Raw genomic sequence first — 54,526 nt, forward strand, 5'->3', positions numbered from 1 at the left:
GTAGGTCATCGTCAGGCACTTATTTAGAAACCCCGACCCTTGGTCGGGGTTTCGTCGTTCTGGGGGTCTCCCTCGGCCCGTTTGTCGGGAACAAACGGGAACCGCGTCAGCGGGCCCGAAGGGCGAGTCTTAGGATGAGACGAGTAAAGTAGCGGAGCGCCGCCCCCCCCCGGCGCGATCGTCGTCAGGCACTTATTAAGAAAAGCCCCGATCATCGTGTGATGGTCGGGGCTTTTTGCGTCTGGGGGCGTAACGCAATGGGCGCCGCCGTTATCAAGGACACGAAAAAGCCCGGCCACATGAGGTGGCCGGGCCCGTGTAGCGCTCAAGGCCGGTCTAGAGGGCGGCGATCTTGTCGCGCTGCTCTGCCAGCAGGCGACGCGAGGCCTGGAAGTCGGCCAGCTTGCCGCGCTCCTTCTCCACCACCGCGGCGGGGGCCTTGGCCACGAAGCCCTCGTTGGAGAGCTTCTTCTCGATGCCGCCGATCAGCTTGTCCTGCTTGTCGATCTCCTTGTCGAGACGCTTGAGCTCCGCCTCCTTGTCGATCAGGTCGGCCATGGGCACCAGTACCTCCATCTCGCCCACCAGCTGGGTGGCCGAGAGGGGGGCCTGGTCGGGATCGTCGAGCCACTCGACGCTCGCCAGCTTGGCCAGCTTGGCCAGGAAGAGGCGGTTGGCGGCCAGGCGCTCACGGTCGGCGGGGCCGCCCTTAGTGAGCAGCACGTCCAGCGGCTTTCCCGGGGCGATGTTCATCTCGGCGCGGATGTTGCGCACCGCCACGATCACCCCCTTGAGCCATTCGATGTCCCGGGTGGCGGCATCGTCGATCAGCGACTCGTCGGCCTGGGGCCAGGCCTGGACCATCAGGGAGTCACCCTCGCCCTGGAAGGTGCCGGCGAGCGGCGCGACCCGCTGCCAGATCTCCTCGCTGATGTACGGCATCATCGGGTGGGCCAGGCGCAGGATCGCCTCGAGCACCCGCACCAGGGTGCGGCGGGTGCCGCGCTTGGCCTCTGCACTGGCGTTGTCGTCCCACAGCACCGGCTTGGAGAGCTCCAGGTACCAGTCGCAGTACTCGTTCCAGACGAACTCGTAGAGCGCCTGTGAGGCGTGGTCGAAACGGAACTCCTCCATGGCCCGGGTCACCTGGGCGGCGGTCTGCTGCAGGCGGGAGAGGATCCAGCGGTCGGCCAGGGTCAGCTCCACCTCGCCACCCTCGACCCCGCAATCCTCTCCCTCGGCATTCATCAGCACGTAGCGGGAGGCGTTCCACAGCTTGTTGCAGAAGTTGCGGTAGCCATCGAGGCGGCCCATGTCGAACTTGATGTCGCGCCCGGTGGTGGCCTGGGACAGGAAGGTGAAGCGCAGGGCGTCGGTGCCGTGGGGCTCGATCCCCTCCGGGAACTCGGCGCGGGTGGCCTTGGCGATCGCCTTGGCCTTCTGGGGCTGCATCATGTTCCCCGTGCGTTTCTCGACGAGGGCATCGAGGTCGATCCCGTCGATCAGGTCGATGGGGTCGAGCACGTTGCCCTTGGACTTGGACATCTTCTGTCCCTGGCCGTCGCGCACCAGGCCGTGCACGTAGACCTGCTTGAAGGGCACCTCGCCGGTGAACTTCAGGGTCAGCATGATCATCCGCGCGACCCAGAAGAAGATGATGTCGAAGCCGGTGACCAGCACGCTGGAGGGGTGGAAGGTCGCCAGCTCCTCGGTGTTCTCCGGCCAGCCCAGGGTGCCGAAGGTCCACAGCCCGGAGCTGAACCAGGTGTCGAGCACGTCCTCGTCCTGGGTCAGCGCGAGGTCGGCGGGCAGCCCGTGCTTGTCGCGGGCCTCCTGCTCGTTCCTGGCCACGTAGACGTTGCCCTCGGCGTCGTACCAGGCGGGGATGCGATGCCCCCACCACAGCTGGCGGGAGATGCACCAGTCCTGGAGGTCGCGCATCCAGGCGAAGTACATGTTCTCGTAGTTTTTCGGCACGAACTGGATGTCGCCGTTTTCCACCGCCGCGATGGCGGGCCTGGCCAGCTCCTCGACCGCCACGAACCATTGGTCGGTGAGCAGCGGTTCGATGACGTCGCCGGAGCGGTCGCCATAGGGCAGGGTGTTGTTGACCGTCTCGATCTGCTCGAGCAGGCCGGCGGCCTCCATGTCGGCGACGATACGCTGGCGGGCCTCGAAGCGGTCGAGGCCGGCGTAGGCCTCCGGCAGGCTGGTGTCGATGTCGGGCAGCGGTCGGCCCTGGATGTCGAAGGCCTCGGCGCGCGGCAGGATGGCGGCATCCCTGGTGAAGACGTTGATCAGCGGCAGTCCCTGGCGGCGCCCCACCTCGTAGTCGTTGAAGTCGTGGGCCGGAGTGATCTTCACGCAGCCCGAGCCCTTCTCCATGTCGGCGTGCTCGTCGGCCACGATGGGGATGCGACGCCCCACCAGGGGGAGCTCAACGTACTTGCCCACCAGCGAGGCGTAGCGGGGATCCTCGGGATTCACCGCCACGCCGGTATCGCCCAGCAGCGTCTCGGGGCGGGTGGTGGCGACCACCAGGTGGTCGAGGCCCGCATCGGTGGTGACGCCATCGGCCAGCGGGTAGCGGAAGTGCCAGAACTGGCCCTGCTGGTCGCGGTTCTCGACCTCGAGGTCGGAGATGGCGGTATGCAGCGTCGGGTCCCAGTTGACCAGGCGCTTGCCGCGGTAGATCAGGCCCTCGTCGAACAGCCGCACGAAGACCTCCTGCACCGCCTTGTAGAAGCCATCGTCCATGGTGAAGCGCTCACGAGACCAGTCGACGCTGGCCCCCATGCGGCGCAGCTGGCGGGTGATATGACCGCCGGACTCCTGCTTCCACTCCCACACCTTGTCGATGAAGGCCTCGCGCCCCAGGTCGTGGCGGCTCTTGCCCTCCTCGGCGGCGACCTTGCGCTCCACCAGCATCTGGGTAGCGATGCCGGCGTGGTCAGTGCCCACCTGCCACAGGGTGTTGCGCCCCTGCATCCGCCGCCAGCGGATCAGGGTGTCCATGATGGTGTCCTGGAAGGCGTGGCCCATGTGCAGGCTGCCGGTGACGTTGGGCGGCGGGATCATGATGGCGTAGGGGTCGCCCTGCCCGGAGGGGGCGAAGCGGCCATCGGCCTCCCAGCGCTCGTACCAGCGGGATTCGATCTGCTCGGGTTGGTAGGTCTTGTCCATGGGCGTTCCGGGTCCAGAAATGATCACCACCGGCCAGGTGGCCGGACGGCAGGAGAGGGCGATGGAAAATGGGCCCGATTATAGCGCGGCGGGGGTGGCGCCGTCAGCCGGCCTGGCCGCGCAGCCAGGGCTATCGCAGATAGCCTGGCTGCTCGATAGCTCGGGGCTGATCTGGCGATAAGCCTACGAGGAGGCGCTGTAAATACCTCCCTGTACGCTACCTCGGCCGTCCCTGGTCCTCGGACCTCCTCTTCGGCTTATCCCCAGCGCCCCTTGGTTCGGTAACTGCGATAGCCCTGGCCGCGCAGCTGGTGCGCCTTGATGGGGTAGCCGCGCTGCTTGTAGGTCTGCCAGCAGCGGCGCTTGGCCACCAGCACCTCCTGGTGCTGGTTGATGATCTCGGCGACCCGCTCGAAGCGCGAGAACCACTCGGGGATCTCGGGCGAGAGGTTGAGCAGCGCCTGCACCGGGCGCTCGGGGGGCGGCGGGTCGTCCCAGCCGATGGTGACCGGCACCTCGCCGGCCAGGGGGTCGTCGGCCAGGGCGTGGGGCACGTAGGCGTCGTCACGGAAGGTCCACAGCGCCTCGTCGAGCTCCCGGGCCATGGCCGCATCCTCGGCGTGAAGATGCAGCCGGTAGCCCTTGCGCTGGATGGTCTCGGCCAGTCGGCAGGCGAAGTCGAGACGCGCCTCCAGGGTGCTGTCGGGAAGGACGTAGAAGTCGATCTGGGTCACGCCCTACACCAGCCGCGTCAGCCAGCCGTGGGTGTCCTCGGCGCGGCCATACTGCAGGTCGAGCAGCTTGGTGCGCAGGCGCTTGGCGATGGGGTTGTCGTTGTCGCCCAGCAGGCGGATGCGCTCCTGCTCGGTGACCAGCTCGCCCACCGGGGTGATCACCGCGGCGGTGCCGCAGGCGAAGACCTCGGTGATTTCGCCGCTGGCGGCCCCTTCGCGCCACTCGTCGATGCTGATCGGGCGCTCCTCGGGGATCAGCCCCTCGTCCCGGGCCAGGGCCAGCACCGAGTCGCGGGTCACCCCCTCGAGGATGGTGTCGGTGAGGCGCGGGGTGGCGATGCGCCCGTCCTTGAACACGAAGAACAGGTTCATACCGCCGAGCTCCTCGATCCACTTGTTCTCGGCGGCGTCGAGGAAGGCCACCTGGCCGCAGCCCTGGGCGCTGGCCTCCTTCTGGGCGGCCAGGGAGGCGGCGTAGTTGCCGCCGCACTTGGCGAAGCCGGTGCCCCCCGGGGCGGCGCGCTTGTAATGCTCGGAGAGCCAGATCGAGACCGGCTCGACGCCGCCCTTGAAGTAGGCCGCGGCCGGCGAGGCGATCACGTAGTAGTCGACCTCCTGGGCCGGGCGCACGCCGAGGAACTTCTCGCTGGCGATCATGAAGGGGCGCAGGTAGAGGCTGCACTCGTCGGCCTCGCTGCGGGGCGTCGGCACCCAGGCGTGGTCCTGGGCGAGCAGCGCCTTGAGCGAGCCGATGAAGTCCTCGTCGGTGAGCTCCGGCAGGGCCAGGCGGCGGGCACTGCGCCGGAAGCGCTCGGCGTTCTTCTCGGGCCGGAAGGTCCAGATGGAGCCGTCGGCATGCCGGTAGGCCTTGATGCCCTCGAAGATCTCCTGGGCGTAGTGCAGCACGGCGGCGGCGGGGTCCAGGGTCAGGGGCCCGTAGGGACGCACCTCGCGGCCGTGCCAGCCGGCGTCCAGGGTCCAGCGCACATGGGCCATGTGGTCGGTGAAGTACTGGCCGAAACCGGGCCTGGCAAGGATCTCCTCGCGGACGGCGTCGGCCGTGGGGGCGGCATTGGGAAGCAGTTCGAAGCGCTCTGTGGGCACGGCAAGGGGTCTCCGCTACGCCCGGGGCCACATGCCCCGGGGAGGTAAAGGAAACTCGGGCCAGCGGGGCCCGGGTCGTGGAATTGTCGTCGATACCATGAGAAAGGCGGGGCCGAAAAAACGCAAGGGCGAGGCGCTATTCCGCCTCGGTCTCCACCACGGCATCGGCCTCGCGGTCGAGCAGGTACTGGGTCAGCAGCCCCACCGGGCGTCCGCTGGCCCCCTTCTCCTTGCCGGAGCTCCAGGCGGTGCCGGCGATGTCGAGGTGGGCCCAGGGGAAGGTGTCGGCGAAGCGCGAGAGGAAGCAGGCGGCGGTGATGGTGCCCGCCGGCTTGCCGCCGATGTTGGCCAGGTCGGCGAAGTTGGAGTCGAGCTGCTGCTGGTACTCGTCCCACAGCGGCAGGTGCCAGGCGCGGTCCCAGGCCGCCTCGCCGGCCTCCAGCAGGTCCAGGGCGAGGTCGTCGTCGTTGGCGAGCAGCCCAGTGGCGTGGTGGCCCAGGGCGATGATGCAGGCGCCGGTGAGGGTGGCGATGTCCACCACGCTGGCAGGCGTAAAGCGCTCGGCGTAGGTGAGGGCGTCGCACAGCACCAGGCGACCCTCGGCGTCGGTGTTGAGCACCTCCACCGAGAGGCCCTTGAGCGTCCTGATGATGTCGCCGGGCTTGGTGGCGCGGCCGTCGGGCATGTTCTCGGCGGCGGCGACGATGGCCACCAGGTTGACCTTCGGCCTGATGGCGAGCACCGCGGCGACGGTGCCGAACACGCTGGCGGCGCCGCACATGTCGAACTTCATCTCGTCCATGGCCTCGCCGGGCTTGAGCGAGATGCCGCCGGTGTCGAAGGTGATGCCCTTGCCGACCAGCACGTGGGGCGCCTCATCGGGGTCCTCGGCGCCCTGGTAGCGCATGACGATCAGCCGCGAGGGCTCGGCGCTGCCGCGGCCCACCGCGAGCAGGCTGTGGGCGCCCAGCGCCTCCAGGGCCTCCTCGTCGAGGACCTCCACCCCTAGCGCCCCGTTGGAGGCCTGGCCCAGCGCCTCGGCCTGCTCAGCCAGGTAGCGCGGCGTGCAGACGTTGCCCGGCAGGTTGCCTAGGGTGCGGGCACGATTGATGCCCTGGCCCACGGCGTCGCCGATGCGCGCGCCCTCGCGCGCGGCGTCGGCCTCGGCGTCGTCGCCCACCAGCAGCTCGATCCGGGCGAGGCGCGGCGCCGGCGCCTTGTCGGACTTGAAGGCGTCGAAGCGGTAGGTCGCCCGATGGCTGGCCTCGGCCACCATGCGCGCCTTCCAGGCGGCGTCACGCTCGGCCACGGGGACCTCGGTGAAGGCTACCGCGACCTCGTCCACCGGCAGCCCGACCAGGGCGGCGAAGGCGGCGTCCAGCGCCTTGCGGAAGGCCGCCTCCTGGCACTTGTCGCGCTCGCCCAGGCCCACCAGCAGCAGGCGCTCGCTGGAGAGCCCGGGCGCGAAGGGGATCAGCTGCACGTTCCCCAGCCTGGCGTCGAAGTCACCGCGGTCGAGCAGCTGGCCCACCAGCCGCTCGCTGGCGTCGTCGAGGCGCGAGGCGGTGGGCAGCAGGTCGCCCTCCTTGAACACCGGGATGACGAGACAGGCGCTCTCGACCTTGGCGGGGTTACCCGTCCTGACAGGGAATTCCATGGCGTCTCCACAAGACAAGCGTTGGGGGTTCGGGGGATTGGGGTTACAAGCGCAGGGGGATTCTGGATAATGCCGGCACGTCGCCGTGTCGCTCTAGTGTACCCAAGGCATGGCCCCATTGCATGGCAGACGCCGCATGATCATCTTCCGTTACCTGACCCGCGAGATCCTGCTGACCATGGCCGCCGTGGCCGGCGTGTTGCTGTTGGTGATCATGGGCAGTCGCTTCATCCGCTACTTCGCCAACGCCGCCGAGGGCGAGATCCCCGCCGATATCCTGGGCACCCTGATGCTGCTGCACCTGCCCGGCTTCATGGAGCTGATCCTGCCGCTGGCCTTCTTCCTCGGCATCCTGCTGGCCTACGGCCAGCTCTACCTCAATAGCGAGATCACCGTGCTGGTGGCCTGCGGCACCAGCCCCAACCGGCTGCTCCAGGTCAGCCTGGTGCCGGCCACCCTGGTGGCCCTGCTGGTCGGGGTGTGCAGCCTGTGGCTGACCCCGGCCGGGGCGCTGCAGACCGAGACGCTGCTGGAGGAGCAGCGCAGCCGGGTCGACTTCACCACCCTGGGCTCGGGGCGCTTCCAGGAGTTCGGCAGCGGGCGTACCGCCTATGCCGAGGCCTTCAGCGAGGAGGGCGGCGAGATGCGCGGGGTCTTCATCAGCGAGCGCCAGCGGCGCAGCGACGGCACCCCCGAGGGCGTGGTGACCCGTGCCACGTCGGGTCACCAGGCGGTAGATGACGAGACCGGCAGCCGCTTCCTGGTGCTGACCGATGGCGAACGCTACAGCGTCGAGCCGGGCCGCCACCAGGCCGAGCGCCTGGAATTCGGGGCCTACGCCGTGCGCCTCTCCCGGGCCGAGTCGCTGCGCGAACTCGATTCGGCCGAGCTGGCCTCCACCGCGGCGCTGCTCGGCGATGACTCGCCGGAGGCGCACGCCCAGCTGCAATGGCGGCTGGGGATGCCGCTGATGGTGTTCATCCTCACCCTGCTGGCGATGCCGCTGTCGCGGGTCAACCCGCGCCAGGGGCGCTTCGCCAAGCTGCTGCCGGCGATCTTCCTGTTCGTGGCCTACCTGAGCCTGCTGCTGGCGGCGCTGGACGCCATCGGCCGCGGCAGCCTGCCGGCCGCGGTGGGCATGTGGCCGATCCACGGCGGCTTCCTGGCACTGGGGCTGTGGCTGATAGCGCGGGCCCAGCGCCGGGGGATGAGCGGATGATCGCCGATCGCTTCGACCGCTACTTGGCTCGCAACGTGCTGGGCGCCATCCTGGTGGTGCAGCTGGTGCTGCTGGGCCTCGACCTGGTGATCACCTACATCAACGACCTGGGCGACGTGGAGGGCGACTACGGCGCCCTGCAGGTGCTGCTCTACCTGCTGATGCGCCTGCCCTGGCGGCTCTACCAGTATGCCCCGGTGGCGGTGCTGATCGGCGCGTTGATCGGCCTGGGCAGCATGGCCTCCAGCAACGAGCTCACCGTGATCCGGGCCGCCGGGCGCTCCCTGGCGCGGATCCTGTGGGGGGCCATGAAGCCCATCATCCTGGTGGTGGTGGTGGTGCTGCTGATCGCCGAGTACGTCGCCCCGCGCACCGAGCAGTTCGCCAGCGCCTGGCGGGTCGAGCGGATCCAGGGCGCCGGGGCGGTGGTCACCGAGCGCGGCGGCTGGCAGCGCGAGGGCGACAGCTTCTATCGCTTCGGCGCCATCCGCGCCGACGATACCGTGCTGGACCTGACCCGCTACCGCTTCGAGGGACAGCGCCTGGTGGAGGCGCTGCGCGCCGACCGCGCGGCCTGGCGCGACGGGCGCTGGGTGCTGGAGGAGGTCGCCGTGACACGCTTCGCCGAGGAGGGCACCGAGGCGAGCCGGCACGCCACCCTCGAGTGGCAGACCGAACTGACCCCGGCCCAGCTTTCCCGGCTGCTGCGCGACGTGGAGAGCCAGGCACCGAGCGAGCTGTGGGCCTACGCCCGCTACCTGCGCGACCAGGGGCAGCAGGCGACCCAGCCGCTGCTCTACTTCTGGCAGAAGCTGCTGATGCCGCTGACCATGGGCTCGCTGGTGCTGGTGGCGGCCTCCTTCGTGTTTGGCCCCCTGCGCAGCGTCGCCGCCGGCACCCGGGTCTTCTACGGCGTGGTCACCGGCCTGACCTTCAAGTACCTGCAGGACCTGCTGGCGCCGGCCTCCACCCTGTTCGGCTTCTCGCCGGCCTGGGCGGTGCTGGCGCCAACCCTGATCTGCGCCGCGGTGGGCATCCTGCTGCTGCGGCGCAGCGGCTGAGACGAGGAGGGCCCATGCCGCGCCGCTTCACACAGCTCGACGACGTCTGGCCCGCCGGAATCGGCCGCCGCCTGGGCGCCATGCTCTACGACGCCTTCCTGGTGGTGGCCATCTGGGTCCTGGTGGCCGGGCTGCACCTGCTGGCGGTGCGCCACCTGGTGGGGCTCCCCGCCGAACAGGTCGGCACGGGGGTGGCGCAGGTCGCCTCGCTGCGGCTGATCATGCTGGCCTCGGCCTTCGCCTTCTTCGCCTTCTTCTGGTGCCGCGGGGGCATGACACTGGGCATGCAGGCCTGGCGGCTGCGGGTGCAGACCCGCGACGGCTGTGCCATCTCGCTGCGCCAGGCGATGCTGCGCTTCGCGGTGGCCTGCCTCTCGTTTGCCGCCTTCGGGCTCGGTTACCTGTGGGTGCTGTTCGATCCCGAGCGGCGCAGCTGGCCCGACATCGCCTCGGGGACCCGGGTGGTGGTGCTGCCCAAGCGATAGCCGCCGTCGATTGATTGGGATCAGACAAAGGTCGATTCGCGGTTGCAACAAACTATAGGAATCATTTACATTTGATCTCGCTATTCAACGCGAGGTGAGCTCATGTACGTCTGCATCTGCAAGGGGGTCTCCGATCACCGCATCCGCCAGTCGGTGGAGGAGGGCGCGCGCAGCTGGCGCGAGGTCCAGGCCGAGACCGGCTGCGGCACCCAGTGCGGCAAGTGCGCCTGCGTGGGCAAGAGCCTCACCCGCGAGGCGGTCCGGGAGGAGCTGATGGCCGCCGCCGAGGACCTCGCTTACGCCGTCTGACGACAATCGCCATCGTTCTCGTTGACGTTAACATGTAGCTGATTTCATTGGATTTCTTTCGTGGTCTGCTAGACTGGATGACACGGCTTGGCAAGCCTCGCGGCCACGTGCCAAGCTTCTTCCACCATCCCGTCACACGAGAGGCGACACCATGAAAGGCGACAGCAAGGTCATCGAACACCTCAACCGCGCCCTGGGCAACGAGCTGGTGGCCATCAACCAGTACTTCCTGCACGCCAAGATGTACAAGGACTGGGGGCTGCAGAAGCTGGCCAAGTGGGAGTACGACGAGTCCATCGAGGAGATGCAGCACGCCGACAAGCTGATCGAGCGCATCCTCTTCCTGGAGGGCATCCCCAACCTGCAGGACCTCGGCAAGCTGCACATCGGCGAGAACGTGCGCGAGATGCTTGAGTGCGATCTCAAGATCGAGCACGAGGGGCGCAACGACTACATCGCCGCCATCGAGTACTGCGAGCAGGTCAAGGACTACGTCACCCGCGACCTCTTCCGTGACCTGCTGGCGGATGAGGAGGGGCACATCGACCATATCGAGACCGAGCTCGGCCTGATCGACAAGGTCGGCATCGAGAACTACCTGCTCAAGCAGATGCAGGAGGCCGGCGACGAGTGATCGCCGCCCAGCGCCTTATTCCTTCCTGACTTCCCTCCCGACACCGGCGCCCATCGTGGCGCCGGTGGTTGTTAAGGCCCTGGCCCGCGAGCCTGCCTCAGAAGGCCTTCTCCAGGTCGAAGCGCGGCACCGGTTCGCCCTGCACCTCCACCAGCTCGGTGAACATCGCCAGCGGCCGCACCCACAGGCCGTAGTCGCCGTAGAGGGCGCGATAGATCACCAGCGGCTCCTCGCTCTCGCTATGGTGGGCCACGCCGAGCACCTCGTAGCGGTTGCCCTTGTAGTGGGCATAGATGCCGGGAACCGGATGCGGACGGGTCATGGGGCTCTCCTGAAGCGGGTCATGGGGCGTCATCGCCCGGGAAGGGCGCCTCGGCGGCGCGCCGGGCCAGGCGCGCCAGGGTGCGTGAGGCGGCCACGAAGCCGAAGCTGCCGGTGACGAAGGTGGCGGCGCCGAAGCCCGAGGCGCAGTCCAGGCGGGTAGCCTCGCCGCTGCCGGGTTTCTGGAAGCACACCTCGCCATCGCTGCCAGGATAGACCAGCTGCTCGTCGGAGTAGACGCACTCCACCGCGAAGCGCCGCTTGGGGTTGCGCGAGAAGCCGAAGTCACGGCGCAGCCTGGCGCGCACCTTGGCCAGCAGCGGGTCGTGCTCGGTACGGGTGAGGTCGGTGACCCGGATGCGAGTGGGATCGGTCTGCCCGCCCGCCGCGCCGGTCACGGTGATCGGCAGCTTGCGTCGCTTGCACCAGGCGATCAGCGCCGCCTTGGCCACCACGCTGTCGATGGCATCGATGACATGGTCGGCGTCCTCGGGGATGCGCTCGGCCAGGTTGGTGGGGGTCACGAAGGCGGCGTCCGCCACCACCTCGATGCCGGGCTGGATCGCCCGGCAGCGCTCGGCCAGCACCTCCACCTTGGGGCGACCCACGCTGCCGTCCAGGGCGTGGAGCTGGCGATTGACGTTGGAGACGCAGACGTCGTCGAGGTCGATCAGGGTGAGCCGGCCGATGCCGGAGCGTGCCAGGGCCTCCACGGCCCAGCTGCCCACGCCGCCCACGCCCACCACCACCACATGGGCGCGGCGGAAGTGGGTGTAGGCGCGGGCCCCGTAGAGACGGCGAATGCCGCCGAAGCGCAGGGCGTGGTCGTCCTCGACGATGCTGGCGGGGGAGGCGGAGATGGGGTCGCTCATGGTGCTACCGGGTGACGAAGGGGGAGTGGGGGTCGTTGGCCGCGGCGAGGGGCACCCGCTGCACCGTATCCCGCGGCAGATGGCCGGCCCAGCCGAGGCGCTCGAGCAGCGCGGTCATGGTGGCGTCCGGGGCGCAGGTGATCGCCAGGCGATGCGCCTCGACGGGGTGGTCGAAGGCCAGGCCCACGGCCGCCAGCAGTAGCCGCGGGGCGTCGAACCGCTCGGCGAAGAAGCGGTTGTGGTTGCCCTTGCCGTGCTTGGCGTCGCCGATGATCGGGTAGCCACGCCGGGAGAGGTGACGGCGGATCTGGTGGCGCCGCCCGGTCAGGGGGCGCGCCTCCATCAGCGAGTAGCGGCTCTGCGGATAGCGGTCCACCTGGACGGGCAGCTCGACGCTGTCCAGGCGCCGGATATCGGTGAGCGCCTCCTGGGCGGGCATCTCCGCCTTGGGACGCCGGCCGTCCTCCTCGCGCAGCGGGTAGGCGAGCCGCTCGGCCTCTGGGCCGATGCCGCGCACCACCGCCAGGTAGCGTTTGGCCACCTCGCGTCCGGCGAAGGCCTCGGCCAGCCGCGCGGCGACCTCGGGGGAGAGGGCGAACACCATGGCCCCGGAGGTGGGGCGGTCGAGGCGGTGTACCGGGTAGACCCGCCGCCCCAGCCGGTCTCGCAGCCGCTGCAGCAGGAACTCGCGCTCGCCGCGCGCCAGGGCGGTTCGGTGCACCAGCAGCCCGGCGGGCTTGTGCACCACCACCAGGTGCTCGTCGCGATGCAGAAGGCGCAGCTCGTCTGCCATGGCCGGGTCCGGTTCGGGAAGGGCGGCCATTGTCGCCGTCCGCCGCGGCGATGTCATCCCCGTGCCAGGCTCAGCCGGCGGCCGGGACCCAGGGCGTGCCGGCCAGGCGGCGCACCTCGACGCGGGAGAGCCAGTCGATGTCGCGGGCAGTGGCCTCCAGGCGTCGGGCCTCCGCCTGGCTGTCCCGGGGGGACTCCTCGTCCAGGCAGATCACCACGGTGACCGCGCCCTCCAGGTAGTGCAGCTCCATCTCGCGGATCTCCGGCCAGACGTCCAGCGCCTCCCAGCGCCGCGCCAGGGCGGCCTCCACCTCGGGGCGCAGCGGCAGCCCGGGGAAGCGGCTGGGGTCGCCCTCGCCGGCGTCGTCCTCGGGGTCGACGTGGAAGGTCAGATCAGTGAGGGCGGGGAAGGCGTTGCGCAGCCGGCGGCTCACCTCGTTGCCGATCTCGTGCCCCTCGGAGACGCTGATGCGCGGCGGCACCACCACATGCAGGTCGAGCATGGTGTGGCCGGCGGACTGGCGGGTGCGCAGGTCGTGGATCCCCTCCACCCCGGGCACGCTCATCGCCACCCGACGCATCTCTTCCTGGGTGGCCAGTGGCAGGGCGGTATCCACCAGCTCGCGGCCGGACTCCCACAACAGGTCCCAGCCCACCTTGCCCACCATCAGGCCGACGATCACCGCCGCCAGGGTATCGATCCAGGTGGCGCCGAACTGGCTGCCGATCAGCGCCACCGTGACCACCCCGGTGGAGAGCACGTCGCTGCGGTGGTGCCAGGCGTTGGCCTCGAGCATCTTGGAGCCGATGCGCCGCGCCACCCGGCGGGTGACATGGAACAGCCACTCCTTGGCGAGCAGGGCCAGCATGGTGAGCAGGATCGCCCAGAGGCCGGGGGGCGGGATCTCGGCGTTGGCCAGCAGCCGGTCGAGGCTTGACCAGACGATGCCGCCGGCCACGAAGATCAGCACGCTGCCCAGGAACAGTGTGGCCAGGGTCTCGATACGGCCATGGCCATAGTGATGGTCGTGGTCGGGCCCCTGGTGGCCGTAGTGGGAGGCGGCGAGCACGAAGCCGTCGGTCACCAGGTCGGAGAAGGAGTGGATGCCGTCGGCGATCAGCGCGGCCGAGCCGACGATCCAGCCCACGACGATCTTGGCCACCCCCAGCACGGTGTTCACGACCACCGACAGCAGGGTGATGCGGCGCGTGGCCTGATGCTTCTCGGGATTGGTCTGCATGGTCGATCCTGGGGCGCTTCCCTGGGGAGCCGCCTCGGCGGCATCACCGAAATGGTACCGAATAGGTCCTGATTTGCGCAAGGTATCCGCTACCCTGGCCCGCCGAGCCGTGAGGCGTATGGCCACTGCGGCGGCCTGGCGACGTTGCCACCATGGTCGGCTCGCCCCGTCGGCGGCTTCTGGGCATGCTGGGGGCCTGCCCGACGTCGCCCGGAGCCGTCCATGCCCACTTCACCCGCCTACCGCCTCGCCGCCACCATCCTGCATGGCTTCGACGAGTACCGCTCACGCTTCAAGGCGATCACCGCGGACGCCAGCCGCCGCTTCGCCGAGGCGGCCTGGCGTGAGGCGCAGCAGGCCTCGGCCGAACGCATCAACCTCTACGAGGCGAAGGTCGAGGATACCCTGACCCGGCTGCGGCGCAGCGTCGACGAGGAGCGCCTCACCGACTTCGAGTGCTGGCGCCAGGCGCGGGCTCACTACGCCGAGCTGATCGCCCAGCGGCTCGACTATGAGCTCGCCGAGACCTACTTCAACTCGATGTTCTGCTCGCTCTTCCACCACCGCCATATCCGCAACGACTGGATGTTCGTCTACAGCTCCCGGGAGCGGGCGGCGCACCACTCCGGGCTCACCCTCTGCCGGCACCATCCGGTGGGCGGAGACTGGCAGGGCGGGGTGCGCTGGGCGCTGGGCGAGGCGCGCTTCACGACCCCTTTCATCGACCTCGAGCGGGACGCCGTCCTGGGCGCCGAGGCGCTCGAGCGGCTGCTGCCGGAGGCGATCCGCACGGATCCCGAGGCCGAGATCGAGCTGATCAAGAGCGTCTTCTACCGCAACAAGGGCGCTTACCTGGTGGGGCGCGTCCGCGGCGGCGGCCAGCAGGTACCGCTGGTGCTGCCGGTGCTCCACGCGGAGGGACGGGGGCTCTGCCTGGACACCGTGCTGATCGAGCCCGACGAGGTGTCGATCATCTTCTCCTTCACCCGCGCCTACTTCCAGGTCAAGGTGGTGGTGCCCAGCGAGTTCGTTCACTACCTGCAGGGGCTGATGCCCGACAAGCCCCAGGGCGAGCTCTACGCCGCCATCGGCTTCTTCAAGCACGGCAAGACGGAGTTCTTCCGCGCCCTAAACCGCCAGGTGGCCCGGCGCGAGGACCGCTTCATCATCGCCCCCGGGGTGCGCGGCATGGTCATGGCGGTGTTCGTGCTGCCGTCGTTTCGCACCGTGTTCAAGGTCATCAAGGACCGCTTCGACCCCGGCAAGACGATGAGCCGCGATAACGTGCGCGAGAAGTACCGCCTGGTGAAGCGTCACGACCGGGTGGGGCGCATGGCCGATACCCAGGAGTTCTCCAACTTCATCGCCCGCCAGGACCACTTCGACCCGGATTGCCTGGCGCACCTGCTGGAGGTGGCGCCCTCCACCGTCACCCTGCGCGGCGACAAGGTGATCATCAAGCACTGCTATACCGAGCGCATGATGACCCCGCTCAACCTCTACCTCGAGCGGTGCGACGAGCAGGAGACCCGCGCGGTGCTGAAGGACTACGGCAACGCCATCAAGCAGATGGCCGCCGCCAACATCTTCCCCGGCGACATGCTGCTCAAGAACTTCGGGGTGACCCGCCACGGCCGGGTGGTGTTCTACGACTACGACGAGGTGTGCTACCTCACCGAGTGCCACTTCCGACACATCCCGGAGCCGCTCTATCCCGAGCAGGAGCTCGCCGACGAGCCCTGGTACTCGGTGGGGCCCAACGACATCTTCCCCGAGGAGTTCGGGCCCTTCCTGTTCGCCGATATCCGCCTGCGCAGGCTCTTCACCCAGCTCCATCCCGAGCTCTTCGATGCCGACTACTGGCAGGGCCTGCAGCAGGCGATTCTCGATGGCCGGGTGATCGACGTCTACCCCTACCGCAACAAGCAGCGCTTCGCCGCCGGCGAGGAGAACGGCCTGGTGCACTAGTGGGCTGGCCGCTCCATGAGGCGGGTGATAGGGTCATCCCGGGAACTGGTTGGGCAGACGAGGAGGTGCCATGACCCCGCAGCGTGCCCCCCACCTGGTGGTGCTGACTGGCGCCGGTATCAGCGCCGAGAGCGGCATCCAGACCTTCCGGGCCGACGACGGCCTGTGGGCCGACCACCGCGTCGAGGAGGTGGCCACCCCCGAGGCGTGGCGGCGCGACCCGGCGAGGGTGCTGGCCTTCTACAACGCCCGCCGCGACCAGGTGCGCCGGGCGCGCCCCAACGCCGCCCACAAGGCACTGGCGGCCCTGGAGCGACAGGGCTTTTGGGTCAGCATCGTCACCCAGAACATCGACGACCTCCACGAGCGGGCCGGCTCGCGCCAGGTGCTCCACCTGCACGGCGAGATCCTCAAGGCGCGCTCCACGGTGGATCGGCGCATGCACTACCCGCTGCCCCGGGGCGGCATCGAGCTGGGCGATATCTGCGACAAGGGCAGCCAGCTGCGTCCCGACGTGGTGTGGTTCGGCGAGGAGGTGCCCCACTTTGGGGAGGCCTGCGAGATCGTCGGCGGCGCCGACCTGGTGCTGGTGGTGGGCACCTCGCTGGCCGTGATGCCGGCCGCCTCGCTGCTGCAGCATGCCCCCCTCGGTGCGCCCTGCGTGCTGGTCGACCCCGAGGCCGAGGCACTGGCCCCGCCGGGGGTGGCGCGGCTCAGCCAGCCTGCCGGCAAGGGGGTGCCGGCGCTGGTACGCCACTGGCGACGCGAGGGGCGGCTCTGGGTCCCGGAGACGCTGCTGGGCTGAGGAGTCAGGACTATCGCAGTCAGCCTGCGGTGCTTCTCTCTGGGGTGAGGAGTGAGGGGGCAGGAGCATGCTAGAATGCGCCCCCGTTTTTGCCCCGGACAGGCCCCATGCAGGACGATCGCTACCACGACCCCGAGACCCGCCAGGCGCGCGTGCCGGTGACCGAGCTCGAACGGGACCCCGCTACCGGTCATCCGCGGCCGCCGCGTCGCGAGTTCAAGGCGCGCGGCAGCTTCGTGGAGCGCTGCCCGGGGTGCCACCTGCCCATGCTCAACTGCCTCTGTCCCTATGCGGCGACGGCCGACAGCGAGGCCCGGGTGTGGCTGCTCACCCATCCCATGGAGCACCACAAGCCCACCAACACCGGGCGGTTGATCCGCGACGTGCTGCCCGGCACCGAGGTCTTCACCTGGTACCGCACCGCGCCGGACGAGCGGCTGCTGGCGCTGCTGGAGGATGCGCGCTTCGCCCCCTTCGTGGTCTTCCCCGATGACCAGCCGGACTACGCCGAACGGGTGGTGGGCATCGACGCCGTCGCCGAGGCGAAGGCGGCGGGACGCATCCCGGTCTACCTGCTGCTCGATGGCACCTGGCGCCAGGCGCGGCGCATCTTCCGCAAGAGCCCCTACCTGGATGCCCTGCCGGTGCTGCCGCTGCGCACCGAGCGCCTGACCCGCTACCGGCTGCGCAAGCCGGCCTCTGCCGCGCACCTGTGCACCGCCGAGGTAGCCGCCGAGCTGCTGCGCCAGGGGGGCGATACCGAGGTCGCCGGGGTACTGGACGACTACTTCGATGCCTTCAACGACAGCTACGCCGCCAGCCGGCGCTTCGAGAAGATCGAGATACCGACGGCGGCGATGCAGCGCCTGCTGGCGCGAAAGGGATAGCGCTATAACGCAAAGGTAGGGGCGCTGGGGGCAAGCCAGAGAGGAGGTCCTACGCCATGGATGGCGTCGGTAGCGTACATGGAGGTATTCACAGCGCCTCCTCGACGGTCCGACGCTCCGGGGCTTGTCGCCAGGTCAGCCCTGGGTCCTAGGCTCCTGGATTGATCAAGGCGAGCCGCCGAACAGGGTGCCGGCGATGCGGAAGCCGGCGATCCAGGTGCCGGCGGCGGAGCCCAGGGTGGCGAGCAGGAACACCAGCAGGGTGCGCGACACCCGGTTGCGCCACCACCCCTTGAGGTGGGTCACGTCGTGGCGCAGGGTGGAGAAGTCGCGCACCTTGGGCTTGCGCAGGTAGAGCTCCACCCCGGCGGCCACGAAGCCGGCGCCGATGGTGGGGTTGAGCGAGGTGAGTGGGGCGGCGAAGAAGGTGGCGATGACCGTCACCGGGTGGGCCAGGGCCACCAGCGTGGCCCCCGCCGAGAGCACGCCGTTGATCAGGAACCACTCCGCCACCAGCTGCCAGCCCAGGCCAGTGTTGCGCGAGAAGCCGATGGCGAAGCCGGTCAGCACCAGGGCGGTGATCAGCCAGGGCAGCGCCTTCCAGATCTTCGACGGCGGTGGCGTGGCCTCCAGCGCCTCGCGCTCCGGGCGCGGGGCCTCGGGAAGCGGTGCCGTGAGGTGCTCGGCCATGCCCTTCATATGGCCGGCGCCGATCACCACCAGCACGTTGCGGTAGCGTCCCGGCGGGGCGTCCTCCGCCAGGCGCAGCACCATGTAGCGGTCGCGCTCGCTGATCAGCGGGGTGTAGAGACGCTCGGACTCGGCGGCGAACTCGCTGAAGGTGGACTCCAGGACGTCGCCCTCCTTGAGCCGTTCGATCTCCTCGGCGGAGACCTCCTGGCGCGACATCACGCTGCCCAGTAGCCCCGAGAACAGCGAGAAGCGTTGCCACCAGGGCACGTTGTGGTAGATGCGCCTGAGGGTGACCCCCACGTCGCGGTCGATCAGCAGCAGCGGCAGCTTGGCCTGCCGAGATTCCTCCAGGGCGGCGCGCATCTCGGCGCCGGGCTCGATGCCGGACTGCTCCGCCAGGCGTTGCTGGAAGGCGCCCAGGGCCAGGCTCGCCGCCACCACGCCGGCCTTACCCTGGCGGAAGACCTGGAACAGGTCCTGCTCGCCCAGAGCGTCGGGGTTGGTGAGGCTATGGTGGCGGGAGTCGCACAGCTCGATAGCCACGGCGTCGAACTCGCCGGAGCGGATCAGGGCACGCACGTCGGCGGCGCTCTCGGCGGAGACATGGGCGGTGCCCAGCAGGGTATAACGGGTCTCGCCCACCTGGATGACACGGCGCGGGCCGGTCACGCTGGCCGTCGAGTCGATGGGTATCGCGGTGTCCTGGGAGTCGGTCATGGACGCTCGGTATGAAGAAGTGAGAAGGGGATTATCCACGATGGACCCGGGGGGGCCAAATTCCCTCAGCGCCGCCAGAAGGCGGGGGTGAAGAGCACCAGCACGGTGAAGATCTCCAGGCGCCCCAGCAGCATGGCCATCACTAGGATCCACTTGGCCAGGGCTGGCAGATCGCCGTAGTGGGCCGAGGCCTCGCCCAGCGCCGGGCCCAGGTTGTTGAGCGCCGAGCCCACCGTGGACCAGGCGGTGACCTGGTCGACACCGGTGGCCATCACCCCCACCAGCATCAGGAAGAACAGCATCACGTAGGCGGAGAAGAAGCCCCACACCGCCTGGGCGATGCCGTCCGGCACGCTCACCTTGCCGATCTTTACCGTGATCACCGCGCTGGGGTGGATCAGGCGCATCACCTCGCGCATGCCCTGCTTGAGGATCAGGATGATGCGGATCACCTTCATGCCGCCGCCGGTGGAGCCCGAGCAGCCGCCGACGAAGGCGGCCACGAACAGCAGGAAGGGGAGGGCGCCGGGCCACAGCGAGAAGTCGGCGACCGCGAAGCCGGCGGTGGTGGCCACCGAGACCACCTCGAACAGCGCATGGCGCAGCCCCAGCTCGGTCTCGTAGGTGCCGGTGAGCCACAGCGAGACGGCGGTGATGGTGGTCAGCCCGGCCAGGAACAGCAGCAGGAAGCGTGCCTCGGGGTCCTCGAAGTAGTGCAGCACGCTGCGCTGGCGCCAGGCGGTGAAGTGCAGGCTGAAGCTGACCGCCGAGACCAGCAGGAAGAAGACGCAGATCAGCTCGATGGCGGCGCTGTCGAAGTGACCGATGCTGGCGTCGTAGGTGGAGAAGCCGCCGATCGCCACGGTGGAGAAGCTGTGGCCCAGGGCGTCGAACCAGTCCATGCCGGCGGCCATGTAGGCGAGCATGCAGGCGATGGTCAGCGAGGCGTAGATGTACCACAGCGCCTTGGCGGTCTCGGTGATGCGCGGGGTCAGCTTGGAGTCCTTGAGCGGCCCCGGGATCTCGGTGCGGTAGAGGGCCATGCCGCCGACCCCCAGGGTCGGCAGGATGGCGACGGCCAGCACCACGATCCCCATGCCGCCCAGCCACTGCAGCTGCTGGCGATAGTAGAGGATCGACGCGGGCAGGTGCTCGATGCCGGTGATCACGGTGGCGCCGGTGGTGGTCAGCCCCGAGAAGGACTCGAACACCGCATCGGTCACCGAGAGCGCCGCCTCGCCGGTGAGCATCAGCGGCAGCGAGCCGAACAGCCCCAGCACGCTCCAGAACAGGGCGGCGATCAGGAAACCGTCGCGGGTGCGTAGCTCCTTGCGGGCGCGGCGGTTGGGCAGGTACATCAGCGCGCCGGTGGCCACGGTGATGGCGATGGCCACGGCGAAGGCGTCCCACTGGCCGTCGCCGAACAGCAGCGAGATCAGGATCGGCGGCATCATGGTCAGGCTGAAGAGCATCAGCAGCAGCCCCAGGATGCGCAGGATCATGCGCAGGCTCATCGATGACTCCCCGTCAGAAGAAGGTCAGCCCGACCTGGAACAGCCGCTCCACATCACGGATGCGGCGCTTGTCGATCACGAACAGGATGACGTGGTCGCCGGATTCCACCACCACGTCGTCGTGGGCGATCAGCACCTCCTTGCCGCGCACGATGGCGCCGATGGTGGTGCCCCGGGGCAGCTCGATCTCGCCGATGGCGCGCCCCACCACCCGCGAGGATTGGGTGTCGCCGTGGGCGATCGCCTCGATGGCCTCGGCGGCGCCGCGGCGCAGGGAGTGGACGTTGACGATGTCGCCGCGCCGCACGTGGGTGAGCAGGCTGCCGATGGTGGCCTGCTGGGGCGAGATGGCGATGTCGATCTCGCCGCCCTGCACCAGGTCCACGTAGGCGGCGTTGTTGATCAGCGTCAGCACCTTCTTGGCCCCCATGCGCTTGGCCAGCATCGACGACATGATGTTGACCTCGTCGTCGTTGGTCAGGGCGCAGAAGATGTCGCACTCCTCGATGTTCTCCTCCTCCAGCAGCCGCTTGCTGGTGGCGCTGCCGTGCAGCACCACGGTGCGGTCGAGGCGCTCGGAGAGCACCGTGCAGCGCTCCAGGCTGTGCTCGATGATCTTCACCTGGTGGCTGTGCTCGAGGTGCTCGGCGAGGCGCTCGCCGATGTTGCCACCGCCGGCGATGATCACCCGACGGAAGTCGCGGTCGAGGCGGCGAAGCTCGCTCATCACCGCGCGGATGTCGCGGCGGGCGGCGATGAAGAACACCTCGTCGTCGGCCTCGATCACGGTGTCGCCGCGCGGGATGATCGGCCGGTTGCGGCGGTAGATGGCCGCCACTCGGGTATCCACGCTGGGCATGTGGCGGCGCAGGAAGGCCAGGTCCTGGCCCACCAGGGGGCCGCCGTAGATCGCCTTCACCGCGACCAGCTGCACCAGGCCGCCGGCGAACTCCAGCACCTGCAGGGCGCCGGGGTGCTCGATCAGGCGGCGGATATGGTCGGTGACCACCTGCTCGGGGCTGATCAGCACGTCGATGGGCACCGCCTCGTGGGCGAACAGGCCGCGACGCGTGAGGTAGGCGGTGGCGCGCACCCGGGCGATCTTGGTGGGGGTGCGGAACAGGGTATGGGCGACCTGGCAGGCGATCATGTTGACCTCGTCCTGGCTGGTCACCGCGATCAGCATGTCGGCGTCCTCGCAGCCAGCCTGGCGCAGCACCATGGGGTAGGAGCCGGGGCCCACCACGGTGCGGATATCGAGCTTGGTGTGCAGCTCGCGCAGCTTGTCGCCGTTGGTGTCGACGACGGTGATGTCGTTTTCCTCGCGGGCCAGGTGTTCGGCCAGGGTGCCGCCGACCTGGCCGGCGCCGAGAATGATGATCTTCATCGCGTGGGGGTTCCGCTGGGTCGAGGGGCGGCGTCAGCTGATGCACCGCAGCACGTGACGGCTAGCCTAAACCAGCCGTCACGCGAAGGACAGGCGGGCGGGCCTCAGTCGAGGGTGAAGCCCACCTTGATGGTGACCTGCCAGTGGGCCACGCGGCCATGCTCGATATGCCCGCGGGTGTCGGTGACCTCGAACCAGCGCATGCCATGGAGGCTCTCCGCGGCCTTGGCGAGGGCGTTGTCGACGGCCGCCTCGATGCCCTGCTCCGAGGAGCCGGTGAGTTCGATGTGCTTGTAGGTATGGTGGCTCATGGTGCCTCCGGCGCGTGTGGACGAACGGTCATGCCAGCCTGCCGGGAAGGTAACCCCTTCCCGTGTCAGGCGTCGGCCTTCCTGAGTCTGGCATAGAAGAAGCCGTCGTGGCTGTCGACCTCCGGCAGCAGCTGGCGCCCTTCGCCGGCCGGGCGTCCCCAGGCCACGTCCCGCGGGGTGGTGGCCTGGGCGTCCGGGGTGCGGGCCAGGAAGGCGGCGATCTGGTCGCGGTTCTCCTCGGGCAGCACCGAGCAGGTGGCGTAGAGCAGGGTGCCGCCGGGGCGCAGCAGCGGCCAGAGGTTGTCGAGCAGCCGCGCCTGCAGCGCGGCCAGCGCCTTGATGTCCGAGGGACGGCGCAGGCGCTTGATGTCGGGATGGCGGCGGATCACGCCGCTGCCCGAGCAGGGGGCGTCGAGCAGGATCGCCTCGAAGGGGGTGCCGTCCCACCAGTCGCGGGCGGTGGCGTCGCCGTGGGCTAGGCGCGCGCCCAGGCCCAGGCGCTCCAGAGTGCCCTCTACCCGGGCCAGGCGCTCGGCGTCGCTGTCCACCGCATGCATGTCGATGTCGAACACCTCCAGCAGGTGGGCGGTCTTGCCGCCCGGGGCGCAGCAGGCATCCAACACCCGCGCGCCGGGGCGCGGTGCCAGCACCGGGCCGAGCAGCACCGTGGTGAGCTGGGCAGCCTCGTCCTGAACGCTGACATGACCCTCGGCGAAGCCCGGCAGGTCATGGACGTCGCAGGGCGTCTCCAGGGTGATGCCGTCCGGGGCGTGGGCGCACAGGCGCGCCTCCAGGCCGGCAGCGGCGAGGCGGTCGAGGTAGGCCTCGCGATCGCCGTGGCGGCGGTTGACCCGCAGCGTCATCGGCCCCGGCACGTTGTTGGCCTCGGCCACCGCGCGCCAGTCGTCGGGCCAGGCCTGGCGCAGCGCCTTGAGCAGCCATTTGGGGTGCAGCAGGGCCACGGCGGGGTCGCGGTCGACCTCCGCCTGGAGCGTGCCGGACTCGCGCTGCAGGCGGCGCAGGCAGCCGTTGAGCACCCGGGTAGCCCACTCCTTGCCGAGCAGGCGGGCGGCCCCGGCGGTCTCGCCCACCGCGGCGTGGGCGGGCACCCGCAGGTAGAGCAGCTGGTGGATGCCCAGCAGCAGCAGCGCCTGGATGTCGGCGTCGCGGGCCTTGAAGGGCTTGACCAGCAGCTTGCCGGCCAGCGCCTCGAGGCGCGGCAGGGTGCGGCAGACCCCGAAGCAGAGCGCCTTGAACAGGGCGCGGTCGCGGGTCACCACCTGGTGGTCGTCGAGGCCGGTGAGGGAGCCCTTGCCGGTGATCACCGGCACCAGGGCGCGGGCGGCGGCGGCGCGCACCGCCAGCCCGCCGTCGTTCTCGATGCCCCGGGAGGCGGGGCGGCGGGGCTTGCCGGGAGCGTCGCTCATGCCGGGGTCTCCTCGTCGTGGCGGCCCAGGCGCAGGCCCGGGGGGAAGCGGTCGGCGCGGGCACGCAGCTGCTCGGCGACGGGCAGCGCCTTGCCGCCGGGCAGCTGGGCGCGGGTGACCCTCAGCACCTGGTCACCCGCGGGGCCGCAGGCGATGCGCAGGGCCGTGCCGTCATGGGCCAGCAGGGTGCCGGGGGGAGCCGCCGCCTCGCCGGCGTCGAGCCTGTCCGGCTCGGCCAGCAGCAGGCGCAGGCGGTCGTCGCCCAGGGCGCACCAGGCGACCGGCCAGGGGTTGAAGGCACGCACCCGGGCGGCCAGGGAGTCGGCGGGCTCGCGGAAGTCCAGCTCGGCCTCGGCCTTGGAGAGCTTGGCGGCGTAGGTGACCCCGGCCTCGGGCTGGGGGGTGGCGGCCAGGCCCTCCCCGGCGAGGGCGTCCAGCGCCTCGACGAGCGCCTCGCCGCCCAGCGCGGCCAGGGTGTCGTGGAGCTCCCCACCGGTGGTGGTAGCGGTGATCGGGGTGCGGCGCACGCTCAGCATGTCGCCGGTGTCGAGCCCCTCGTCCATCTGCATGATGGTCACCCCGCTCTCGGTGTCGCCCGCCTCGATGGCACGCTGGATGGGGGCGGCCCCGCGCCAGCGCGGCAACAGCGAGGCGTGGACGTTGAGGCAGCCCAGCCGTGGCGCCTCCAGCACCGCCGGGGGCAGGATCAGGCCGTAGGCCACCACTACCATGACGTCGGCGCCCAGGGCGGCGAGCTCCGCCTGGGACGCGGGATCCCGGAGGCTCTCGGGCTGGTGGACCGGCAGGCCGTGCTCGAGGGCCAGCGCCTTGACCGGGCTCGGCGTCAGCTTGCGGCCGCGACCGGCGGGACGGTCGGGCTGGGTGTAGACCGCGATCACGCGGTGGTGGCTGGCGAGCAGCGCCTTGAGGCTCTCGGCGGCGAATTCGGGGGTGCCGGCGAAGAGGATGTCGAGGGGTCGGGACATGGATCCGGGCCTTGCCAGTGGGCGATGCTCCCATGATAACGGAGCGGACCGGAAACGACGAAGGCCGACGCGGGTGCGTCGGCCTTCGCGGGACATGGCGCCGGGCTCAGGCGCCCTGCATCAGCTTGTGGCGCTTCTGCATCTTCTTCATCACGCGGTCGCGCTTGAGCGGCGACAGGTAGTCGACGAACAGCACCCCCTCGAGGTGGTCGTGCTCATGCTGGATGCAGTGGGCCAGCAGGCCGTCGGCCTCCAGCTCGTAGGGCTTGCCGTCGCGATCCAGCGCCTTGAGGTGCACGCGCAGGGCGCGGGGGACCTCGGCATAGTACTCGGGGATCGACAGGCACCCTTCCTGCATCGGCTCGCGCGCCTCGCCGAGAGGGGTAACCTCGGGGTTGATCAGCACCAGGGGGCTGGTGCGGTCGTCGCTGACGTCCATGACGATCACCCGGCGGTGCACGTCGACCTGGGTCGCCGCCAGGCCGATGCCGCGGGCGTCGTACATGGTCTCCAGCATGTCGTCGACCAGCCGGCGGATCTCGTCATCGACCTCCGCCACGGGCGCCGCCCGGGTGCGCAGGCGCTCGTCGGGATACTCGAGGATGGGTAATTTGGCCATGGCGTTGGATTCACCGTTATGCTGTCATTTACACAATGACACTATTCTAGGGTGTGGCCCCGGCGCCAGACAGCGCCAGATGCACAACATATCGATAACTTCAGACTATACCACGCCGGTGACGTTCCATGGCAGCGGCCGTCGGCACGCGGGGGAGAGCAGGGATGAAGCAGAGACGAGACGGCAGGGTGCGGCGCGGCGTGTTGGGCGCGGCAGCGGCGCTGGGCATGCTGGTGGCCGCCCTGGTCCAGGCGCAGGGGCCCGACTGGGACGACGACCTGCGCCATGATGCGCCGGAGCGCTACACCGTGTTGCGCGGCGACACCCTGTGGGAGATCTCCGGGCGCTTCCTTCACCACCCCTGGCAGTGGCCCGAGGTGTGGCAGGTCAACCCGCAGATCGAGAACCCCCACCTGATCTACCCCGGGGATGTCATCTACCTCTACGACTGCGGCGGCCGGCCCTGCCTGGGCCTGGAGCGCGGTCAGGGGCAGGCCAGGCTCTCCCCGGAGATGCGCACCATCCCCCACCGCGAGGCGATCGAGCCGATCCCGCTGGAGGCGATCCGCCACTTCCTGCGCGAGCATCGCGTGGTGGAGGATCCCGAGGCCCTCGACGAGCTGGCCTATGTGGTGGGCGGCGACGATCGCCGCCTGATGAGCGGCGTGGGTGACCGTCTCTACGCGCGCGGCGAGGTGCCCGGCGGCGGTCGCGTCGCCTTCTACCGCGTGGGCGAGCGCTTCCTCGACCCGGCCAGCGGCGAGCTGTTGGGCCTGGAGCTGGAGAGCGTCGGCCAGGCCCGCCGCGAGCGCCAGGAGGAGGAGATCGCGGTGCTCGAGGTGACTGCCTCGCGCCAGGAGGTTCGCAACGGGGACATCGTGCTGCCGCTGGAGGATCGTGCCCTGGTGACTCAGTTCGTCCCCCGTGCCCCCGAGCGCGAGGTGGAGGGCAGCATCCTGGCGGTGCCCGGCGGGGTGCAGTTCATCGGCCGCCTGCAGGTGGTGGCGCTGGACCGCGGCCGCCGCGACGGCCTCGAGGCCGGCCATGTGCTGATGGTCGAACAGCGCGGGGAACTGGTCAGTGATCCCCGCACCGGCGAGCAGCTGCGCCTGCCGGGGGAGGGCGCCGGCCTGGTGATGGTGTTCCGGCCCTACGAGAAGATGAGCTATGGCCTGGTGATGAAGGCCAGTCGCACCCTCTCCGTGGGCGACCGGATCCACAACCCGCAACGGGCGGTCAGCGCCGCCCTGCGCTGAGGCCACCATGTCGGCGGCGTGGTTGGGCCCCCGGGAGTGGCTGGCGCTGGCCGCGCTGCCCGGGCTCGGGGCCGGTGCCCTGGCCGAGCTGGCCGCCCGTGGGCCGGCCTGGCCCGACGGCTGGCTCGCGGTCCTGCCGCCGCGGTGCGCCAGCGCGCTGCGGCTGTGGCTCGACCACCCCGCCCGCAGCCCCCTTGCCGCCGAGGTGGAGGCGCGCCTGGCCTGGGTCGCTGAGGCCGACAATCGCCACCTGCTCTACCCGGGCCACCCCGCCTGGCCCGAACTGCTCTCCCAGATCCCCGACCCGCCGCCGCTGCTGTGGGCCTGGGGCGACCTCGCCGCCCTCGAGCCGCCGCGCCTGGCCATGGTGGGCGCGCGGCGTGCCACCCGGGAGGGGTTGACCAATGCCGGCGCCTTCGCGCGCGAGCTCGCCGGGCGTGGCTGGTGCGTGGTCAGCGGCATGGCGCTGGGCATCGACGCCGCCGCCCAGCAGGCGGCGCTGGACGCCGGCGGCGCCAGCGTGGCGGTGCTCGGCTGCGGCGTCGACGTGGTCTACCCGCCCCGCCATCATCGCCTGCACCAGCGCCTGCGCGAGCCCGGCGGCCTGCTGCTGGCCGAGCACCCTCCGGGCACCTCGGCCCGGGCTGGCTTCTTCCCGCGCCGCAACCGTATCGTCACCGGCCTCTCCTGCGGGGTGCTGGTGGTGGAGGCGGCCGAGCAGAGCGGTTCGCTGGTCAGCGCCCGGCTGGCCGGCGAGCAGGGGCGTGAGGTGTTCGCCCTGCCGGGCTCGCTCCACAACCCCCAGGCCCGTGGCTGCCTGCGACTGATCCGCGAGGGCGCCGTACTGGTGCGCGAGGTGGACGATATCCTCGCCGAGCTGACCCAGTGGGCCGGCATCGCCCTGGCGCCTTCCTCCGCCGCCGCCGCCGCGGCCGAGGCCCCGGGCGTCCTGGAGGCGCCGGCGCCCTCGAGCGACCCCCTGCTGCGCTGGCTGAGCGGCAGCCCCACCCCGGCCGACACCCTGGTGGGGCTGACCGGGCTGGATGTCGCCGAGTGCCAGCGGCGCCTGCTGGCGCTGGAGCTGGAGGGTCAGGCGGCGCGGGTCGCCGGCGGCTGGGTGCGTCTCTCGGCGCCGTGATAGAATCCTTCGCCGTTGTGCCGCCGCCACGCGAGGAGAGCCGTCCCATGAGCCAGGCCCGCCAGATCGAGCATGCCGTCGCCGCCCTGCGCCGGGGCGGGGTCATCGCCTACCCCACCGAGGCGGTCTGGGGGCTGGGCTGCGATCCCGACGACGACGCGGCGCTGACCCGGCTGCTGCGCCTCAAGCGCCGCGACCCCGCCAAGGGGGTGATCCTGGTGGCGGGCCGCATCGAGCAGTTCGACGCGTGGCTCGAGGGGCTGCCGCCGGAACGGCATGCTCCCCTGGCGGCCAGCTGGCCAGGGCCCAACACCTGGCTGGTGCCGGACAAAGGCCGCAGCCGCGCCCTGGTGCGCGGCGACCATGACCGGGTCGCCCTGCGGGTCAGCGCCCATCCGCTGGTGGCCGCGCTGTGCGACGCCTTCGGTGGCCCCATCGTCTCCACCTCGGCCAACATCGCCAGCGAGCCGCCGGCCATGAGCGCCGAGCAGGTCCGCGCCATCTTCGGCGACGGCCTGGATGCCATCGTCGAGGGCGAGCTCGGCGGCCTCGAACGCCCCAGCACCATCCGCGACCTGGTCAGCGGTCGGGTGCTGCGCGACTGACCGACCCCTTCGCCGCCCGATCCGATCCTTTGCTGCTTCAGGAGCCCCCCTTGGCCGATCCCCGACTCGACCACGTCAAGACCTACCTGCTCGACCTCCAGGAGCGTCTGTGTGAGGCCCTGGCCGCCGCGGACGGCGGCGCCGGCTTCCGTGAGGACGCCTGGGAGCGCCTCGAAGGGGGCGGTGGGCGCTCGCGGGTGATCGAGAACGGGCGGGTGTTCGAGAAGGGCGGGGTCAACTTCTCCCATGTGCACGGCGAGCGGCTGCCGCCCTCGGCGACGGCGGCGCGACCCGAGCTCGCCGGGCGCAGCTTCCATGCGGTGGGGGTCTCCTGGGTGCTGCACCCGGAGAATCCCCACGTCCCCACCAGTCACGGCAACGTACGCTTCTTCATCGCCGAGAAGGCGGGGGAGGCGCCGGTGTGGTGGTTCGGCGGCGGCTTCGACCTGACCCCCTTCTACCCGTTGCACGAGGATGTGGTGCACTGGCACCGGGTGGCCAGGGACGCCTGCGCCCCCTTCGGCGACGACGTCTACCCGCGCTTCAAGGCCTGGTGCGACGACTACTTTTACCTGAAGCATCGCGACGAGACCCGCGGCGTGGGGGGGCTCTTCTTCGACGACCTCAACGACGGGGGGTTTGAGCGCTGCTTCGCCTTCCAGCGCGCCGTGGGGGACGCTTTCCTGGATGCCTACCTGCCCATCGTGGCCAGGCGCCGTGAGACCCCCTTCGGCGAGCGCGAGCGCGACTTCCAGCTCTACCGCCGGGGGCGCTACGTGGAGTTCAACCTGGTGTGGGACCGCGGCACCCTGTTCGGGCTGCAGAGCGGCGGTCGCACCGAGTCGATCCTGATGTCGATGCCGCCCCTGGCGCGCTGGGCGTACGACTGGCACCCCGAGCCCGGCAGCCCCGAGGCGGCGCTCTACGATCACTATCTTCGCCCCCGTGACTGGCTCGGCGAGGACGACGAGGAGACCCCATCATGACGGATCGTTATTGCGTGTTCGGCCACCCCGTCGGCCACTCGAAGTCGCCGGCCATCCATGCCGCCTTCGCCGCGCAGACCGGCGAGCCCATCGAGTACACCGCCATCGAGGCGCCGCTGGATGACTTCGCCGGGGCCTGGCGGCGCTTCACCGCCGAGGGGGGGCGCGGTGCCAACGTCACCGTGCCCTTCAAGGAGGAGGCCTTCCGGCTGTGTGACACCCTCAGCGAGCGCGCCCGCCGCGCCGGTGCGGTTAACACCCTGATCCTCGGCGGCAACGGCCTGACGTACGGTGACACCTCCGACGGCGTGGGGCTGGTGCGTGACCTGGTCGGCCACGGCGTCGCCCTGCGAGGCGCGCGGGTGCTGGTGCTGGGCGCGGGGGGCGCGGTGCGCGGCGTGCTCGAGCCGCTGCTGGCCGAGGCGCCGGCGAGCCTGTTCGTGGCCAACCGCACCGCGGAGAAGGCCGCGGGGCTGGCCGCCGACTTCCATGACCTGGGCGAGATCGAGGGCGGCGGCTTCGATGCCGTGGCCGGGCCCTTCGACCTGGTGATCAACGGCACCAGCGCGAGCCTCGCCGGCGACCTGCCACCGCTGCCCGACGACCTCTTCGCCCCGGGTGCCACCGCCTACGACATGATGTATGGGGCCGAACCCACCGTCTTCCTGCGCTGGGCCGCCGTGCGCGGCGCGCGTCCCCTCGACGGCCTCGGCATGCTGGTGGAGCAGGCGGCGGAGTCCTTCTTCCAGTGGCGCGGCAAGCGCCCCGAGACGGCCCCGGTGCGGGAGCGGCTACGCCAGGCCCTGTGACCCCGGCGGCGCCCTTCAGCGCCTCTTGGTATAGAGCCCCGCCATGCACAGCGCCAGGCCGGCCAGCGACACCAGCATGCCGCCGTTGACCAGCCAGGGGGCCCGGTCGAGCCACGAGACGAAGGGTTGGGGCGTCTCCCGGCAGACCCCCGCCAGGTAGTCCCAGTGGCCGCCGGCGAGGACGCACTCCCGCACGCTCGCATACTCCCAGAAGTAGACCCCCATCAGCACCAGCATGGGGGCGATCAGCAGCAGCAGTCCCAGTCTCAGCATCGCCTCAGGGCCTCGGGCAGTCGGGGGTACGGCCGGCCTGGCGGGCGCGCTCATAGCGAGCCAGGGCCTCGTCCATGCGCGCCTGCAGGTCCTGGGTGCGCTGGCCGTGGCTGGGGTGGCTGGAGAGCCAGGCCGGCGGCTGCGCACCGCCCTGGGCGCTCATGTTCTCCCACAGCGCCAGGCTGGCGCGGGGATCGAAGCCGGCGTCGGCCATCAGGAAGAGGCCCAGCTCGTCTGCCTCGCTCTCGTGGCGCCGCGAGAAGGGCATCAGGATGCCGTACTGGGCACCCATGCCCAGCGCGCCCATCAGCTGCTGACCGCCCGCCCCCTCCAGGCCCGCGGCCGAGGAGAGCACCGAGAGCCCCAGCTGGGTGGCGGTCTGGGTCGAGACCCGCTCGTTGGCATGGCGTGCCAGCACGTGGGTGATCTCGTGGCCGACCACCGCGGCCAGCTGGTCCTGGTTGCGGGCGACCTCCAGCAGGCCGGTGTTGACCCCCATGTAGCCGCCGGGCAGGGCGAAGGCGTTGGCCGCCTCGTCGCGGAACACGCGGATCTGCCAGTTCTCGGCCTGGCGCTGCTCGGGCGGCAGCGCGCGTACCAGGGCGTCGGCCACGCACTGCACGTAGCGCTGGAGGCTGCCGCCCACCATGGGGCGCTCCTGCTGGTACTGTTGGAAGGCCTGGGCGCCCATCTGGTCGAGCTGGGCGTCGGAGGCCAGGGTCAGCCGCTGGCGGCCGGTGGGGGAGGTGGTACAGGCGGCCAGGGTCAGGCACAGGGCGCCGACGGCGAGGGGCGTGATCCAGCGCATGGGGGTCTCCTTGTGGGGCGGTGGCATCCAGTCGGGTAAGACGCTGGACGGGCGTCCGAGTTCGCCACAAGATACCCGGAACGCCTGCAAGGTCAACCACTGACACGGTGTGCCTGATGGCATGAGGCTTCTCCGGCGACAGGCCTGCGAGGGGGCGCTGTGAACCCCTCCCTGGGCGCTACCGATGCCATCCCTGGCATAGGACCCCCTCTTCGGCCTGTCCCCGGCGCCTCATGCGGTCTGTGCGCCGACATCGACATGGAGAAGGAGAGAAACATGGACGCCGAGCTGTCGCGTCGCCTGCTGCACCTGTTGGATCGCGTCGAGCACTGGCTGCCGCCGGCCCCGGTGGAGGTGGACTGGTCGCGGGACGTGGCCGCGCTGTGGCAGCGCCACGCCCTGGGTGGCCGCCTGCTGCCGGTGCCGCCCCGGGATGCGCTGAGCCTGGACGACCTGCTGGGCATCGAGCGCCAGAAGCTGGCGCTGGTGGACAACACTCGCGCCTTCCTGCAGGGCCATCCGGCCAACCACGCCCTGCTGTGGGGCTCCCGGGGCAGCGGCAAGTCGTCGCTGATCCGCGCCCTGCTAAACAGCCTGGCCGATGAGGGCCTGCGCCTGGTGCAGGTCGACCGTCACGACCTCGCCAGCCTGCCGATGCTGGTGGAGCAGCTGCGCCATCAGGATCACCGCTTCGTGGTCTACTGCGACGACCTCTCCTTCGAGGGGCATGACGACGCCTACAAGGCGCTCAAGAGCGTGCTGGATGGCGCCCTGACCGGGCCGCCGCCCAACGTGCTGCTCTACGCCACCTCCAACCGCCGCCATCTGCTGCCGGAATCGATGAGCGACAACGAGGGCTCGCGGCTGGTGGGCGACGAGCTGCACCACGGCGACGCCGTGGAGGAGAAGATCTCGCTCTCCGACCGCTTCGGGCTGTGGCTGGGCTTCCACCCCTTCAACCAGGACGTCTACCTGGAGGCGTGCTGCCACTGGGTCACCCAGCTGGGCCGGCGCGAGGACTGGAACGCCGAGGCGCGCGCCGAGGCGGTCCGCTTCGCCACCCTGCGCGGCGGGCGCAGCGGTCGCGGCGCCTGGCAGTTCGCCACCCAGTGGGTGGGCCGCCGGCGCCTTCACGGTCGCTAGGAGCCTGTCGGGCTTACGTCAAACCCGACAGGCTCCTGGCTGCCGATACGACGCCGCCCCGGGGATGCCGGGGCGGGTCGGGCGTTGCAAGTGTCGGGTCTGGGATCAACGGCGGCTCCTGCGCGCCTCCTTGGTGCGGCCCAGCTCGCGCTGCTTGGCCTTCTCGCGGTCGCTGGCGCCGGCCAGCCTGTCGTAGGGGTTCTTGCCGGAGCGGAACTCGAAGCGCATCGGGGTACCGCGCACCTTGAGCACCTTGCGGAAGGTGTTGGTCAGGTAGCGCCGGTAGGCCTCGGGCAGCGACTCGGTCTGGTTGCCGTGGACCACGATGATCGGCGGGTTGCTGCCGCCCTGGTGGGCCATGCGCAGCTTGATGCGCCGGCCGCGCACCATGGGCGGCTGGTGCGCCTCGGTGGCGTCCTGGAGGATAGTGGTCAGGCGATTGGTGGACCAGTGGGCGTTGGCCGAGGCGAAGGCGCGCTCGATGGAGGGGTAGAGGTCGCCCACCCCGGTGCCGTGCAGCGCCGAGATGAAGTGCAGGTCGGCATAGTCGGCGAAGCCCAGGCGGCGCTTGATCTCCGCGCGCATCCTCTCCTTCGCCTCGCTCTCCAGGCCATCCCACTTGTTCACCGCCAGCACCAGGGCACGGCCGGTGGTCAGCACGTAGTCGAGCAGGTGCAGGTCCTGCTCCACCAGCCCCGAGCGCGCATCCAGCACCATGATGGCGACATGGCACTCCTTGATCGCCTCCAGGGTCTTGATGATGGAGAACTTCTCGGCCACCTCGCGGACGTTCTTGCGGCGGCGTACCCCGGCGGTGTCGACCAGCACATAGGGCTTGCCGCGGCGCTCGAAGGGGATCTCGATGGCGTCGCGGGTGGTGCCCGCCTCGTCGAACACCACCACCCGCTCCTCGCCCAGCAGGCGGTTGACCAGGGTCGACTTGCCTACGTTGGGGCGGCCGATCACGCCGATGCGGATGCCCTTGGTGCCGGTATCCGCCGGGATGCTCTCGTCGCGCTCCGGGAAGGGGGCGAGCACCTCGTCGATCAGCGAGGTGACATTGCGGCCGTGGGCGGCGGCGATGGGCCGCGGCTCACCCAGGCCCAGCTCCCAGAACTCGGCGGTGGCGCTGTCCTCGTCGAGGCCGTCGGTCTTGTTGACCACCAGCCAGGTCTTCTTCTGGTTGACCCGCAGGTGGTTGGCGATGGCCTCGTCGGCCACGCTCAGCCCGGCCCGGGCGTCCACCAGGAACAGCACGATGTCGGCCTCGTCGATGGCGGCCAGCGACTGCTCGGCCATGGCCGCGTCGATGCCGGCCTCGTCGCCGCTGATGCCACCGGTGTCGATCACCGTGTAGGCCTTGCCGCCGAGCACGCCGTTGCCGTACTTGCGGTCCCGGGTCAGGCCCGGGAAGTCGGCCACCAGGGCGTCACGGGAGCGGGTCAGGCGGTTGAACAGGGTCGACTTGCCCACGTTGGGGCGGCCGACCAGGGCGATCACGGGTGTCATCGAATTTCCAGGGTCTCGAGGGTGCCGTCATTGGCCAGCACATGGATGCGGTTGCCGTCGGTGACCGGGCGCACGCCGATGCCGGAGCCGTCGATGCGCTCGCGGCCCACCATCTCGCCGCTGCGGGCGTCGATCAGGTGCAGGTAGCCCTCGAAGTCACCGAACACCAGCTTGCCGTCGGCGAAGGCCGGCGCGGTGGGTCGGCGGCCCTCCAGGTCGGCGTTGCGCCACACCTCCTCGCCGCTGTCGGCGGCCAGGGCCAGGATGCGGCCCGACTCCTCCACCACGAACAGGAAGTCGCCCACCACGATGGGGGTGTGGTAGCTGGAGAGCTCGCGGGCCCACAGCGGCTCGCCGCGGGTCGCCTCCAGGGCCACCAGGCGGCCGTTGTAGCTGGTCACGAAGAGGCGACCGTCGGGGGTCAGCACCGGCTGGGCGGCCAGGTCCACCAGGCGTTCGATGTCGCTGCGGCCCTGGGCCAGGGCGATGCGACGCTCCCACAGCGGTTGGCCGTTGCGGTTGTCCAGGGAGACCAGGCGGCCGTTGGCGAAGCCGGCAAAGGTGACCGGGTCGATGGTCATGGGGGTGCCGGTGCCGCGCAGGGTCAGCGAGGGCAGGTTGGCCTGGTAGCTCCAGCGCTGGGTGCCGCTAGCGCGGTCCAGGGCGGTGATGGTGCCGTCGACGCTCTGCACGATCAGCAGCTGCTGGTTGGGCTGGGGGGCCGCGAGCACCTCGCTGGGCACCCGGGCACGCCAGCGGACGCTGCCGTCGCGCTGGCTCACCGCCAGCACTTCGCCGTTGCGGGTACCCAGGTAGACGTCACCGGCCACCGCGGTCAGGGCGCTGGAGATCGGCGCCTCGAGGTCTACCTCCCAGCGGGTATCGCCGTCGTCGGCGTCGAAGGCGAACAGCTCGCCGCGGTAGTCGGCGGCGAACAGGGTGTCGCCGTCGCGGGACGGGGCGATGGGGTAGGCGGCGCGGCCCAGGCCGTCGCCGGCGCCTTCGCGCCACACGCTGGACAGCACCGCGCTCGGCTCGAAGTCGCCAAGTTCCTTGGGCGGATACTCCGGCTCCACGGCGTTGCCGGCGCAGCCGGCCAGCAGGGTCAGGCCCGCCAGGGCGGCGATCAGGAAGGTCGGTTTCATGAGTCCAGTCCCTGGTTGTCGGGGCCTGCTGCCAGGCCCAGGTTATCGAGCTTGAGCTGCACGCCGTAGAGCGGCTGGTCGTTGGCCTCGGCCAGCGACAACGCTTCCTGCCAGGCCGCGGCGGCATCGGCCTCGCGCCCCAGGGCATGCAGGGCATCGCCGCGCACGGCGGCGCGCTGGGCGGCCAGCGCCTCGGGCACGCCCTCCTCGAGGGTGGCGAGCGCCGCCTCGGCGTCCTCGTCGGCGACCTGCAGGCGAGCCAGGCGCAGGCGAGCCAGGCCGGCCACGTAGTCGGCCTGGGCCTGGTCGATCAGCGCCTCGAGGCTGGCGCGGGCACCGGCGAGGTCACCCTCGGCCACCGCCAGGCGCGCATCCAGCAGGCGTGCCAGGTCGGCGTAGAGGGTCTCGCCATGCTCATCGACGATCTCCGCCGCCAGGGCGCGACCCTCGCCGGGGTTGGCGATCTCCGGGTTCGCGCCGCCGGTCAAGTTGACCAGCTGCTGGTAGCGCATGGAGGCGGCGGTGGCCTGGTTCTCCTGGTAGCCCTGCCAGGCGTTCCAGCCCACCACGCCGGCCACGGCGATGGCCGCACCGGCGACCAGCGAGAGGCCGTTCTCCTTCCACCAGCGCTTGATGGCCTCGACCTGTTCTTCCTCGGTTCTCAGCTCCGCCATGGGCGGTCTCCTTGTGTGTCCGGTGGGGCGTCAGGCCAGCAGCTCGCGCAGCGTCTCGGCCAGCGCCGCCTGGGGCAGGCTCTGCTGGTCGCGCTCCTCGCGCAGGAACTTCAGCGTCGCGCTGGCTTCGGCCAACTCATCCTCGCCCAGCAGCAGGGCCAGACGGGCGCCGCTGCGATCGGCCTTCTTCATGCGGCTCTTGAAGCTGCCGCCGCCGCAGTGGAGCTGGGCGCGCAGCCCGGGCAGCTCGCCACGCAGGCGCTCCGCCAGCTGCAGGGCGGTCCCGGTGGCGGCGTCGTCCATGGGCAGCACGTAGAGGTCGAGCTCGCCGCGGGCGGCATCGGGGATCAGCTCTAGGGTCTCGAGCAGCAGGACCAGTCGCTCGATGCCCATGGCGAAGCCCACCGCCGTGGTCGGCTTGCCGCCCAGCTGCTCCACCAGGCCGTCATAGCGGCCGCCGGCGCACACCGTGCCCTGGCTGCCCAGCGCCGTGGTGGTCCACTCGAAGACGGTGCGGCCGTAGTAGTCCAGGCCGCGCACCAGCCGCGGGTTGATCACGTAGTCGATGCCGGCGGCGTCGAGCAGCCCACAGAGGGTCTCGAAGTGCTCCCGGGAGGCGTCGTCCAGGTGGTCGAGCAGGCGCGGCGCGCCGGCCAGCATCTCGGCCATCTCGGGGTTCTTGGAGTCGAGGATGCGCAGCGGGTTGCTGGCCAGCCGCCGGCGCGAGTCCTCGTCGAGCACCTCGCGATGCTCCTCGAAGTAGGCGACCAGCCGCTCGCGGTAGGCGGCGCGGGCCTCCGCGGAACCCAGCGAGTTGAGCTCCAGGGTGACGTGCTCCATCAGGCCCAGTTCGCGCCACAGCCGCGCCGAGAGCAGGATCACCTCGGCATCGATGTCCGGCCCCTCGAGGCCGAAGCTCTCCACGCCGACCTGGTGGAACTGGCGGTAGCGGCCCTTCTGGGGGCGCTCGTGGCGGAACATCGGGCCCTGGTACCAGAGGCGCTGGGTCTGGTTGTGCAGCAGGCCATGCTCCATGGCGGCGCGTACGCAGCTCGCCGTGCCCTCGGGGCGCAGGGTGAGGCTGTCACCGTTGCGGTCCTCGAAGGTGTACATCTCCTTCTCGACGATGTCGGTGACCTCGCCGATGGAGCGCGCGAACAGGGCGGTCTGCTCGACGATGGGGGTGCGGATCTCGGCGTAGCCGTAGCGCGCCATCAGGGTGCGCACGCGGCCCTCGAAGTACTGCCACAGTGGCGACTGCTCGGGGAGCAGGTCGTTCATGCCGCGGATGGCCTGGATCTTCTTCTTACTGGTATCGGACTTGCTCAACGATGGCTCCTTGGTGGGTGCCGGCGACTCAGGCGTCGCGGGCGATCACGTCCTTTTCGGCCTGCTCCTTCTCGCGCACCTTGTCGCGGATCAGCCGCTCGAGGTCGTCGACCAGGTGGTCGTTGCGCAGCTTGGAGGCGGGCTTGCCGTCGAGGTAGACGAGGTTGGCCGGCGAGCCGCCGGTGAGGCCCACATCGCTCTCCTTGGCCTCGCCGGGGCCGTTGACCACGCAGCCGATCACCGAGACGTCGAGCGGGGTCATGATGTCCTCGAGGCGCTCCTCCAGGGCGTTCATGGTGCCGATGACGTCGAAGTTCTGGCGCGAGCAGCTGGGGCAGGCGATGAAGTTGATGCCCTTGCTGCGCAGGCGCAGGCTCTTGAGCATGTCGAAGCCGACCTTGATCTCCTCGACGGGATCGGCGGCCAGCGACACGCGGATGGTGTCGCCGATGCCGTCCATCAGCAGCATGCCGAGGCCGATGGAGGACTTGACGGTGCCCGAGCGCAGCCCGCCCGCCTCGGTGATGCCGAGGTGCAGCGGCTGCTCGATGCGGCCGGCCAGGTCGCGGTAGGCGGCCACCGCCATGAAGACGTCGGAGGCCTTGACGCTGACCTTGAAGTCGGGGAAGTCGAGGCGGTCGAGGTGGTCGATATGGCGCATGGCCGACTCCACCAGGGCCGCCGGGGTGGGCTCGCCGTACTTCTTCTGCAGGTCCTTCTCCAGGGAGCCTGCATTGACGCCGATGCGGATCGGGATGCCGTTGTCGCGGGCGGCGGAGACCACCGCGCGCACGCGATCCTCGCGGCCGATGTTGCCGGGGTTGATGCGCAGGCAGTCGACGCCGAGCTCGGCGACGCGCAGGGCGATCTTGTAGTCGAAGTGGATGTCGGCGACCAGCGGGACCGCGACCTCGCGCTTGATGCGCCCGAAGGCCTCGGCGGCCTCCATGCTCGGCACCGAGACGCGCACGATGTCGGCGCCGGCGGCCTCCAGCTGGCGGATCTGGGCCACGGTGGCGGCGACATCCAGGGTGTCGGTGTTGGTCATGCTCTGCACCGAGATGGGGGCGTCGCCCCCGACGGCGACCTTGCCGACATGGATCTGGCGCGACTTGCGACGGACGATGGGGGATTGTGCGTGCATGGTGACGGAATCATTCTCCCAGGGTGAAGCGGGCGACATTGTTGGCGCCGGCGCGCGCGCCGAGGTCAATGCTCTCGCCCCGCCAGACCAGCTCGACGCCGGTGGCGTTGCCCACGGTCAGACGGAAGGGTGGCTCGCCTTCGACGCTGGCCGTGGTGCCGGGTTCCTGCAGGCCGACGAAGACGCGCTGGTTGTTGGCGTCGAAGATCTCGGTCCAGGACTGTTCGTTGAAGGTCAGCTCCAGGCGGCGCGGGTCGACGGCCTCGTCGGCAGCCGGCTCGGGGGTGGTCGCCTGCACCGCGGTGGCGGCATCCGGCGTGGCGGCGTTTTCGGCGACTGGCGCCTCACCCGCGGTGGCCTCTTCGGGGGTTGCCGCGGCGCCGGTGGTTTCGGCCGTCGCGGGCTCGGCATCGAGGGCGTCGGCGGCGGGGTCGACGCTGGCCTCCGGCGCCTCCTCGGGCAGCGGCGGCAGGCTCTCGGGCTCGGCGGTGGCGGCCGGCGCGGCGTCGCCGCCCACCAGGCGGTCGACCGACACCGGGTCGCTGTCGCCGAGGCCGGGCGGCTCGTTGCCGCCGCGGCTCTGCCACCACATCAGGGTGAGGCCGATCAGGCCGGCCAGCACCAGCAGGGTGACCAGTCGGAAGAGCCAGGCGCCGAGCCGCGAGGGGGGCTTGGTGACCTGCACCGGGGCGACCCGGCGCTGGGCAGCGTCCTCGCTGCCGAAGCGGGCGCGGTAGGCGTCCAGCACCGGGGCATCGTCGATGCCCAGCAGGTGGGCATAGGCGCGCAGGTAGCCCCGCCGGTAGGTGGCGATGGGCACCTCCTCGTAGCTGTCCTGCTCCAGGCCGCGGATCACCGCCGGCCGCAGGTTGAGCGCGTTGGCCACCTCGGTGAGCGAGAGGCCCTGTTGCTCGCGCTCGCGCCTCAGCTGCTCGCCGGGCGAGGCCGAGGCGTCAGCGTGCAGGTCCGGTTCGTGGGTGTCGCTCATGGCGGCGCATCCTTCGGTGGTGGTCTCGGGTCGGGACGCTAGGGGCGCCCCTCCAGCTGTTGGGTATAGAAGGCGGCGGTGGCCCGGTCGCCCTGGGCGCGGGCGATGTCACTGGCCAGGCGCAGCGCCTCGGGTCGCGGGCCTGCCAGGCGCATGAAGGCCTCGATCTGGGTCCGCGCCCGGGGCAGGTTGCCGGCGCTGTACTCGAGCTCCGCCAGGGTGAAGTAGCTGCGCGGCGCCCGGGGGTCGATCTCCTGGGCGCGCTGCAGGCTGGCGCGCGCCGCGCCGACCTCGCCGAGCTCCAGGCGGCACTGCCCCAGGTTGGCGAACAGCTGGGCGCGGTTGGGGTACTGGGCGTCCGTGGAGGCCCGCTCGAGCTGCTCGCACGCCTCGCGCACGCGGCCCTGGTCGTACAGGAAGGCGGCGTAGTTGTTGCGCCCCCGGGTGAAGTCGGGGCTCGCGGCGAGCGCCTTTCGGAAGGTCTCGTCGGCCAGCTGTCCCTCTCCCTGGCGCTGGTAGACCATGGCCATGGCCTGGAGCGCCTCGGGGTCGTCGGGGGCGATCTCCAGGGCGCGATCCAGGGCCCCCATGGCGCGGCGCAGGTTGTTGCGCTCCAGGTAGGCGACGCCGAGCTGGGTGTAGGCGTCGGCGGGGCTGGCCTCGCTGTCGCCGCCGGCGATGCCCTGGGGCTGGGTGGCACAGCCGGCCAGCCACAGCGCGCCGAGCAGGGCGATGGCGGGCAGCAGCGGGCGTGCGGGCGTGCGGCGGGTCATGGACTCCTCCCCAGGGTCGACGGGCTCCCTCCGGCGGCGTGCCGCGGGCTGACGGAGGCCGGGGGGAGACAGGGCCTGCCCATCAAAGCGCTGTGCCCGGTTGAAGTCAAGGCGGCCCCCGCTCAGTCGGCGTCGATCTGGATGGACTGGATATAGCGGGCGTGGCGCTTGGTGCGGTCCTTCACCCGACCCACCAGCTGGCCGCAGGCGGCGTCGATGTCGTCGCCCCGGGTGGAGCGGATCGGCGCCGTGTAGCCCAGCTCGTACAGCCACTGCTGGAAGCGCATCACCTGGTTGCGCGAGGGCTTCTCGTAGCCGGAGTGGGGGAAGGGGTTGAAGGGGATCAGGTTGATCTTGCACGGCAGCTCGCGCAGCAGCTCGGCGAGCTGGCGGGCGTGCTCCTGCTGGTCGTTGACGTCCTTGATCACCGTGTACTCGATGGTGACCATGCGGGTGTCGTCGCACTTGGCCAGGTAGCGGTGGCAGGCGTCCAGCAGGGTGCGGATGTTGTACTTGCGGTTGAGCGGCACCAGCTCGTTGCGCAGCTCGTCGTTGGCGGCGTGCAGCGAGATGGCCAGGCTCACGTCGAGCTCGTCGCCGAGTTTGTCGAGCATCGGCACCACCCCGGAGGTGGAGAGGGTGACGCGGCGCTTGGAGAGGCCGTAGCCGTTGTCGTCGAGCATCAGCTTCATGGCCGGCACGACGTTGTCGTAGTTGAGCAGCGGTTCGCCCATGCCCATCATCACCACGTTGGTGACCGGGCGGTTGGCGGTGTCCTTGCGCGGGCCCACGCTGCGCTGGGCGACCCACACCTGGCCGATGATCTCGGCGGCGGTGAGGTTGCGCTGGAAGCCCTGCTTGCCGGTGGAGCAGAAGCTGCAGTCCAGCGAGCAGCCCACCTGGGAGGAGACACACAGGGTGCGGCGCTTGCCGTTGTCGGCGGGGATCAGCACCGTCTCCACGTAGCTGCCATCCTCGACCTCCAGCACCCACTTGCGGGTACCGTCGCTGGAGGTGCCCTCGTAGACCACGCCCGGACCGCGGATCTCGGCGACCTCCTCGAGTCTGGCGCGCAGCGCCTTGGAGAGGTTGGTCATGGCCGCGAAGTCGTCACAGCCCTCGTGGTGGATCCACTTCATCACCTGGGCGGCACGGAACTTCTTCTCGCCGATGGAGAGGAAGAAGGCTTCCATCTCCTCGCGGGACATGCCGAGCAGGTTGGTCTTCTGGGGTGCGGTATCAGCGGTCATGGCGGTCAGCGGGTCTGGAGTAGGGGTGGCGGGGGCAGGGCCCCCGCCGGGCAAGGAGAGCTACCAGAGGAAACGGCTGATTTATGTCGCGAGCGAAGGGAGGTTGGTCGCCGCCGGAGCGGAGAAACCGGAGCCTATGCGGTACTAGGTGAGGATTTCGAGCACCGCCGGCGACCAAGATATCGAGCGCAGCAATAAACCAGTGTTTCCTCAGCGCGGGCAGATCTCGTCGGCACTGAAGAAGTAGGCGATCTCGCGCTCGGCGGACTCGGGGGAGTCGGAGCCGTGCACGGCGTTGGCGTCGATGGTCTCGGCGAAGTCGGCGCGGATGGTGCCCGGCGCGGCTTCCTTGGGGTTGGTGGCGCCCATCAGCTCGCGGTTCTTGGCGATGGCATCCTCGCCCTCGAGCACCTGCACCACCACCGGGCCGGAGGTCATGAAGCCGACCAGGTCCTTGAAGAAGGGACGCTCCTTGTGCTCGGCGTAGAAGCCGCCGGCCTTGTCGTCGTCGAGCTTGAGCATCTTGGCGGCGACGACCTGCAGGCCGGCCTTCTCGAAGCGCGAGATGATCTCGCCGATGGCGTTCTTGGCGACGGCGTCGGGCTTGATGATGGACAGGGTGCGCTGGGTAGCCATGGGCATGTCTCCAGAGGGAATGAACGAAGGGGTGAAGGATAGCGCCGCGCCGCCCTCGGGCTTGGGGAAGCGAGGGCGGCGCGGCGATCAGGGTGATGCGGTTCGGCGATGCGCCGACTGGGCCGGGATTATAGCGCCCCGCGGCGGCGTTGAACAATCGTCGCCGATGGCGAGGCGCGCTGCGCCTCGGGTCGCGGGAGTGCCGTGACGCTAGACGCTGAAGCTCTCGCCGCAGCCGCACTGGTCCTTAACGTTGGGGTTGTTGAAGCGGAAGTAGCGGTTGAGGCCCTCGTTGACGTAGTCGACCTCGCTGCCGTCGAGCATCTCCAGGGCATCCGGGGCGACGAAGACCTTGACCCCGTGCTCCTCGAAGCAGGTGTCGTCATTGGCCGCCTCGTCGGCGAAGTCGAGCACGTAGCTGTAGCCGGAGCAGCCGCTGGGCTTGACCGAGACGCGCAGGCCCAGGCCCTGGCCGCGCTCGGCCAGCACCCGGCGGATCTGCTCGGCGGCGGCGTCGGTGATGGTGAGGTGCGCCATGGTCGTGACTCCTGTGAGTGGGTGCGGTCAGGGGGGCGTCAGATCGCCCGGCGGCGCAGGCCGGTCAGGGCGTGACGCAGGGCCGCAAGGGCCCGGTCGATGTCGGCCTCGGTGGTGAAGCGGCCGAAGCTGAAGCGCAGCGAGGCGAGTGCCAGGGGGCGCGGCAGGCCGATGCCCTTCAGCACGTAGGACGGCTCGACGCTCGCCGAGTTGCAGGCCGAGCCGGTGGAGAGCGCGATATCGCGCAGCGCCATCAGCAGCGACTCGCCCTCAACCCCCTCGAAGGCGAGGTTGAGGATGTTGGGCACGGCGGCCTCCACCAGGGTGTTGCGATGGATGCCGTCGAGGTCGGCGAGCCCCGCGAGCAGGCGGTCGCGCAGCGCGGTGATGCGCGCCTGGTCGGCCTCGCCCTCGGCCCCGGCCAGGGCGAAGGCCTCGCCCATGCCGACGATCTGGTGGGTAGGCAGGGTGCCGGAGCGCATGCCGCGCTCGTGGCCGCCGCCATGGATCAGCGCCTCGACGCGGATGTCCGGGTGGCGCCTGACGAAGAGGGCGCCGACGCCCTTGGGGCCGTAGGCCTTGTGCCCGGAGAGCGACATCAGGTCGATCCCCAGACGCTCCACGTCGAGGTCGATGCGACCCACGGCCTGGGCGGCGTCGACATGGAAGGCGGCGCCGCCGGCGTGGGCCACCTCGGCCAGCGCGGCGAGGTCGTGGATCACCCCCAGCTCGTTGTTCACCGCCATCAACGACACCAGCACGGTGTCCTCGCGCAGCGCCTCGCGCAGCTGCTCCGGGGTCACCCGGCCGTCCTGTCCCGGGGTCAGCCAGGTGACCTCGAAGCCCTCGGCCTCCAGGGCCTCGGCGGTGTCCACCACCGCCTTGTGCTCGATCACCGAGGTGATCAGGTGGCGCCCGCGGTGGCGGTTGGCGCGCAGGAAACCGGTCAGCGCCAGGTTGTCGGCCTCGGTGGCGCCGCTGGTCCAGACGATCTCGCGCGGGTCGGCGCCGATCAGGTCGGCCACCTGGCGACGCGCGCTCTCCACCGCCTGCTCCGCCTGCCAGCCGAGCATATGGCTGCGCGAGGCGGGATTGGCGAAGATGCCGTCGAGGGTCAGGTAGCCCGCCATCGTCTCGGCGACCCGGGGGTCGACGGGGGTGGTGGCGGCGTAGTCGAGATAGACGGGTGTGGTCATGGCCTTGGAATGTCTCGGGTTCGGCCTGGCGATCAGGGCGCCGAGGCGAGGATGCCGTCGTCGCCATGACGACGGCGCTGGCGGCCGGCGATCCGCTGGACCTCCTGGCGGCCGGCCAGCTGGCCCAGGGTGACGCCGTCGAGGAAGCCGTGTATCTGTTCCGACAGCTCGATCCACAGGTGGTGGGTGAGGCAGGTGTCACCCTGCTGGCAGTCGGACAGCCCGCCGCAGCGGGTGGCATCCACGGACTCGTCGACGGCGTCGATCACCCGGGCCACCGAGATCGCCTCCGGCGCCCGGGCCAGCAGGTAGCCGCCACCGGGGCCGCGCACGCTCTCCACCAGGCCGGCGCGGCGCAGCCGTGCGAACAGCTGCTCGAGGTAGGAGAGCGAGATCTCCTGCCGGCGCGAGATGTCGGCCAGGCAGACGGGGCCGTGCTGGGCATTCATCGCCAGGTCGAGCATGGCGGTGACGGCGTAGCGTCCCTTGGTGGTCAGGCGCATGGCGTCCTCGGCGCCGCCTGGGCGGCGTTGGGTAAGCGTCGGCTCCGGGGGGGAGCGGTCGAACTGACCGTGCATTATGGGAAAGACCCAGTGGCATGGTCAACCATTAGCTGTGGCCTCAGGGCAATCGCAGATGGAAGCACCGCTCAAGGCTTTCCCGGCGACAGGCCTGCGAGGGGGCGCTGTGAACCCGTCCCTGGGCGCTACCGATGCCATCCCTGGCATAGGACCCCCTCTTCGGCCTGTCCCCGGCGCCTTTCGCTATTGCCGCATGGATAACTGCTTTAGCCTTTGGGGTGCCCTAGCCCCGTCGCTCCCCTTCGCCGGCCTTCGCGGTCGCCTCGGTGGCCGGGGCCTTCTCCGGCATCTTGCAGGCGTCGTCGAGCACCTCGGCGAAGTCCTCGTCGCGCAGCTCCGGCAGCTCGCCCTCGCGGTAGCTGGCATCCACCTTGCGCAGGGTCTGGCACATGCGCTCCAGGCGCTCGTCCACGGCGTGCATGTGGTCGAGCATCGCCTGGATGGAGCGGGCCACCGGGTCGGGCATGTCCTCGCTGACGCCATAGGCATCGAAGCCGAACTTGCGGCGGATCGCCTCGCGGCGCTCGGGGTCCACCTCCAGCGACTCGGCGGCATCGGGGTCGGCGCGCTTGACGATCTTGCCGGGGATCCCCACCACGGTGGCGCCGGCCGGCACCTCCTTGGTGACCACGGCGTTGGAGCCGATCTTGGCGCCGGCGCCGACGCTGAAGGGCCCGAGGATCTTGGCGCCGGCGCCGACGATCACGCCATCCTCCAGGGTGGGGTGGCGCTTGCCCTTGTTCCAGCTGGTGCCGCCCAGGGTCACCCCCTGGTAGAGGGTGACGTCGTCGCCCACCTCGGCGGTCTCGCCGATCACCACGCCCATGCCGTGGTCGATGAAGAAGCGTCGGCCGATGGTGGCGCCGGGGTGGATCTCGATGCCGGTGAGCCAGCGCGAGAAGGTGGAGAGGCTGCGCGCCAGCCAGCACAGGTTGGCGCGCCACAGGCGGTGGCTGAGCCGGTGGATCAGCAGGGCATGCAGGCCCGGGTAGTTGGTCAGCACTTCCAGGAAGTTGCGTGCCGCCGGGTCGCGGTCGAAAACGCTGTTGATGTCCTCACGCAGGCGTCGAAACATGCGGCGGTCCTTGGGAATGGGTGGGGCGGGCGGCATGCCGCCAGGAGAATGGCTTCAGTGTGGGGGCGGCGAGAGCCCCCTTCAAGGCGGCGCTCAGCGCTCGGCGTCGCTCTGCGGCGGCGCGAGCTTCTCGGTATCCGAGAGGATGCCGCGCAGGATGTTGAGCTCCATGCGCTCCGGGCGGGCGCGCAGGGTGAAGCGGCGCAGCCGGGCCATCAGCTGGCGCGGGGTCGCCGGGTCGTGGAAGCCGATAGCCACCAGGGTGCGCTCGAGGTGGGCGAAGTAGTGCTCGAGCTCGGCGTGGGTGGCGAGCGCCTGGTCGGGTTCGGGCGGCTCGCCGGGCTGCCCCTCGAGCCAGGCCAGGCGGCACTCGTAGGCCAGCACCTGCACCGCCGCGGCCAGGTTCAGCGAGCTGAAGTCCGGGTTGGTGGGGATATGCACATGGGCGTGGCAGCGCTGCAGCTCGGCGTTGGTCAGCCCGCTGTCCTCGCGGCCGAACACCAGCGCCACCCGGGCGTCCGGGCCGGCCAGCTCCTCGGGCAGGCGTGCGCCCAGCTCGCGGGGGGTGAGCATCGGCCAGGGCAGGGTGCGCGAGCGGGCGCTGGCGCCTACCGCCAGGGTGCAGTCGGCCACCGCCTCCTCCAGGGTGTCCACCACCCGGGCGGCGTGGACCAGGTGGTCGGCGCCGGAGGCCCGCGAGACGCTCTCGGCGGTGACCGGCTCGCAGCGCGGGGCGACCAGGGCCAGGTCCGCCAGGCCCATGTTGTGCATGGCGCGGGCCACCGCGCCGATGTTGCCGGGGTGGCTGGTGCCGATCAGGACGATACGCAGGCGGTCGAGCATGGGGCTTCCCGTGAGGCTGGTGGAGCGGAAGGGGGGAAGTCTAGCATGCCGGCCTCGCGCTTCGAGCCCGATGGCGCGCCCCGCGCGCTTCTGCTAGGATTCGCGCCAACGTTCGACGCGAACGCCCGTTCTTTAACACCACCGACTCCCAAGGCCCGATCATGCATCCGATGGTCCAATTCGCGCTGCGCGCCGCCCGCAGCGCCGGCGAGCAGTTCCTGCGCATCCGCGAGCGCATCGAGAACGCCCACGAAGAGCACAGCCTCGATCGTCTGCTGGAGGACGCCGCCCGCAACGCCGAGTCTCTGATCGTGCGTCAGCTCTCCCGCGGTTACCCCCAGCACGGCGTCGCCGGCCGCTTCACGCCCCACCGCGAGGGAGAGGGCGAGGGCCGCGACGTGCTGTGGCGCATCGAACCCTTCCACGGCTACTCCAACCTCGGCGTCGCCGCCCCCGGCTTCGCCCTGTCGCTGGTGTGCCTGGTCAAGGGCCGTCCGGAGCATGCGGTGGTGATCTGCCCCTTCAGCGACGACGAGTACCTGGCCAGCCGGGGCCGCGGCGCCCAGCACAACGGCAAGCGTATCCGTGTGCCCAAGAGCCACGCCGTCGGCGGCACCCGCATCGCCATGGGGCTGCCCGAGACCTGGCTGCGCAACCGCTACCTGCCCGACTACCTGACCCTGGTGCAGCAGCTCGGCCCGGTGGTGGAGACCCAGCGCGCCACCGGCAGCGGCCTGCTCGACCTCGCCGAGCTCGCCTCCGGGCGCGCCGATGCCGCCTTCGTGCTGGGCCTGGAGGAGCAGGACATGCATGTCGGCAGCCTGCTGCTCAAGGAGGCCGGTGCGCTGATGGGCACCCCCGACGGCCAGCCCACGGTGGCCGTGGAGGGGCGCCTGATGGCGGCCGGGCCGCGCCTCTACAAGGCCCTGGTGCAGCAGCTCAAGCCGCACTTCTGAGCCCCCGGGCCCGGCATAAGAAAGCCCCGCGACGCTTCGGCGTCGCGGGGCTTTCGCGTTTCTGGCCGCCTGGTGTCGGCGTTCAGGCCGGCGCCTGGCAGAGCAGCTCCAGGGCCTCGACGAGGCTTGTCATCTCGTCGTCGGTGCCGATGCTGATGCGCAGGTGGTCGCGCAGCGCCTCGGTGTTGAAGTGGCGCACCAGGATGCCGCGCTCGCGCAGCCCCACGAACAGCTGGGCGGCGTCCTGGTCGGGGTGGCGCACCAGCAGGAAGTTGGCCTGGGACGGCAGCACCTCGAAGCCCAGCCGCGCGAGCGAGGCGCGGGTGCGCTCGCGGGTGGTGATCACCCGCTCGCGGCAGGCCGCGAAGTGCGCGTCGTCGGCCAGGGAGGCGATCGCCAGGGCGCTGGCCAGGCTATCCACCGGGTAGGAGTTGAAGGAGTCCTTGACCCGCTCGAGCCCCTCGATCAGCTCCCGGGAGCCCACCGCATAGCCCAGGCGCAGGCCGGCGAGGCTGCGCGACTTGGAGAAGGTGCCGGTGACCAGCAGGTTGGGGAAGCGCTCCACCAGCGGCACCGCGCTCTCGCCGCCGAAGTCCACGTAGGCCTCGTCCACCAGCACCACCGCCTCGCTGAGCCGCTCGAGCAGGGCGGCGATGGCCGCGCGGCCGTGGCCGTGGCCGGTGGGGGCGTTGGGGTTGGCGAAGATCGCCCCGCCCGCCTCGGCGGAGAAGGCGTCCAGGTCCACCGTCCAGTCGGCGGCCAGCGGCAGGGCGCGGCGCTCGACGCCGTAGAGCCGGCAGTAGACGGGATAGAAGCTGTAGGTGATCGCCGGCATCTCCAGCGGGCGTGGCTGGCGGAAGAAGGCCTGGAAGGCCAGCGCCAGCACCTCGTCGGAGCCGTTGCCCACGAAGACGTTCTCCGCCGACACGCCGAGCGACTCGGCCAGCGCCTCGCGCAGGGCGCGGGACTCGGGGTCGGGATAGCGGCGCAGGTGGTCGGCGGGGAAGTCGCGCAGCGCGGCCTCGACTCCCGGGGCCGGCGGGTAGGGGTTCTCGTTGGTGTTCAGTTTGATCAGGCGTTCGCGGGGCTGCTCGCCGGGCACGTAGGGCGTCAACTCGCGCACCTCGGGGCTCCAGAACTTGCTCATGGCTCTCGCTCGGGTCTGGGAGGGGATGGGAGCATGGTGACCCGCGCGGCCGGGCCGCGCAAGCCACCTTCATGCTAGGCTGGGCGGCCATCCGAGCCACCCTCACAAGAGTCCGCGATGACCGCCCAGATCCTTGCCACCCTGCTGCCGGTATTCCTGATCGCCGGCTGCGGCACCCTCTACGGTCGCTTCCGCAGCCCCGACATCGCCACCCTCAACACCCTCAATATGGAGCTCTTCGTGCCCATGCTGGTGTTCGCGGTGCTGGCCGACGGCCAGGCGCCGCTGGAGGAGTATGCCGGCCTGGCGCTGGGCGGCGCGGTGGTGGTGCTGGGTTCGGGGCTGGTGCTGTGGCCGCTGGTGCGCTGGCTGGGCCTGGAGGTGAAGACCTTCCTGCCGCCGATGATGTTCAACAACTCCGGCAACATGGGAATCCCGCTGCTGCTGCTGGCCTTCGGCGAGGCGGCGCTGCCGGCGGCGGTGGTGCTGTTCATCGTCGAGATGCTGCTGCACTTCACCGTGGGGCTGTGGATGCTCAGCCCCGGCTCGTCGCTGCTGCGCATCCTTCGCTTGCCCATCGTGCTGGCCACCTTCGCCGGCCTGGCGGTCAACCTGTTCGGGCTGCCGCTGCCCGGCTGGCTGCTGGAGGCGCTGCACATGCTGGGCGGGGTGTGCATCCCGCTGCTGCTCTTCGCCCTCGGCGTGCGCATGCTGGACATCGACTTCTCCGACTGGAAGACCGGCCTGCTGGGGGCGCTGCTCTGCCCGCTCTCGGGGCTGGTGCTGGCCGCCCCGCTGGTGTGGTGGCTGGGGCTCTCCGGCCTGCAGGCCGCGGCGCTGTGGGTGTTCGCCGCCCTGCCGCCGGCGGTGCTTAACTACCTGGTGGCGGAGCAGTATCGCCAGGAACCCCACAAGGTCGCCTCGCTGGTGCTGATCGGCAACCTGGGGTCGCTGGTGGTGATGCCGGTGGTGCTGGCGCTGGTGTTCGCCCATGTGCAGGCCGCCGTCGGCGGCTGACCTGTGCGCCGGGCGTATCAGCGGTTATGCTGTGACTCAGGCCGCCGTGGACAGCGGTACACGGTGTCACGCCCACTGCCCAGGAGGACACATATGCAAATCAGGACCTTGCTTGCCGGCTCGGCGCTGCTCGCACTGCTCGCCGGCTGTGCCGCCGGCCCCACCGGAGGCCCCGACGGCGCCGCCGTGGAGCCCGACGAGGAGCGCTACCAGGGCACCCTGCCGTGCCGCAACTGCGACGGCATCGACCTCGACGTGCTGCTGCGCGGCGACGAGCAGGCCGCCGCCGGTGAGCGCACCTTCGAGCTCAACGCCTCCTACCGGGGCCACCCGCAGAGTCCGCCGGACGAGAACTACGCCGGTAACTGGGAGGTGCTGCAGGGCACCGCCGAGGAGCCCGACGCCACCGTCTACGAGCTGACGCCGGACGGCGAGGGGCAGATCTACTACTTCCTGCGCCTCGACCCCCAGACCCTGGAGCTGATCGACCCCCAGCGTCGTCGCTTCCAGAACAGCGAGATGCTGCAGCTCCAGCGGCAGTGATCGCCCGCGCCAGCGCGTGAAACGGGGGGCGGCCTTGGGCCGCCCCCTGCCGTTGTCAGCCACCCCCAGTGACGAGAGAGCCATGGCCAAGGCAAAGAGCGCCTTCGTCTGCACCGAGTGCGGTGCCGAGTACCGCAAGTGGCAGGGGCAGTGCACCAGCTGCCGGGAATGGAACACCCTGAGCGAGGTGCGCCTGGCCACGGCGCGGCCCGGGGCGGGGAGTGGCGCCGCCTCGGGCGCGGCGCGCAGCGGCTACGCCGGCGCCCTGACCCGCGAGGTGGTCGACCTGGCCCAGGTCGACCTCGGCGAGGTGCCCCGGCTCTCCTCCACTTTCGCCGAGTTCGACCGGGTGCTGGGCGGCGGCCTGGTACCGGGCTCGGCGGTGCTGCTGGGTGGCCACCCCGGTGCCGGCAAGTCGACCCTGCTGCTGCAGACCGCCTGCAAGCTGGCCCAGTCGCGCCGGGTGCTCTATGTCACCGGCGAGGAGTCGCTCTCCCAGGTGGCGATGCGCGCCCACCGCCTGCAGCTGCCCACCCAGGGGCTCAAGATGCTGGCCGAGACCAGCGTCGAGACGGTGCTGGCGGTGGCCGAGCGCGAGCGCCCGGAGATACTGATCATCGACTCCATCCAGACCATGCACCTGGAGGAGATCGCCTCGGCCCCCGGGGGCGTGGCCCAGGTGCGCGAATCCGCCGCGGCGCTGACCCGCTTCGCCAAGGGCAGCGATACCGTGCTGCTGCTGGTGGGGCATGTCACCAAGGATGGCACCCTGGCCGGCCCCAAGGTGCTGGAGCACATGATCGACGCCTCGCTGCTGCTGGAGGGGGGCGCCGACTCGCGCTTCCGTACCCTGCGCGGCCAGAAGAACCGCTTCGGTGCGGTCAACGAGCTGGGCGTCTTCGCCATGCTCGAGCACGGCCTCAAGGAGGTGAAGAACCCCAGCGCCATCTTCCTGTCGCGCACCGAGGAGCAGGCCCCGGGGAGCCTGGTGATGGTGGTGTGGGAGGGCACCCGCCCCATCCTGGTGGAGGTGCAGGCGCTGCTCGACGACTCGCCGCTGGGCAACCCGCGGCGGGTGGCGGTGGGCCTCGACGCCAACCGCCTGGCCATGCTGCTCGCCGTGCTGCACCGCCACGGCGGGCTCTTCACCGGCGACCAGGACGTCTTCCTCAACGTGGTGGGGGGCGTGAAGGTGCTCGAGACCAGCGCCGACCTCGCGGTGCTGCTGGCGGTGGTCTCCAGCCTGCAGGGCCGGCCGCTGCCCCGCGAGCTGGTGGTGTTCGGCGAGGTCGGGCTCTCCGGCGAGATCCGCCCGGTGCCCAGCGGCCAGGAGCGCATCGTCGAGGCCGCCAAGCACGGCTTCACCCGCGCCATCGTGCCGCGGGGCAACGCCCCCAAGCGCGGCCCCGAGGGCATGGAGGTGGTCGCCGTGGACAAGCTCGCCGACGCCCTGGAGGCGCTATAGCGGGCCGGGCGCGGTGGGCGAGGCCCCTGGTGTAGAATGATCGGCAACGAACCTGAGGAGACTTCGATGAGCGCCATCCGCCTGACCCAGTACAGCCACGGTGCCGGCTGCGGCTGCAAGATCGCCCCCGACGTGCTCGACGGCATCCTCGCCAAGGCCGGCCCCGGGGCGACCCACTCGCGGCTGATCGTCGGCAACCAGGGCCGCGAGGACGCCGCCGTCTACGACCTCGGCGACGGCCGCGGCATGATCGCCACCACCGACTTCTTCATGCCCATCGTCGACGACCCCTTCGACTTCGGGCGTATCGCCGCCACCAACGCCATCAGCGACATCTACGCCATGGGCGGCACCCCGGTGATGGCGCTGGGCATCCTCGGCTGGCCGCTGGACACGCTGCCCGCCGAGGTGGCCGGCGACGTCATGGCCGGGGCCCAGGCGGTGTGCCGCGAGCTGGGCGTGGCCCTGGCCGGCGGCCACTCCATCGACGCCCCTGAGCCGATCTTCGGCCTGGCGGTCAACGGCCTGGTCGACCTCGCCCACCTCAAGCTCAACAAGGGCGCCAGGCCCGGCGACCTGCTGTTCCTGACCAAGCCGCTGGGGGTGGGCATGCTGACCACCGCCGAGAAGAAGGGGCTGCTGGAGCCCGGCCACCAGGGGCTGGCCCGGGAGACCATGCTGCGCGCCAACCGCATCGGCGAGGAGCTGGCGCGTGTCGCCGGGGTGCACGCCATGACCGACGTCACCGGCTTCGGCCTCGCCGGCCACCTGATCGAGGTGTGCCAGGCCAGCGAGGTGGCCGCCCGCATCGACTTCCGCCGCCTGCCGCGGCTGGCCGAGGCCGAGGCCTACCGCCGCCAGGGTGCGGTACCCGGCGGTACCCTGCGCAACCGCCAGGCGCTGGGCGAGAGCCTGCCCGAGATGGACGAGGCCCACTGGCAGTGGCTCTGCGACCCCCAGACCTCCGGTGGCCTGCTGCTCGCCGTGGACCCGGCCTGGGAGGATGACGTGGAGCGCATCGGCCGCCAGCACGGCCTGACCCTGGCGCCCTTCGGCGAGATCGTCCCGGCTCGCGGCGCGGCGCGCCTCGAGGTGCAGGGATGAGCGAGCTGCCGCTGGTCGAGCCCGACCTCGCGCTGCTGCGCGAGGGGCGGGTACTGATCGACGTGCGGGCCCCGGTGGAGTTCGCCCAGGGGGCGCTGCCGGGGGCGGTGAACCTGCCGCTGATGGACGACGACGAGCGCCACCTGGTCGGCATCGAGTACAAGGCGCGCGGCCAGGCCGCGGCGATCGCCCTGGGCGGGCGGCTGGTCGCCGGCGAGGTCAAGGCGGCGAGGGTGGCGGCGTGGCGCGAGCTGCTCGCGCGCCACCCCGACGCCATCGTCTACTGCTTCCGCGGCGGGCTGCGCTCGCGGATCGCCCAGCAGTGGCTGGCCGAGGCCGGCATCACCCGGCCGCGCATCCGCGGCGGCTGGAAGGCGATGCGTCAGGCGCTCTGCGCGCGCATCGACGCCGCCGCCGCCCAGCCGCTGCTGGTGGTGGGCGGCCTCACCGGCTGCGCCAAGACCGACCTGGTGCTGGCCCTGGACAACGGCCTCGACCTCGAGGGCTGCGCCCGTCACAAGGGCTCCGCCTTCGGTCGCCATCCCCTGGAGGCGCCCAGCCAGATCGACTTCGAGCACGCCATGGGGCGGCGTCTGCTCGACCTGCCGGGCCCCGTGGTGGTCGAGGACGAGTCGCGCCATATCGGCGGCGCCAACCTGCCGCTGGCCTTCTGGGAGGCGATGCAGCGCGCCCCGCGGGTGCGGGTGGAGATGCCGCTGGACTGGCGCCTGGCGCAGATCCATCGCGACTACATCGAGGAGTTGTGGGCGGTCTATCGTCGCCAGTGCGGCGAGTGGCTGGGCTGGACGCTGATGCGCAAGCAGCTGGAGGAGTCCCTGGCCAAGCTGCGCAAGCGCCTGGGCAGCGCACGCCTGGCGCGGCTGCAGCGGCTCCAGGCGCTGGCCTTCCGCGAGCACGAGCGCGGCAACCCCCAGGCCCACGAGGCGTGGCTGGCGCCGCTGCTCACCGAGTACTACGACCCCATGTACCGCTACCAGCTGGAGAAGCGCGACCCGGGCCACTTCCTCCACGTAGGCGACTGGGAGAGCTGTCTGGCGGTGGCCCGGCAGTGGTCCGCGGAGCAGGGGACGGTCACGCCGCCGCGCTCCGCAGCCACTGGCTGAGCAGGCGGTCGAGCAGCGGGGCGAGGCGGTCGAAGCGCCGCGGGTCCGCGAGCATCGCCGCGGCGTCCTGGGCGTGGGGGCTGGCGTCGCTGCCCTCGGGCGGGGCTACATGGGCGAGCAGCGCCTCGACGCTCTCGGCGGTGGCCTCCAGGTGGCAGAGCAGGCCCAGCACGCGGCCGCCGTCCCAGGCGAAGCCTTGCAGCGGGCTCGCCGCGCTGCCGCCCAGCGCCACGGCCTCCTCGGGCAGGGAGAAGACCTCGCGGTGCCACATGAAGGCGTCGAACCGCTCGGGCAGGTCCAGGCCGTTCTCCGCGGCCAGGGTGACGGGGTGCCAGCCGGTCTCGGCGAAGGTCCCGCGGGCCACCACGGCGCCCAGCGCTTCGGCGATCAGGCGGGCTCCGAAGCCGATGCCGAGCAGCGGCTTGTGGCCATCCAGGGCGCGCGCCACCAGCTTGCGCTCGCCCTTCAGCCACGGCAGCCGGTCGCTGTCCAGGGGGCCCTCGGGGCCGTCGAGCAGGATCAGGGCGTCGCCGTCGGCGAGCCTGGGCGGCAGTTCGCCGGCGTCGAGGTGGAACACCGTGTGGCTGTGGCCCATGCTGGTCAGCCAGTCGGCCAGGCGTGCCGGACCCCGGTGCGGGTCGTGCTGCAGCAGATGAACATGCATGGGGGAAACCTCGCCAGCGGATGCAACGGATAGGGGAGCGCAAGGGTACATGAAGGCCGGCTGGAGGGAACAGGTCCTGACCGTCATCGCCGAGATCCCGCCGGGGCGGGTGACCACCTACGGCCGCATCGCCGCCATGGCCGAGGGGGCCACGCCGCGGCTGGTGGCGCGTGCCCTGCGTGAGCTGCCCGAAGGCCACGGCCTGCCGTGGTTCCGCATCATCACCGCCTCACGCAAGCTGGCCGACCATCCCGGCGCCGCGCAACAGCGCCAGCGCCTGGCCGCCGAGGGGGTACTGCTGGATGCCCGTGGCCGGGCGCCGGCGGAGCGCATGTGGCCGTGACGCTCGGTCTGTCCCGGCGATAGTTCTGCGAGGGGGCGCTGTGAATACCTCCTTGTACGCTACCTCGGCCTTCCCTGGTCCTCGGACCCCCTCTTCGCCCTATCCCCGGGGCCTCGCTGATTTTGTGAGCTTAAAGGCACAGATTTTAGACAGGTACACGTCAAGGAGAGTCCATGAGCGGTTTCTTTCAGCGCCTGCAGGGCCTCGAGCCGCGCCGCCAGCAGGCCTTCATGGCGGCGCTGTGCGAGCGGCTGCTGCCCAACTATGCGCTCTACGCCCAGACCACCGGCCACGGCAACCCGGCGGGGCTGCGCGCCATCCTCGAGCTGGTCTGGGAGCGTCTCTCGGTCAGGGAGGCGCGGATCGACTTCGAGCGCCAGGCGGAGAAGCTCGCCGAGCTGGCGCCGCCGGAGGGGGACGACAGCTTCGGGGCGCGGCGTGCCACCGAAGCGGTGGCGGCGCTCTCGGCGCTGCTCGACACCCTGCAGGGCGAGGCGCCCGAGGCGGTGCTGGAGGTGAGCCGTGCGTCGCGAGGAGGC

55 protein-coding genes (1 of these 55 cut by a window edge) are annotated in these 54,526 nt (G+C 70.7%); 22 read left to right on the plus strand and 33 right to left on the minus strand.

Annotation, left to right across the window (positions count from 1 at the left end):
- Window positions 1–336: 336 nt before the first annotated feature.
- From Q673_RS19590 to Q673_RS19605, 4 genes are all read right to left on the minus strand, one after another.
- Window positions 337–3,183, minus strand: a complete 2,847-nt coding sequence (locus Q673_RS19590; RefSeq protein WP_023004309.1) for a valine--tRNA ligase — start codon at window positions 3,181–3,183, stop codon at window positions 337–339.
- 257 nt (window positions 3,184–3,440) lie between these two features.
- Window positions 3,441–3,917 carry a DNA polymerase III subunit chi gene (locus tag Q673_RS19595; protein ID WP_023004311.1) on the minus strand — a complete coding sequence of 159 codons (477 nt, stop codon included), beginning with the start codon at window positions 3,915–3,917 and terminating at the stop codon, window positions 3,441–3,443.
- Between the two features lie 3 nt (window positions 3,918–3,920).
- Window positions 3,921–5,021: a branched-chain amino acid aminotransferase gene (locus Q673_RS19600; protein ID WP_023004312.1), complete on the minus strand. Its 1,101-nt coding sequence runs from the start codon at window positions 5,019–5,021 to the stop codon at window positions 3,921–3,923.
- Between the two features lie 136 nt (window positions 5,022–5,157).
- A complete protein-coding gene (locus Q673_RS19605) occupies window positions 5,158–6,678 on the minus strand; it encodes a leucyl aminopeptidase (protein ID WP_023004313.1) in 1,521 nt (506 codons plus the stop codon).
- A gap of 136 nt (window positions 6,679–6,814) precedes the next feature.
- Between Q673_RS19605 and lptF the strand changes: the two genes are divergently transcribed.
- The 5 genes from lptF to bfr all read left to right on the plus strand — a co-directional run bounded on the left by lptF (window position 6,815) and on the right by bfr (window position 10,386).
- Window positions 6,815–7,897: an LPS export ABC transporter permease LptF gene (gene lptF / locus Q673_RS19610; protein WP_023004314.1), complete on the plus strand. Its 1,083-nt coding sequence runs from the start codon at window positions 6,815–6,817 to the stop codon at window positions 7,895–7,897.
- Window positions 7,894–8,958, plus strand: a complete 1,065-nt coding sequence (lptG, locus tag Q673_RS19615; protein ID WP_023004315.1) for an LPS export ABC transporter permease LptG — start codon at window positions 7,894–7,896, stop codon at window positions 8,956–8,958. The genes lptF and lptG overlap by 4 nt, the downstream gene beginning before the upstream one ends.
- A 14-nt stretch (window positions 8,959–8,972) precedes the next feature.
- On the plus strand, window positions 8,973–9,443 hold the full coding sequence (locus tag Q673_RS19620; protein WP_023004316.1) for an RDD family protein: 471 nt from the start codon (window positions 8,973–8,975) through the stop codon (window positions 9,441–9,443).
- 102 nt (window positions 9,444–9,545) lie between these two features.
- Entirely contained in the window at window positions 9,546–9,752 is a 207-nt protein-coding gene (locus Q673_RS19625) for a (2Fe-2S)-binding protein (RefSeq protein WP_023004317.1), read from the plus strand.
- Window positions 9,753–9,903: 151 nt separating this feature from the next.
- Window positions 9,904–10,386, plus strand: coding sequence for a bacterioferritin (gene bfr, locus Q673_RS19630; RefSeq protein ID WP_023004318.1), 483 nt, complete (start codon window positions 9,904–9,906; stop codon window positions 10,384–10,386).
- Window positions 10,387–10,483: 97 nt separating this feature from the next.
- Here the strand turns inward: bfr and Q673_RS19635 are convergent, their stop codons facing one another.
- The 4 genes from Q673_RS19635 to Q673_RS19650 form a co-directional block, all read right to left on the minus strand.
- Complete coding sequence (locus tag Q673_RS19635; protein WP_023004319.1) at window positions 10,484–10,708, minus strand: DUF1653 domain-containing protein; 225 nt, start codon at window positions 10,706–10,708, stop codon at window positions 10,484–10,486.
- A 19-nt stretch (window positions 10,709–10,727) separates the two neighbouring features.
- On the minus strand, window positions 10,728–11,579 hold the full coding sequence (gene tcdA / locus Q673_RS19640) for a tRNA cyclic N6-threonylcarbamoyladenosine(37) synthase TcdA (protein ID WP_023004320.1): 852 nt from the start codon (window positions 11,577–11,579) through the stop codon (window positions 10,728–10,730).
- Window positions 11,580–11,583: 4 nt separating this feature from the next.
- The gene (locus Q673_RS19645) at window positions 11,584–12,372 is read right to left on the minus strand and encodes a pseudouridine synthase (RefSeq protein ID WP_031217476.1); all 789 of its coding nucleotides are present in this window, start codon (window positions 12,370–12,372) and stop codon (window positions 11,584–11,586) included.
- 70 nt (window positions 12,373–12,442) lie between these two features.
- Window positions 12,443–13,612, minus strand: a complete 1,170-nt coding sequence (locus Q673_RS19650) for a cation diffusion facilitator family transporter (RefSeq protein ID WP_023004322.1) — start codon at window positions 13,610–13,612, stop codon at window positions 12,443–12,445.
- Between the two features lie 222 nt (window positions 13,613–13,834).
- Between Q673_RS19650 and aceK the strand changes: the two genes are divergently transcribed.
- From aceK to Q673_RS19665, 3 genes are all read left to right on the plus strand, one after another.
- Window positions 13,835–15,580 carry a bifunctional isocitrate dehydrogenase kinase/phosphatase gene (aceK, locus tag Q673_RS19655; RefSeq protein WP_023004323.1) on the plus strand — a complete coding sequence of 582 codons (1,746 nt, stop codon included), beginning with the start codon at window positions 13,835–13,837 and terminating at the stop codon, window positions 15,578–15,580.
- 70 nt (window positions 15,581–15,650) lie between these two features.
- Entirely contained in the window at window positions 15,651–16,385 is a 735-nt protein-coding gene (locus Q673_RS19660) for an SIR2 family NAD-dependent protein deacylase (protein ID WP_023004324.1), read from the plus strand.
- A 107-nt stretch (window positions 16,386–16,492) separates the two neighbouring features.
- Window positions 16,493–17,272, plus strand: coding sequence for a tRNA-uridine aminocarboxypropyltransferase (locus tag Q673_RS19665; RefSeq protein ID WP_023004325.1), 780 nt, complete (start codon window positions 16,493–16,495; stop codon window positions 17,270–17,272).
- A gap of 165 nt (window positions 17,273–17,437) precedes the next feature.
- Here the strand turns inward: Q673_RS19665 and Q673_RS19670 are convergent, their stop codons facing one another.
- The 7 genes from Q673_RS19670 to def form a co-directional block, all read right to left on the minus strand.
- Complete coding sequence (locus Q673_RS19670; protein ID WP_023004326.1) at window positions 17,438–18,682, minus strand: TraB/GumN family protein; 1,245 nt, start codon at window positions 18,680–18,682, stop codon at window positions 17,438–17,440.
- 65 nt (window positions 18,683–18,747) lie between these two features.
- On the minus strand, window positions 18,748–20,196 hold the full coding sequence (locus tag Q673_RS19675; RefSeq protein WP_023004327.1) for a TrkH family potassium uptake protein: 1,449 nt from the start codon (window positions 20,194–20,196) through the stop codon (window positions 18,748–18,750).
- Between the two features lie 13 nt (window positions 20,197–20,209).
- The gene (trkA, locus tag Q673_RS19680) at window positions 20,210–21,583 is read right to left on the minus strand and encodes a Trk system potassium transporter TrkA (RefSeq protein ID WP_023004328.1); all 1,374 of its coding nucleotides are present in this window, start codon (window positions 21,581–21,583) and stop codon (window positions 20,210–20,212) included.
- A gap of 104 nt (window positions 21,584–21,687) precedes the next feature.
- The gene (locus tag Q673_RS19685) at window positions 21,688–21,894 is read right to left on the minus strand and encodes a dodecin (protein ID WP_023004329.1); all 207 of its coding nucleotides are present in this window, start codon (window positions 21,892–21,894) and stop codon (window positions 21,688–21,690) included.
- Between the two features lie 65 nt (window positions 21,895–21,959).
- Window positions 21,960–23,321, minus strand: coding sequence for a 16S rRNA (cytosine(967)-C(5))-methyltransferase RsmB (gene rsmB, locus Q673_RS19690; protein WP_023004330.1), 1,362 nt, complete (start codon window positions 23,319–23,321; stop codon window positions 21,960–21,962).
- The gene (fmt, locus tag Q673_RS19695) at window positions 23,318–24,307 is read right to left on the minus strand and encodes a methionyl-tRNA formyltransferase (protein WP_023004331.1); all 990 of its coding nucleotides are present in this window, start codon (window positions 24,305–24,307) and stop codon (window positions 23,318–23,320) included. The genes rsmB and fmt overlap by 4 nt, the downstream gene beginning before the upstream one ends.
- Window positions 24,308–24,413: 106 nt before the next feature.
- Window positions 24,414–24,926, minus strand: a complete 513-nt coding sequence (gene def, locus Q673_RS19700) for a peptide deformylase (RefSeq protein ID WP_023004332.1) — start codon at window positions 24,924–24,926, stop codon at window positions 24,414–24,416.
- Window positions 24,927–25,090: 164 nt separating this feature from the next.
- Here def and Q673_RS19705 point away from each other — a divergent pair, with 164 nt between their 5' ends.
- Genes Q673_RS19705 through aroE form a run of 5 tightly spaced genes read left to right on the plus strand, consistent with a single transcriptional unit; the run spans window position 25,091 to window position 29,720 of the window.
- Window positions 25,091–26,182 carry a LysM peptidoglycan-binding domain-containing protein gene (locus Q673_RS19705; RefSeq protein WP_023004333.1) on the plus strand — a complete coding sequence of 364 codons (1,092 nt, stop codon included), beginning with the start codon at window positions 25,091–25,093 and terminating at the stop codon, window positions 26,180–26,182.
- Window positions 26,183–26,189: 7 nt separating this feature from the next.
- On the plus strand, window positions 26,190–27,320 hold the full coding sequence (dprA, locus tag Q673_RS19710) for a DNA-processing protein DprA (protein WP_023004334.1): 1,131 nt from the start codon (window positions 26,190–26,192) through the stop codon (window positions 27,318–27,320).
- Window positions 27,321–27,367: 47 nt separating this feature from the next.
- Window positions 27,368–27,925 (plus strand): L-threonylcarbamoyladenylate synthase, encoded by a 558-nt coding sequence (locus Q673_RS19715; protein ID WP_023004335.1) that lies wholly within the window; start codon window positions 27,368–27,370, stop codon window positions 27,923–27,925.
- A 50-nt stretch (window positions 27,926–27,975) separates the two neighbouring features.
- A complete protein-coding gene (gene hemF, locus Q673_RS19720; RefSeq protein WP_023004336.1) occupies window positions 27,976–28,911 on the plus strand; it encodes an oxygen-dependent coproporphyrinogen oxidase in 936 nt (311 codons plus the stop codon).
- Window positions 28,908–29,720 (plus strand): shikimate dehydrogenase, encoded by an 813-nt coding sequence (gene aroE, locus Q673_RS19725; RefSeq protein WP_023004337.1) that lies wholly within the window; start codon window positions 28,908–28,910, stop codon window positions 29,718–29,720. Before hemF ends, aroE begins: the two co-directional genes overlap by 4 nt.
- A 15-nt stretch (window positions 29,721–29,735) precedes the next feature.
- On the opposite strand, the gene Q673_RS19730 is transcribed toward aroE, so the two are convergent.
- Together Q673_RS19730 and Q673_RS19735 are read right to left on the minus strand one after the other, a co-directional pair.
- Window positions 29,736–29,993, minus strand: coding sequence for a hypothetical protein (locus tag Q673_RS19730; RefSeq protein WP_023004338.1), 258 nt, complete (start codon window positions 29,991–29,993; stop codon window positions 29,736–29,738).
- Between the two features lie 4 nt (window positions 29,994–29,997).
- Window positions 29,998–30,801: a M48 family metallopeptidase gene (locus Q673_RS19735; protein ID WP_023004339.1), complete on the minus strand. Its 804-nt coding sequence runs from the start codon at window positions 30,799–30,801 to the stop codon at window positions 29,998–30,000.
- A 276-nt stretch (window positions 30,802–31,077) separates the two neighbouring features.
- Between Q673_RS19735 and Q673_RS19740 the strand changes: the two genes are divergently transcribed.
- On the plus strand, window positions 31,078–31,944 hold the full coding sequence (locus Q673_RS19740; RefSeq protein ID WP_023004340.1) for an ATP-binding protein: 867 nt from the start codon (window positions 31,078–31,080) through the stop codon (window positions 31,942–31,944).
- Between the two features lie 105 nt (window positions 31,945–32,049).
- On the opposite strand, the gene der is transcribed toward Q673_RS19740, so the two are convergent.
- The 14 genes from der to trmJ form a co-directional block, all read right to left on the minus strand.
- On the minus strand, window positions 32,050–33,453 hold the full coding sequence (gene der, locus Q673_RS19745; protein WP_023004341.1) for a ribosome biogenesis GTPase Der: 1,404 nt from the start codon (window positions 33,451–33,453) through the stop codon (window positions 32,050–32,052).
- The gene (gene bamB / locus Q673_RS19750) at window positions 33,450–34,598 is read right to left on the minus strand and encodes an outer membrane protein assembly factor BamB (RefSeq protein ID WP_023004342.1); all 1,149 of its coding nucleotides are present in this window, start codon (window positions 34,596–34,598) and stop codon (window positions 33,450–33,452) included. The genes der and bamB overlap by 4 nt, the downstream gene beginning before the upstream one ends.
- A complete protein-coding gene (locus tag Q673_RS19755) occupies window positions 34,595–35,272 on the minus strand; it encodes a YfgM family protein (protein ID WP_023004343.1) in 678 nt (225 codons plus the stop codon). The genes bamB and Q673_RS19755 overlap by 4 nt, the downstream gene beginning before the upstream one ends.
- A 30-nt stretch (window positions 35,273–35,302) precedes the next feature.
- The gene (gene hisS / locus Q673_RS19760; RefSeq protein ID WP_023004344.1) at window positions 35,303–36,601 is read right to left on the minus strand and encodes a histidine--tRNA ligase; all 1,299 of its coding nucleotides are present in this window, start codon (window positions 36,599–36,601) and stop codon (window positions 35,303–35,305) included.
- Between the two features lie 28 nt (window positions 36,602–36,629).
- Window positions 36,630–37,745: a flavodoxin-dependent (E)-4-hydroxy-3-methylbut-2-enyl-diphosphate synthase gene (gene ispG, locus Q673_RS19765; protein ID WP_023004345.1), complete on the minus strand. Its 1,116-nt coding sequence runs from the start codon at window positions 37,743–37,745 to the stop codon at window positions 36,630–36,632.
- Window positions 37,746–37,755: 10 nt separating this feature from the next.
- Window positions 37,756–38,733, minus strand: a complete 978-nt coding sequence (locus Q673_RS19770) for a RodZ domain-containing protein (RefSeq protein WP_023004346.1) — start codon at window positions 38,731–38,733, stop codon at window positions 37,756–37,758.
- Between the two features lie 38 nt (window positions 38,734–38,771).
- A complete protein-coding gene (gene pilW, locus Q673_RS19775; RefSeq protein ID WP_023004347.1) occupies window positions 38,772–39,506 on the minus strand; it encodes a type IV pilus biogenesis/stability protein PilW in 735 nt (244 codons plus the stop codon).
- A 122-nt stretch (window positions 39,507–39,628) separates the two neighbouring features.
- Entirely contained in the window at window positions 39,629–40,756 is a 1,128-nt protein-coding gene (gene rlmN / locus Q673_RS19780; RefSeq protein WP_023004348.1) for a 23S rRNA (adenine(2503)-C(2))-methyltransferase RlmN, read from the minus strand.
- A gap of 210 nt (window positions 40,757–40,966) precedes the next feature.
- On the minus strand, window positions 40,967–41,392 hold the full coding sequence (gene ndk, locus Q673_RS19785) for a nucleoside-diphosphate kinase (protein ID WP_023004349.1): 426 nt from the start codon (window positions 41,390–41,392) through the stop codon (window positions 40,967–40,969).
- 210 nt (window positions 41,393–41,602) lie between these two features.
- Window positions 41,603–41,929, minus strand: a complete 327-nt coding sequence (locus Q673_RS19790; protein ID WP_023004350.1) for a HesB/IscA family protein — start codon at window positions 41,927–41,929, stop codon at window positions 41,603–41,605.
- A 38-nt stretch (window positions 41,930–41,967) separates the two neighbouring features.
- Window positions 41,968–43,125: an IscS subfamily cysteine desulfurase gene (locus Q673_RS19795; protein WP_023004351.1), complete on the minus strand. Its 1,158-nt coding sequence runs from the start codon at window positions 43,123–43,125 to the stop codon at window positions 41,968–41,970.
- 32 nt (window positions 43,126–43,157) lie between these two features.
- Window positions 43,158–43,628, minus strand: coding sequence for a Fe-S cluster assembly transcriptional regulator IscR (gene iscR, locus Q673_RS19800; RefSeq protein ID WP_023004352.1), 471 nt, complete (start codon window positions 43,626–43,628; stop codon window positions 43,158–43,160).
- 301 nt (window positions 43,629–43,929) lie between these two features.
- Window positions 43,930–44,781: a serine O-acetyltransferase gene (gene cysE / locus Q673_RS19805; protein ID WP_023004353.1), complete on the minus strand. Its 852-nt coding sequence runs from the start codon at window positions 44,779–44,781 to the stop codon at window positions 43,930–43,932.
- Between the two features lie 93 nt (window positions 44,782–44,874).
- The gene (trmJ, locus tag Q673_RS19810) at window positions 44,875–45,624 is read right to left on the minus strand and encodes a tRNA (cytosine(32)/uridine(32)-2'-O)-methyltransferase TrmJ (RefSeq protein WP_023004354.1); all 750 of its coding nucleotides are present in this window, start codon (window positions 45,622–45,624) and stop codon (window positions 44,875–44,877) included.
- A 161-nt stretch (window positions 45,625–45,785) separates the two neighbouring features.
- Between trmJ and Q673_RS19815 the strand changes: the two genes are divergently transcribed.
- Window positions 45,786–46,580 carry an inositol monophosphatase family protein gene (locus Q673_RS19815; protein ID WP_023004355.1) on the plus strand — a complete coding sequence of 265 codons (795 nt, stop codon included), beginning with the start codon at window positions 45,786–45,788 and terminating at the stop codon, window positions 46,578–46,580.
- An 82-nt stretch (window positions 46,581–46,662) separates the two neighbouring features.
- Here the strand turns inward: Q673_RS19815 and hisC are convergent, their stop codons facing one another.
- Window positions 46,663–47,727 (minus strand): histidinol-phosphate transaminase, encoded by a 1,065-nt coding sequence (gene hisC, locus Q673_RS19820; RefSeq protein ID WP_023004356.1) that lies wholly within the window; start codon window positions 47,725–47,727, stop codon window positions 46,663–46,665.
- A gap of 117 nt (window positions 47,728–47,844) precedes the next feature.
- On the opposite strand from hisC, the gene Q673_RS19825 reads away from it, so the two are divergent.
- From Q673_RS19825 to mnmH, 5 genes are all read left to right on the plus strand, one after another.
- Window positions 47,845–48,744, plus strand: coding sequence for an AEC family transporter (locus Q673_RS19825; RefSeq protein ID WP_023004357.1), 900 nt, complete (start codon window positions 47,845–47,847; stop codon window positions 48,742–48,744).
- Window positions 48,745–48,837: 93 nt separating this feature from the next.
- Window positions 48,838–49,287 carry a copper resistance protein NlpE N-terminal domain-containing protein gene (locus Q673_RS19830; RefSeq protein ID WP_023004358.1) on the plus strand — a complete coding sequence of 150 codons (450 nt, stop codon included), beginning with the start codon at window positions 48,838–48,840 and terminating at the stop codon, window positions 49,285–49,287.
- An 82-nt stretch (window positions 49,288–49,369) separates the two neighbouring features.
- The gene (gene radA / locus Q673_RS19835) at window positions 49,370–50,752 is read left to right on the plus strand and encodes a DNA repair protein RadA (protein ID WP_023004359.1); all 1,383 of its coding nucleotides are present in this window, start codon (window positions 49,370–49,372) and stop codon (window positions 50,750–50,752) included.
- A gap of 66 nt (window positions 50,753–50,818) precedes the next feature.
- A complete protein-coding gene (selD, locus tag Q673_RS19840; RefSeq protein ID WP_023004360.1) occupies window positions 50,819–51,856 on the plus strand; it encodes a selenide, water dikinase SelD in 1,038 nt (345 codons plus the stop codon).
- Window positions 51,853–52,980 (plus strand): tRNA 2-selenouridine(34) synthase MnmH, encoded by a 1,128-nt coding sequence (gene mnmH / locus Q673_RS19845; protein WP_023004361.1) that lies wholly within the window; start codon window positions 51,853–51,855, stop codon window positions 52,978–52,980. Before selD ends, mnmH begins: the two co-directional genes overlap by 4 nt.
- Here the strand turns inward: mnmH and Q673_RS19850 are convergent.
- Complete coding sequence (locus Q673_RS19850) at window positions 52,949–53,644, minus strand: type 1 glutamine amidotransferase (RefSeq protein ID WP_023004362.1); 696 nt, start codon at window positions 53,642–53,644, stop codon at window positions 52,949–52,951. The genes mnmH and Q673_RS19850 overlap by 32 nt on opposite strands.
- A 49-nt stretch (window positions 53,645–53,693) precedes the next feature.
- Between Q673_RS19850 and Q673_RS19855 the strand changes: the two genes are divergently transcribed.
- Together Q673_RS19855 and Q673_RS19860 are read left to right on the plus strand one after the other, a co-directional pair.
- Window positions 53,694–53,987 carry an MGMT family protein gene (locus Q673_RS19855; RefSeq protein WP_023004363.1) on the plus strand — a complete coding sequence of 98 codons (294 nt, stop codon included), beginning with the start codon at window positions 53,694–53,696 and terminating at the stop codon, window positions 53,985–53,987.
- A 173-nt stretch (window positions 53,988–54,160) separates the two neighbouring features.
- A protein-coding gene (locus Q673_RS19860) for a YjaG family protein (RefSeq protein ID WP_023004364.1) crosses the window boundary here: on the plus strand, window positions 54,161–54,526 show its 5' portion. It continues 219 nt past the right edge of the window; the window shows 366 of its 585 coding nt (coding positions 1–366); it begins with the start codon at window positions 54,161–54,163; its stop codon lies beyond the right edge, outside the window.

Source organism: Halomonas sp. PBN3 (assembly GCF_000475415.1).
GTDB lineage: Bacteria > Pseudomonadota > Gammaproteobacteria > Pseudomonadales > Halomonadaceae > Halomonas > Halomonas shengliensis.

Bases quoted from the DNA above. Each gene is read 5' to 3' on its own strand.
- Q673_RS19590 (WP_023004309.1), bottom strand. From the start codon at position 3,183: ATGGACAAGACCTACCAACCCGAGCAGATCGAATCCCGCTGGTACGAG.
- Q673_RS19605 (WP_023004313.1), bottom strand. From the start codon at position 6,678: ATGGAATTCCCTGTCAGGACGGGTAACCCCGCCAAGGTCGAGAGCGCC.
- lptF (WP_023004314.1), top strand. From the start codon at position 6,815: ATGATCATCTTCCGTTACCTGACCCGCGAGATCCTGCTGACCATGGCC.
- lptG (WP_023004315.1), top strand. From the start codon at position 7,894: ATGATCGCCGATCGCTTCGACCGCTACTTGGCTCGCAACGTGCTGGGC.
- Q673_RS19620 (WP_023004316.1), top strand. From the start codon at position 8,973: ATGCCGCGCCGCTTCACACAGCTCGACGACGTCTGGCCCGCCGGAATC.
- Q673_RS19625 (WP_023004317.1), top strand. From the start codon at position 9,546: ATGTACGTCTGCATCTGCAAGGGGGTCTCCGATCACCGCATCCGCCAG.
- bfr (WP_023004318.1), top strand. From the start codon at position 9,904: ATGAAAGGCGACAGCAAGGTCATCGAACACCTCAACCGCGCCCTGGGC.
- Q673_RS19635 (WP_023004319.1), bottom strand. From the start codon at position 10,708: ATGACCCGTCCGCATCCGGTTCCCGGCATCTATGCCCACTACAAGGGC.
- tcdA (WP_023004320.1), bottom strand. From the start codon at position 11,579: ATGAGCGACCCCATCTCCGCCTCCCCCGCCAGCATCGTCGAGGACGAC.
- Q673_RS19645 (WP_031217476.1), bottom strand. From the start codon at position 12,372: ATGGCAGACGAGCTGCGCCTTCTGCATCGCGACGAGCACCTGGTGGTG.
- Q673_RS19650 (WP_023004322.1), bottom strand. From the start codon at position 13,612: ATGCAGACCAATCCCGAGAAGCATCAGGCCACGCGCCGCATCACCCTG.
- aceK (WP_023004323.1), top strand. From the start codon at position 13,835: ATGCCCACTTCACCCGCCTACCGCCTCGCCGCCACCATCCTGCATGGC.
- Q673_RS19660 (WP_023004324.1), top strand. From the start codon at position 15,651: ATGACCCCGCAGCGTGCCCCCCACCTGGTGGTGCTGACTGGCGCCGGT.
- Q673_RS19665 (WP_023004325.1), top strand. From the start codon at position 16,493: ATGCAGGACGATCGCTACCACGACCCCGAGACCCGCCAGGCGCGCGTG.
- Q673_RS19670 (WP_023004326.1), bottom strand. From the start codon at position 18,682: ATGACCGACTCCCAGGACACCGCGATACCCATCGACTCGACGGCCAGC.
- Q673_RS19675 (WP_023004327.1), bottom strand. From the start codon at position 20,196: ATGAGCCTGCGCATGATCCTGCGCATCCTGGGGCTGCTGCTGATGCTC.
- trkA (WP_023004328.1), bottom strand. From the start codon at position 21,583: ATGAAGATCATCATTCTCGGCGCCGGCCAGGTCGGCGGCACCCTGGCC.
- Q673_RS19685 (WP_023004329.1), bottom strand. From the start codon at position 21,894: ATGAGCCACCATACCTACAAGCACATCGAACTCACCGGCTCCTCGGAG.
- rsmB (WP_023004330.1), bottom strand. From the start codon at position 23,321: ATGAGCGACGCTCCCGGCAAGCCCCGCCGCCCCGCCTCCCGGGGCATC.
- fmt (WP_023004331.1), bottom strand. From the start codon at position 24,307: ATGTCCCGACCCCTCGACATCCTCTTCGCCGGCACCCCCGAATTCGCC.
- def (WP_023004332.1), bottom strand. From the start codon at position 24,926: ATGGCCAAATTACCCATCCTCGAGTATCCCGACGAGCGCCTGCGCACC.
- Q673_RS19705 (WP_023004333.1), top strand. From the start codon at position 25,091: ATGAAGCAGAGACGAGACGGCAGGGTGCGGCGCGGCGTGTTGGGCGCG.
- dprA (WP_023004334.1), top strand. From the start codon at position 26,190: ATGTCGGCGGCGTGGTTGGGCCCCCGGGAGTGGCTGGCGCTGGCCGCG.
- Q673_RS19715 (WP_023004335.1), top strand. From the start codon at position 27,368: ATGAGCCAGGCCCGCCAGATCGAGCATGCCGTCGCCGCCCTGCGCCGG.
- aroE (WP_023004337.1), top strand. From the start codon at position 28,908: ATGACGGATCGTTATTGCGTGTTCGGCCACCCCGTCGGCCACTCGAAG.
- Q673_RS19730 (WP_023004338.1), bottom strand. From the start codon at position 29,993: ATGCTGAGACTGGGACTGCTGCTGCTGATCGCCCCCATGCTGGTGCTG.
- Q673_RS19735 (WP_023004339.1), bottom strand. From the start codon at position 30,801: ATGCGCTGGATCACGCCCCTCGCCGTCGGCGCCCTGTGCCTGACCCTG.
- Q673_RS19740 (WP_023004340.1), top strand. From the start codon at position 31,078: ATGGACGCCGAGCTGTCGCGTCGCCTGCTGCACCTGTTGGATCGCGTC.
- der (WP_023004341.1), bottom strand. From the start codon at position 33,453: ATGACACCCGTGATCGCCCTGGTCGGCCGCCCCAACGTGGGCAAGTCG.
- bamB (WP_023004342.1), bottom strand. From the start codon at position 34,598: ATGAAACCGACCTTCCTGATCGCCGCCCTGGCGGGCCTGACCCTGCTG.
- Q673_RS19755 (WP_023004343.1), bottom strand. From the start codon at position 35,272: ATGGCGGAGCTGAGAACCGAGGAAGAACAGGTCGAGGCCATCAAGCGC.
- ispG (WP_023004345.1), bottom strand. From the start codon at position 37,745: ATGCACGCACAATCCCCCATCGTCCGTCGCAAGTCGCGCCAGATCCAT.
- Q673_RS19770 (WP_023004346.1), bottom strand. From the start codon at position 38,733: ATGAGCGACACCCACGAACCGGACCTGCACGCTGACGCCTCGGCCTCG.
- pilW (WP_023004347.1), bottom strand. From the start codon at position 39,506: ATGACCCGCCGCACGCCCGCACGCCCGCTGCTGCCCGCCATCGCCCTG.
- rlmN (WP_023004348.1), bottom strand. From the start codon at position 40,756: ATGACCGCTGATACCGCACCCCAGAAGACCAACCTGCTCGGCATGTCC.
- ndk (WP_023004349.1), bottom strand. From the start codon at position 41,392: ATGGCTACCCAGCGCACCCTGTCCATCATCAAGCCCGACGCCGTCGCC.
- Q673_RS19790 (WP_023004350.1), bottom strand. From the start codon at position 41,929: ATGGCGCACCTCACCATCACCGACGCCGCCGCCGAGCAGATCCGCCGG.
- Q673_RS19795 (WP_023004351.1), bottom strand. From the start codon at position 43,125: ATGACCACACCCGTCTATCTCGACTACGCCGCCACCACCCCCGTCGAC.
- iscR (WP_023004352.1), bottom strand. From the start codon at position 43,628: ATGCGCCTGACCACCAAGGGACGCTACGCCGTCACCGCCATGCTCGAC.
- cysE (WP_023004353.1), bottom strand. From the start codon at position 44,781: ATGTTTCGACGCCTGCGTGAGGACATCAACAGCGTTTTCGACCGCGAC.
- trmJ (WP_023004354.1), bottom strand. From the start codon at position 45,624: ATGCTCGACCGCCTGCGTATCGTCCTGATCGGCACCAGCCACCCCGGC.
- Q673_RS19815 (WP_023004355.1), top strand. From the start codon at position 45,786: ATGCATCCGATGGTCCAATTCGCGCTGCGCGCCGCCCGCAGCGCCGGC.
- hisC (WP_023004356.1), bottom strand. From the start codon at position 47,727: ATGAGCAAGTTCTGGAGCCCCGAGGTGCGCGAGTTGACGCCCTACGTG.
- Q673_RS19825 (WP_023004357.1), top strand. From the start codon at position 47,845: ATGACCGCCCAGATCCTTGCCACCCTGCTGCCGGTATTCCTGATCGCC.
- Q673_RS19830 (WP_023004358.1), top strand. From the start codon at position 48,838: ATGCAAATCAGGACCTTGCTTGCCGGCTCGGCGCTGCTCGCACTGCTC.
- radA (WP_023004359.1), top strand. From the start codon at position 49,370: ATGGCCAAGGCAAAGAGCGCCTTCGTCTGCACCGAGTGCGGTGCCGAG.
- selD (WP_023004360.1), top strand. From the start codon at position 50,819: ATGAGCGCCATCCGCCTGACCCAGTACAGCCACGGTGCCGGCTGCGGC.
- mnmH (WP_023004361.1), top strand. From the start codon at position 51,853: ATGAGCGAGCTGCCGCTGGTCGAGCCCGACCTCGCGCTGCTGCGCGAG.
- Q673_RS19850 (WP_023004362.1), bottom strand. From the start codon at position 53,644: ATGCATGTTCATCTGCTGCAGCACGACCCGCACCGGGGTCCGGCACGC.
- Q673_RS19855 (WP_023004363.1), top strand. From the start codon at position 53,694: ATGAAGGCCGGCTGGAGGGAACAGGTCCTGACCGTCATCGCCGAGATC.